Here is a 57671-nt window from a genome sequence, read left to right on the forward strand (position 1 = left end):
TCCACTAATCGAAACCATGCTCCAGTTTATTGCTGGAAAGTCTTGGGAAACAATATTGAAAGAAGAAGGAGCTGGAGCATCTTCTTCTCCTCAACAAAGTCCTAATTGTTACATTTTAAGCATCTCTCCTCTGACGACTCAGCCCCGTCCATCCTGTCTACCAAAAGATGCTCGACGACCATCTTACGCAACTGCATATGGTAAAGGGGGGGGGAGTATATAGCGAAAGGATATAACAGCAAAGGAGTGATAAAACAGTTAGCGAAAATCAACGTATACAACCTAAAAACCAAGGAGAGTGCACCTCTTGGTCATACTAGTTTCATAGTCGAGAAAATGCTTAAAAGTTTTCTCTTATTTGCAGCAGGAAGTGGGTCTACACTGCTAACAAACTCAGGTGGAGGAGTATACTATAAAGATAAAGATTTTCTTGCTATACTCATTCTACTAATATTCGCGCTTGGCTATTGCCCTACAAATCCTGACACGACGGGTACGATTATAGAGGAGGAGGAGGAGACACTCATGCAGCTTTTTGCTCGACTACAATATGCCTATAAAACAGGGAATGCTGCACCACCATCTCCAAAAAAGAAACGTACACTATTGAAACAGATGAGTATGGATGATTCGCGTAATCTAGAAGAAGAAGCTCTCGCATGCCTCGCAAAATTCCCTCAAGAGGAGGATGATGATGATGATGATGAACCAGGTAGTCCATCTTATCAACAGCATATCCTTGAGTGCTCGGGTCATTTAACTAGTCTCTTTTTAGGTATGAAGGGTGAGCAAAAATAAAGTTCGCATTTTTTGCCGCGACGCTTTTATTCTATATGCTTGAAGAATTCCAAAGCTCAGAAAAACATCTCGCGGCATTTCCTTTCTTAAAATCTTTAAGGCAAGTATCAAAACGTTGGGCACGAAGACAAAATTTAATTCAAAATCAACAAAGAAATTGACTAGAAATCTATAATTATTTTGAATCTTTGCTCTAAAAATAACCTCAACAAGAAAACCGTCATCAAGATTTGCTATTTTTCTTGTTTTACTTAAAGGTCTACTAAGAAATAATCATCCTTAAAACACTCTAAGATAATGTTTTAGAATTTTTTCCCAAAGAATCGGTCACTATAAAGATCAATACAACTTAATCTCACTAATGGAGAAACCCTATGACATGGCCATGTGGAAACCTAAATTGCTTCTATCGCGAACAACCACGACGCACACAAGAAGAAGATATTCCACTCCAAGAACAAGGGCAGTCTAGTAATCAAGGTCAACATACAATAACACAACAGCCTGGAAGCCAAAATCAGCGTGAAATGGGTTTTTCTATAGAACCGCCAGGGAATGTACTACATCTGGTAGAACAGGCAGGCAGTCTAGTTGAAAAACTCTTAGATAACGCTAGAATGCAGCGTCTAGGAAATTATTGTTATAGAACTGGGACACCTTGGTGCAAAACTCATTGTCCTAGTTTCCTGCAATGGATATGGGGAGGATGCTGCGCATGCTGCTTAGATACCGAAAATACTCCCGAAAATCCCCAAGCACAATTTCTCAAAGAGCTTGTAGAGAAATTCGGTCCTATTTGCGTTGGTATGGTTTTCCAGCAAACCCCAAATTGTGCAAATAAGATTGAGAAGGGCGAAAATCTGAGTCCTACAGAGCAAAAGATGCTTGAAGATCTTTGCAAATGTCAAATACAAGCACTAAAAAAAACACCACAAAAATGCATGGCTGAATCTATGGCGAAGGTTTTAGGAAACCAGGAGCTGGGCGAAGACATCCTCATCAAAGATTTGTTCTTTCAGTTATTTACAACTGTTATAGAAGCTAAAACTAAAGGCGCAGTTTCAACTAGCTCCCCTCCTAATTGTTGGATTCTACAGGCAAGTCCTACACTCCCATCCCCATCAGACGAAGAGCAGCTACAAGGCGCTGTAGGAGGCGCTCCCGCCTCTACAGAAGGTTCTGGAGATTGCCGTACTACATGCAAACTAAATTATAAAACCTTTTTAAGGAAATTATCCAGGTTAGAGGTCTTCAGCCTAGAATCTGGTTACACGGGTCCTTTAGGACAAGCTTCTATCTCTGTTCTTGATCTCATCAAAAAAACATTAAAACTTCTTGTTGGCCCTAATTCCAAGTTTTTCACCTTTCATGGTATAGGTTTGAGTTTAGAATCACATGTATTTGAAATCCTTGTCATTTTATGTCTTCTTGCACACGGGTATATTCCTCTAGATCCTCTAGACGAAAAACGGCCCTGCATTGACCCTGAAAAGGATGGTCCATGGCAAAAACGTCTTCAAGAATTATTAACAACGACTGAAAGAGGGAAAAAAAGTAGTTCGTTGGGTAGAAGTTTAGGCCTCCAGTCAGCTGCTTTTGGCCTAGGTCGTCGTCAAGTAGACGAAAGAGACGGTGATGGTCGTTTTTCGCATGGATCTCAGGGAGCTGGTCTAGGATTACCATTACCACCTGGCGAGGAAGAAGAAGAAGACGAGATCGATCCATGGTCTCCTGACAACCAACAAATGCTTTTACAAGGATCTCAAAAAGTTTCTTCCTGCTTCAAGTTAGGGTAAAAAGCACTATATCGTATCTGTTGGTCCAAATAGAGACCAGCAGACCCTAAGTTAGAAAACAGAAAACAACGATCCTAACCACCACAGAACAATTCCTCCCACAATGATGAGCCCTGCCCACCAGAGATTTGACCAGGAATGAATAGCTCTTTCAGGAGAATTCCTTCCGCCCATAGATTCAAGGTCCAAAAGCATTTCCATATTATGATCTGAAAACTCCTTAAAAATCTTCATGACATAAGGATGTTCCTTTAAAATAGAGTCTCCATCCAACCCAAGATACATAGCGTATTTCTTAATAAATCCCTGGGCATAAATTGGTGAAATCAGTTTTCCCAAATATCCCTGTTCGATAGCTTCTAAACAACAATATCGTATTGAGGTTGCGGCCTCTACGTCCTTTAATGATAGGGATTGAGACTCTCGTGATGTACGGAAAATTTCACCCAAATGTAGCAGTTCTTTATGTATGTGTTCTTGCATGAGATCGATTGTACCTATGTAGTATTTCTCTAAACCTTGAGACTTTAAAATACAGGTTATCCTACACTCTTGTATCTTTTGTCTCTCTCAGTTATTTGCAGAAATATACAAAATTATTGTTTAATTTGTACTTGGAACTTGTCCTAACTATACGGTATAGTACGCGAAAATAAAAATTATCAGCCATTCAAACCCTAGATTCCCATAACTAGGAACGAAGCAGTCTTAAATTTTTTCTATAATTTATAGGTAGATGTACTGCATGCCTCCACCATTTGTTGTTACTTTAACAACTTCTGCTCAAAATAGTTTAAGAGCTCAGCTCAAAGAAAAAGATTTTATCTTTTCTCAACCACAAAATACTGTATTTCAAGCGCGATCCAATACTGTTACCTGTACCCTGTACCCCTCAGGGAAACTCGTCATCCAAGGAAAAGGAACTCAGGAATTCATAGAGTTTTTCTTAGAACCAGAAATCCTGCATACCTTCACCCATGCAATCGTAGAAAAAGATCTACGCCCAAGATTGGGAGTTGATGAATCAGGGAAAGGAGATTTTTTTGGCCCCTTATGTATTGCAGGAGTCTATGCAGCTAATTCTGAGATTTTAAAAAAACTTTACGAGAACAAAATTCAAGATTCTAAAAATCTTAAAGATACGAAAATTATTTCCCTAGCACGTGTCATACGCTCACTATGTGTCTGTGATGTAATCATCCTATATCCAGAAAAATATAACGAGCTGTATGGAAAATTTCATAATCTAAATACACTTCTTGCTTGGGCTCACGCTACTGTTATCAACAACTTAGCACCAAAACCTTCAGGAAATACATTTGCAATTTCAGATCAGTTTGCATCTTCGGAACATACTCTACTGAAAGCTCTCCAAAAAAAAGAGACCGACATTACTGTAATACAAAAGCCCCGTGCAGAAGAAGATGTGGTCGTAGCAGCAGCCTCTATACTAGCTAGAGATGCGTTTGTCAATTCGATAAAGAAGCTAGAACAACAGTATCAAGTCGAACTTCCTAAAGGTGCTGGATCCAATGTTAAAGAAACAGGAAGACGCATCGCTAAGCAACGAGGAAAAGATTTATTAGCAAAAATCAGCAAGACGCATTTTAAAACCTTTGAAGAGATATGCGTGGGAAGATAGTCAAGCTACCGACAATTGTTAATCACAAGACAAAGAGCAAATCAACTCCATACTTGATTAAAGATCAATTAAGAAACGAGCTCTTCTTTACTCAAGTGTGTATTGTAGCGACGTTTGATTTTCTCTAAAGCAGCTTTAAACTTCTTAGAATCTCGGGGCTCTTCCATAAGATCAATATAGAGCACGCCATTAAGATGGTCAGTCTCATGCATAACAATACGTGCAATAAATCCTTCCAAGTGCTCGGTGAATATCTTTCCATTGAGATCCATAGCAGTGACTGTGATTTTCTGAGGGCGCAACACTTCTCCTCGCAGTCCAGGAATCGAAAGACACCCTTCTTTACCTATGACCAGGGTTTCAGAAGGATCTGATAGAACAGGGTTGATAAATACCCTTGGAGTCTCACAGAAAATCAGCTCCCCATCCTCAGTCTCTTTCTCTACACACATTACAAATAAACTGATATTTTTCCCTACTTGAGGTGCCGCTAAGCCTACACCCCGATGTGCTCCCATAGTATCACACATATCAATCACAAGATTGCGAATCTCGTCCGTAATCTCTGGAACTTGGGAAGATTTTTTCCTTAAAATAGGACTACCGTAATATTCTAAACGTCTAATCATAATTTGAACATGGGCTTGACTGGTTTCTGTAAAGAAACCTCATAACAAGCACTTGGATCTAAAATATTCCTTGTGTTGATAAGAATACTAATCTTTAGGCAAACAAAAGAACTTTTTAACCATAACAAGGACATAGGAACAAAAGACAGATTTTTGACTGTACACTCATATCTCATTTGAGAATAAAAACTCGCTAGCTTTATCATGACTCAATCTAGAAAAATACCTAGTCAAGCAAACAATAATCTAGGAGTTATTTTCTTCAACTCCCTCAGAAGAAGCTGGTTTCGGACTCTCTTCAGTAACAGGCAGTGAATTTTTTTTAGCATCTAACTTTTTTCCCAAGAGATTCGTTGAAAATGAAAGTAATAAACAGCCTATACAAAAAGCAACAGCACACCAGGAAGTCACTTTTTTCAAAATATCTGGAGTAGAAACGCCGAATACAGAATCTCCAGAATCCACGCCGAACGAAGAGCCTAACCCCATACTCTTACTCTCTTGAACCAAGATTAAGCCGCAAAGAACTACACATAGAAAAAGGAAGATGAATAAAAATGCGTAAAACAACACTGTCATGCCAATCTCCTTATTTAAAGATATTGATTCGGATACAAGACATTGAGGCACGCCCGACCCTTATTTTTTCTACTTCTCAATACTAGAAGAGTCTCTCTCCCAGCTTCATGTAGACTCAACCGAATACCCAAACACGAGCATTTGCCTAGCATTCTCTTAAAAAAACTAATTATTGACCATCTGAAAATTACTTCTATGTATTAGAGAGCTGTTTTCAATATACTACTTACTAGGGGGAATGCAATTAAAAGCCATCCCCAAAGAGTGGTCGAACCTTCTTTCGCATCCTGACGATTGTCCGTCATGTAACTAGCACCATACTCTGTTCTTTCGTTATCGTCCCCTACTCGAAATTGATCAAAGTTACTCTTTTCAGGAACCCCCTAAAAACAACCTAGGAGACCAAGAAAAAATCTCTTCATTCTCTCAAATTATAAACAAAAATTTTTAGCAATAGCAAAAAAACTTTGAGCTTCTAAAGAAGCTCCACCAACTAAAAGCCCATCAACATCACTACATTGACCTAATCCCTCGGCATTATCGACTTTCACGGATCCTCCATATAAAATCGAAGTCCCCTCAGCTACAACTTTAGAAAACCTTTCTTGCAATACTTTGCGACAAAACATATGAATGTTCTGTACATCAGAGATTGCTGCTACCCTACCTGTTCCAATTGCCCATACAGGCTCATAGGCAATCAAAAATTCGGAATTATTAGGAATCTGTTCCAAACCCAAAAGCAACTGTCTTTTGATTAACTCATGAGTCTTTCCTTCTTCACGAACTTCCAAGCTCTCTCCGATACAAAGAACGGGAACGAGTCCAGCCTCAGCAACAGCCTGTACCTTAGAAGCTATAAAGGAGTCGCTTTCTCCAAAAATATGACGACGCTCCGAGTGTCCTACCAAAACAAACTTCACTCCGATTTCTTTAAGCATAGGTAAAGAAATCTCTCCAGTAAAAGCTCCTGAAAGCTCTGGATATACATTTTGTGCTCCTAGCCAAATAGGAACGTCCTTAGTGTCTATTATCTTCTCAAAAGCACTCAAAGAGGTAAACGGAGGAGCAATACCCACAGTACAGGAGAGAGGCTCTCTTTGTAATAAGGAGGCAAATGTTTCGACATATCCCTCTGTCTCTTGTACTGTCTTGTGCATTTTCCAGTTCCCAAAAGCATAACGTTGTCTCGTCATCTTTTTCTCCTCATTCTCTCTGGATTCCATTAGTATACTTTCCCAACAGAATCAACAATTTTTTAATAGTTTTCTATCAGAAAATCTCTTACTCTAAATTCACTGAATTCTCTAGAGAGGCTTTCCTGTCATGTCATCGCCTCCACAGGCTGTTGCATCGTTAACTGAGCGTATTAAGACTCTTCTTGAGTCAAATTTTTGTCATATTGTAGTTAAGGGTGAACTTAGCAATGTCTCCTTACAACCCAGTGGTCATCTCTATTTCGGGATTAAGGATAGCAAAGCTTTTCTCAACGGTGCCTTTTTCCATTTTAAAAGTAAGTATTATGACCGCAAACCCAAAGACGGGGACGCTGTTATTATTCATGGAAAACTTGCTGTCTATGCTCCTAAAGGACAGTATCAGATTGTAGCTCACGCTTTGGTTTATGCTGGAGAGGGTGATCTTCTACAGAAATTTGAAGAAACTAGAAAGCGTCTTACTGCGGAAGGGTATTTCGCAACCGAAACAAAGAAAGCACTTCCTAGTGCTCCCAAATGTATTGGCGTGATTACTAGCCCAACAGGAGCTGTCATTCAAGATATCTTACGCGTACTTTCGCGGCGTGCTCTCAACTATAAAATTTTAATTTATCCCGTGACTGTTCAGGGAAGTTCAGCAGCTCATGAAATCTCAAAAGCAATTGAAGTCATGAACACCGAGAACCTCGCCGATATTCTTATTATTGCCCGGGGAGGAGGGAGTATAGAAGATCTCTGGGCATTTAACGAAGAAATTTTAGTTAAAGCAATCCATGCAAGCACGCTACCCATACTTTCTGCTGTTGGTCATGAGACTGATTATACTTTATGCGACTTTGCTGCTGATGTTCGTGCTCCTACTCCTTCTGCGGCCGCAGAAATGGTCTGTAAAAGTAGTGAAGAACAAGTTCAGATGTTCGAGGGATACCTACGCTATCTCCTCTCACACTCACGTCAATGCCTCGCATCAAAAAAACAACAACTGATTCCCTGGAAACGCTTTTTAGATCGTGCAGAATTTTATGCTACAGCACAACAGCAACTCGACTATACTGCAATCGCTGTTAAGAAAAGCATCCAAGGACAAATGAATGAAAGCAAAAAACGCTATGACAATATCTCACGATGGCTCAAAGGAGATCTTGTTTTTCGAATGACCTGCCGACTTCAAGATTTGCAGAAAATGCTTTTACAAGCCTTATCCTATAAATTACTTTCTATCCAAACACGTTGGCAACAAGTAAAGAAGGATCTTACACATGCTCGCCAAATCCAACAGTTATCAGAGAAAATATCTCCTTGGCGTCAACATCTTAACACTTTAATTTCACGACGTCTCCACTCTCAAAAAGAGGAGTATCTTCACAAGCATATGCTATTTAGGCATTCACAAAATGTTTTGGAGCAACAGCTTTCTAGCTATTTGCAGAATCTCCAACTGCTAGGCAAACGTCTATGGCGAGGATCTGTGCTAAATATACAAAACCAAAAAATCTTTTATGAAAATGTAAAGGAAACCTTAGCAACAACTTTAGAACGTCGTTACGAGAATTGTATTGCGCGTTATTCTGCATTGAAAGAACAACTTCATTCTCTAAATCCGAAAAACGTTTTAAAACGCGGATACTCTATGCTCTTTGACTTTAATGAAAAGTTCGCTATTATTTCCATAGACGACTTACAAGAAAATGCTCGTGTAAGGGTTCGGTTGCATGATGGCGAAGCCATTGTAACTTTGACAAATATTGAAGTTTGTAAACCTATAAAAGGCTAATCATGGAAGAGGTTCCCTTCGAAAACGCAATGCAACGACTAGAAGAAATTGTCGATCTAATGAATCAACCTACAACCTCTCTAGACAAATCTCTAGCACTATACGAAGAAGCTGATGCCTTAATGCGTATTTGTGAATCTCGCATTCAACAAGTAGAGCAAAGAGTTCGTGAACTGGCAGAAAAGCGTCATGAAAATTCTAACTCCGAGGAACAAACTCTAGCTAGGTAGTCTTATGGTAGAAACCCATCACGAAGACCCCTTTTTAAAAGAGTTATTTACCCTGCAACAATCCTTAGAGAACCTGACTGCTTTGAGTGATATTCTAGCTACATATGAGACAATGTTTTCTTTGATCTATGCAGGACTAAATAAAGCTTTAAGAAAAGATCAACAATGCTATCTTCTTTCTATTGACTCCAAAGGGGCACTCGTTAAAAGTCCTTCTGGAGATCCTATAGTACAAACATTTTCCATACATCCACATAACTAAGGCAATGACTTCGTCTCCTTTTCCTCTTTTAGATCAGATATTGTCTCCTGTAGATTTAAAGAAACTATCTATTTCTCAGCTTCCTGATCTAGCTGAAGAAATCCGTTATTGCATTATCTCTGTGTTATCACAAACGGGAGGGCACCTCTCTTCAAACCTCGGAATTGTAGAGCTTACTATAGCCCTACATTACGTTTTCTCCTCCCCTAAAGATAAATTTATTTTTGATGTGGGACATCAGACCTATCCTCATAAACTCCTGACAGGAAGAAATAACGAAGCATTTAACCGTATACGCAATGACAATGGTCTCAGTGGTTTTGTCAATCCTATGGAGGCTGACCACGATTTATTCTTCTCAGGACATGCAGGGACAGCATTATCTCTCGCTTTAGGGATGGCACAAACAACTCCTTTAGAATCACGCACACACGTGATTCCTATCCTTGGAGACGCTGCGTTCTCTTGTGGTCTCACTTTAGAAGCCCTAAACAATATTTCAACAGATCTATCGAAATTTATTGTTATTTTGAATGACAACAATATGTCGATATCTAAAAACGTAGGAGCGATGTCGCAAATCTTCTCCCGATGGCTACATCACCCCACAACGAATAAACTCACGAAGCAAGTGGAAAAGTGGCTAGCTAAAATTCCCCGTTATGGAAATAACTTGGCCAAGCATAGCCACAAACTTTCACAATGTGTTAGAAATCTCTTTTGTCCTGCTCCTTTATTCGAGCAATTCGGTTTGGCTTATATCGGCCCTGTAGACGGTCATAATCTTAAAAAGATGATTACTCTCCTTCAGACTGTTCGCAACCTACCCTTCCCCATTCTTGTCCATGTCTGCACAACTAAAGGTAAAGGCCTAGACCAAGCACAAAATAACCCTGCCAAGTATCACGGTGTAAGTGCGAACTTCAATAAATCAGAGTCAGCAAAATATCTTCCTATGATTAAACCGAAGCCTTCGTTCCCTGATATATTTGGCCAGACGATATGCGAACTTGGCGAGATTTCCTCTCGTCTTCATGTTGTGACTCCTGCAATGTCTCTAGGATCTCGTTTGGAAGGATTTAAACAAAAATTTCCAGAACGTTTCTTCGATGTAGGGATTGCCGAAGGGCATGCTGTAACCTTCAGTGCAGGTATTGCAAAGGCTGGCAATCCTGTGATCTGTTCTATATATTCTACATTTTTACACCGTGCTCTAGATAATGTTTTCCATGATGTCTGCATGCAGCATCTTCCTGTGATTTTTGCTATAGATCGTGCAGGACTTGCCTATAATGATGGACGCAGCCATCACGGTATCTATGACATGAGCTTTCTACGTGCCATGCCACAGATGATTATCTGTCAGCCACGGAGTCATGTGGTACTACAACAGATACTCTACTCTTCTCTACATTGGTCTTCTCCTTCTGCTATTCGCTATCCTAATGTCCCTGCCCCTCATGGAGACCCCCTCAATGGAGATCCAAATTTCTTAAGATCTCCAGGAAATGCTGAGACTCTCTCACAAGGTGAAGATGTTCTAATCATAGCTCTTGGCACGCTCTGCTTCACGGCCTTATCTATAAAACACCAGCTGCTTGCTTATGGCATCTCCGCAACTGTTGTAGACCCCATCTTTGTAAAACCTTTCGATAATGATCTTTTTAGCCTTCTGCTCATGAATCACTCTAAAGTGATCACGATAGAAGAGCATTCCATTCGAGGGGGATTAGCCTCAGAGTTTAATAATTTTGTAGCGATGTTCAACTTTAAGGTAGATGTTTTAAACTTTGCAGTTCCTGATACATTCCTATCACATAGCAGCAAAGATGTGCTCACAAAAACTATTGGCCTCGATGAGAGCAGTATAACCAACCGCATTCTTACACATTTTAATTTCAGATCAAAAAAGCAGGCTTTTGGAGACGCCAGAGTTTAATTTTCTTAGAAGAGAAAAGAAGCAAATTTTAATTAGCTCTTATCATATCGAAGAGAGCAAGATAATCGCTAAGGCTCAGTACTTCGGGCCGCACATTGAGAGAAAGACCTAATTGCTGTAGAGCTTGTCCCACTTGATCTTTAGGATAGAGACCTTTTAGGGTATTAGTCAGCACTTTTCGGCGTTGTTGGAATGCAGTTCGTGTTAAAGTAAAAAACACTGAGATCTCCTCTTCTGATAGAGGAAGCTCTTCTTTTACTTTCATATGAATGACTGCAGAATGCACTTTCGGCTTAGGATAAAAACACGAGGCAGTTACTTTGAAAGCATAGTGTATATCAGCAAAGAACTGCAAAAAAATAGTTAGAGACCCATAATCCTTACCTCCAGGCTGCGCTACAATACGCTGAGCAACTTCATCTTGCACCATAACAGTCACAGTTTTCCACAAATCTCGAGCTTCCAAAAACAACTTTGTAAGCAATGGAGTGGTAATGTGATAGGGAAGGTTTGCTACTACCCGACCTTTTCCAAGGGTCCTATATTCCTGAAGCTGATCTAATGAATATTTACAGGCATCGGTAATTTCTAAGCGGATAGGGAGCTCCTCTAAAGATTGTGCAAAGATAGGGTCTTTTTCAATAGCAATGAGCTGCGCTCCTGCACCTACGAGTTCTTCTGTAAGAGCCCCAAATCCTGGACCTATCTCCAATACCCAATCCCCAGGACCAACCTGAGATGTTGCCACAATCTTTCGGACAATATTTTGATCGACTAAGAAATTTTGAGACAGGCTTTTCTTTGGCTTATTCTGAATTTCAGAAAGAAAGCGCGTAAGTTGCGCAGGAGAACTTCGTGTCACTCAATCCCCTATAATAAGGAAAATAGAGGAGGCGCTTCTTTAGAAAGAAGTTTTGCAATCATAGAGGCATCATAGCCATAGCGCTTTCGCAATTTATCCTTATATTGCTTTTCTACACTCTCTGCTTCTAAAGCAAAAAGGTGTTGTTTGATCTTAGGCTCCATAACATCTAAAGGCTCTATGGAACCCGAAGTTTTGTCTAACAACATATAGAGTTTGTATCCCGACTTATGTGCCTTAGGGAAACCGCAGAGTTCTTTCGGGTAGCCAATCATACCTAATTCTTGCTTATGGCTTTCAGACAGTTCGCTATTCTCTCGAGAAAACTCTTCTGAGGCAATAAGTTGCCCTCCTCGAGAGATCACAAGAGCCGTTAAACGGTCTTTGTCCCAGCTCTTGGCCTCATTTAAACGAGCACGCACTTTGTCAGCAATCTGACTCGCCAAAGATTCTGTGTTTGCCTTAATCGTCAGCACGCGATATTTCCAGATAACTTTCCGAGAAGCCTCTTCTTCTAGCTGTTGGTAATATTCTCGGATTTTTCCAGGAGTCACCTTCAACATCACTTTAGAGCGCACCATCATGCCCATGACCCTTTGTGCTGTCAGAGTACGATCTATCACATTGAAAATATCATTGGCAGTCATTTCAAAATAAGCATACAGGGGAGAAAGATCCCTTCCGAACATCTCTTCAATTTCTTGGTTCACAGAGGTAGGGTCCGTAGCAATTCTCTTTTCCTTAGCATCGGCAACCATCAAAAACTCATCAATCACAGATTCAAGAACTACTGGCCACATAGCGGTATAGTATTGGGAGCGTGCTGGGAAAGAATCTATAAGATGAGGATAGGAGTTATAAAATAGTAAGTTTAATTTATGGATGACATCTAGGGTAGTAACTACACTCTCTTCATTCACCTTAAACAAAACGCGATCGTGGATCGCTAGACCTGAAGGGTCCGCTTCTTTAGATTCTAAAAAATTCTCGTATCCTGATGAAGTCACAGGAATCTCAGTTGCGTGTCCTGCGTGCATTCCTAATAATAAGCATCCGATACTTATTAAAACAACACCTCGCAGAGTCTGGTATAATTTCATGACTTCCTACCCTATAGATTTTGACCTGCCTAGGGACTTACTATAAGGAATTGTCATAATTTTGACCAATCAGAGAAGGTGTTTTCTTTCTAAAGAAGATTCAAAATTTTAATTATAGGAGTATCAGGAGGTTAGATAACTACGAAATGATGCTAAGTCTTTAAATTTTTTACATTGATCGACTTCTAAAACATAGATTGTCATTGCTGTGCCATCCCCCTTAGGAATGAGGCCATGCTCGTATTCTGGGAGCAAAGTTTCTAAAAGCTCTCGGTTATCCTGAGTCATCCAAATCAGAGATACATACGGAAGAAATAAACCCGAAAAACAATTCAAAACAGCGCCACGATCTTGCTGACTTCCCAAAGCAATTAAGACTTTTATGTGTTTCTTAGAAAAATAGTTCTGTGATGCAAGGAGCAATCCCAAAGAAGAGAACTTATGGGTATGACCATAGGCTTGGGCCAACTGCAAGATGTCTTCAGCATAAGTAAGATAGTGTTTTTTTTCTGTGATCAAGTGAAGCGAGAGTAGACACTGACATATCAGAGCGTTGCCTGATATTGTCTCTCCATCAGAGAGAGTGGATTGCTTGATCAGCAAGGTGCTATCTCGCCCATCAACACTATAAAATCCACCTTCTTCTGAGCGAAACGAGATCAGGACTTCCTTCATAAGCTCCTCAGCAAAACTCAACCAACGGGATCCACATCCTGATTGATAAAGAGCTAATACCCCTAAAATAAGAGCCCCATAATCTTCTAAACTCGCTCGATATTTTGCCTCTCCCTCTCTCCACCTCCGGTAAAGTTCGTGGTGCTTATAGAGAGAATTTCGGACAAACTCACCACATTTTTCACCTATCTCAATATACTCAAGCCCTCCAAGAAGACGGCCTGCGTGAACAAGAGTATAAATCATCCAACCATTGTTAAAAGCCAAAGATAGATCATCTTTAGAACGATGGGATCGTTTTTCTCTAATCCCTTTCAAAATTCCTTGAGATCTCTCTACAATATCTTCAATCGCCTCTACAGAACAATGATGTTTCTCTGCAAGCTCTTCTATATCCATAGATACTGGAATATGGAGTATATTTCTTCCGTTGAAGAAGCCTTCCCTAGAAATACCGTAGTAATCACAGAAAATTTCAGCATCTCCGCCCAAAGCACTGGTAATTTCTTCGCCAGACCACGTATAAAAATTCTGGCCTCCTGATCCCCAATTTTCGGCTTGCTCAGAGCTATAGAATGCACCAACCTCAGGACAGTATAATTCACTCAAGATGTAGGAAAGTATCTGCTTTCCTATAATGCGATATTCTTCTTTTCTGAGACATGCCCAAGCTTCTAAATAATTTAAAGCCATTAAGGCATTATCAATAAGCCGCTTTTCAAAAGCTGGGATCAACCACTTATCATCAATGGTATACGAATAGAATCCCCCACCAATGTGATCTCGGATTCCTCCTAAAGCGAGCATGCTCAAGGAGCGATCTACAAAAAATAAACCTCGGCTTTCCTGATGCTCGACACTATATCTTAGGAAAAATTGTAACAGTAGGCCTGGCAATCGTTTGGGAAATGCCTTCACTCCTCCGTAATGAGGATCAATATCTTGATACAGTGCTTCCGCAGTCCGCTTTAAAGAGCTCTCCTCTAGGATCTCTTTTCTTACACATCCCTCTAAAAACGAAGCGATCTCTATAACTTTCGTAGCCTGTTGGATGAGAGCTTCTCTCTCTTCAATATCTTCCCACATAAAATGAAGCTTATCAATAATCTGCGGAAATGAAGGAAGACCAAGTTTTCCTTCATTTCCCAAATAATTTACAGAGAAAAAAGGCAGAAGATCGGGAGTAAGAAAGACGTTTAAAGGCCATGAAACAGATTCTTGGTGATCTCCAGAAACTGAAAGCATCTGAGCAAGATCACTATAGAGCTTGGCTACATAGGGAAGTTCTTCTTTGTCTACTTTTACATTGACGAAATATTCATTGAGCATAGCAGCAATTTCAGGATTTGTATAGCTCTCTTGCAACATCACCTGACACCATCTGGAATGCTTGCAGCCTATAGAGAGGAAGATGGGCTTATTCTCAATAGCTGCAATATGAAAAGCCTCGGCTCCCCAGGGATACCAGTTCACAGGAGTGTGAGCATAAAGAAGCAAATATGGAGATTTCTCTGTGATTAGCTTATTCGTATATAGAGGCTCAGGCATAGTAAAAATAAAAAAGTAAAAGTCTATAATCTATTTTAAATAAAAACCTCGGCTTTTAATACACATTTAACAAAGCTTGCAATAAATAATATTGTTAACTATTTTATAAAAAAAGAGTTAAAATCACTTAAACTACCGCAATTAAAATTAGATAAAAAACACCCCAAGACAGTTCTATAAACAAGAAGACCTTGTCTCACGTAATGCTTGCCTAGCACCCCTATACCTCTATCATTGCTATCAATCTTCCTTTCAAATTAGCTTGCTTAACTTCATAATACTTATCACATAGCAGCGCTATGCAAAGAAGAGCTCCTGACTACCACATATCATCTCGAAATCCTAGCGCATGCTGATCTATATATTCATCATCCCATGTCTTGTACTCAGAGCTGTTCTAGCAATTATCAGGCTGATAAGAGGAAGACAAAAGAACAAGATTCTTAGAGGGAAAAGATATAAATGTTCTTTGGCAAACACAAAAACAAACTTCTGGCTGAAGGAACAAGAAAAAAGGTAGCAAGCATCTCTTACAGCTAAGACTTCCTCACAAATATTTAAACTACTTCAATTAAAAGATATAAAAATAAAAAACGTCTGTTTAGAAGAAAATCTAAAGAAATTAGAAGAAGAAGAACTTCGCCTTGCTTCTCTGAAACTTCAAGCAATTCAACAGCGTGTGGAAAATCTCAAACCAAAACCAACAACTTCGCAAGAACCACCCCAACCAAAGCACAGTAGAAAAAAGAGGTAAGGCATCCTTATGTTCTTAGTCGATCCTATGGATGTATTTTATAACCAACACCTTTTTGAAAGTCCAAGGCACTTTAACTTAAACCGTACTTGCTTCTGTTCAACCTATTGTAAAGAAAAGCCTTTCCTATTTTAAAAAATAGGAAAGGCTTTCTTCAGAGCATAAAACAAAAACTGTTTCTAGAATCCATGCGTGTAGCCTAACTCAAACCCTGTATTGTAGGCCAAGTGGCTGCACTGTGGTTTCATCTTTCCTTTTGTTGTTGAAGTACATTGCGAATAACAATTCTGAATCACTTCGCTAACTTGAAAAGTGAACGCAGCATTTTTAGCAATAATAAAACTTTCTCTGGCACTCAAGCTAAAAAATGCAGTATCTTTTGAGGATATTGGCATCTTATGGGGCTCTCGACTGCCATGAGAGAGTACCGAACCTATCCTTGGAGCTACATGCATATCAATACTGAAATCATGACGTCCTGATGGTGAAGTTATTTCGTAACGAACTCCTATAGGCAGACTTATTATAGAATAATATGTGTCATTCCCTGAGGTTGCACTTCGAGACGGTTCTCCAGAAATACATCGAAATTTACTATAAATAAGAAGTTCCTGAGATGCTTTATTATTATAATCACGCAGACAACTTGTAGAAAGTATAGGACAAGCGATACCGAAATCTCCTAAACATGTGATGTACATATGATTGAAATCAATGTTTATGAAACTTAAGTCTGAACTCTTCTTAAAATCTCTTCTCACATCTGATGTTAATCTTAAAAAGAAAAGTAAAGGACGTTTTCTTCCTACGATATACTTCATAAATCGCAATGGTTTTGTAACCATGCTACCATGGACGGAAATGATTGAAGATGTCGCACGAGTTCTGTGAGTATCAGCAACATCTTTAAGGCGTCCTTGTAGAAATCCTGAAGTTATACCTATTTCATAAGAATCCCATATTTTAGATCTAAAACCAACTAGATACCCGCATGCAGTATAACGGAAAGGTTCCGAGCCTTCAGCATCACATTGAGATTTAGATTTTGTGAAGATTGTAGATCCCCAAAGCTCTCTTGAAAAATTTTTAGATAATATTTGCGAATCTAAGAAATTACTAATTGCACAAAGATTACCTATTGAACTTTGAGAACTTAAAGACTCAAGAGATGCTTTTCTCTGAGGCACTACATTTGAAATTGTTACAGACACATCTTCTGCTAATGAGGGATGCAAATCATCCCTGCTTACTACTTCTTTTGTTTCCTCTGAAGAAACAAAAATTTCGGCAGCACCCAACACTGTTTGGGCCATCGAGAATAAAACAAGACAACGAATAGAAAATTTTATCATAAACACTTAAAACTGAAGTTATTTCGAGGTAGTGATACAACATGATGAGGAAATCGGTAAAGAGCTTTCTTTTTTTTTCTTGCATTATATTTTATTTTTTTTATGAAAAAATGTTCAAAATAAACTTCTCAGTATAGCTTCGGCACGATTTTGCAAATCTTAAGCATTGCGACAATACAGAAAAAAAAATCAATAAATATACAGTAGAAAAGGCTATCGATTCTTTGTTATAAAACAAAGATTTTTATTTTTTCTTACAACCCGAGGTTTTTCCTTGCGGATCAAAGGAAGGGTAATAAAATGCAAGATACATACCATAGACAAGCACAAAGTAGTCAGAAAAAAAATCATACCTCGATGGATAAAGGTCGCTATATACACGCAATTGAATCCAATAGAGCGTAAGAAATAAAGAAGCATCCAAAATAGTTCTAGAAATCTAAGAAAAGACCGCCTAAACAACGAAAATTTTTTTGTTGTTACAGGAGAAATTTTTCTTATCTGCTGAACAGGCTTAACTGAATTCGAGTGTTGGATCAAGTTCGGAGTCATAAAAAATCACAAGCTATTTGCTAGAAAGAAGAAAAAATGCAATGCATCTTCTTAAAAAGCCAGAACAAAAAACATCCGAAAATTTTGATTTTAAATCAATAACCTAGAACAACATGAAGACATAAAGCAACGTCCTTTGTTACATCAAGAATAGGATTCAACAGCGGGACTCGGCTGCGGCCAAGCAAGCATGTTTGCTACAGCAGGAAGTAAATTATGCGAATCAAAATCTTCTATAAACAAAGGCAAACGAAGCTCGGGGTGAGCAATGAAATTTTTGTAGGCAAGAATCGCTTTAATTCCAATAGGATTTGTTGTGGTATACACCAACCGACAAGTCTCCTCCCATAAAGAACGGTACTCTTTTTTTGCAGGATTAACCACATAATCTTGGGTTTCTTTAGGCCAGGCATTTGATAAGACAGAGATTAAACCGCAGGCTCCAGATGCCGCCATCTCAGTCCAAAGCACATCATCTCCACAATAGAGTTGGACATGGGGAACACTGTTCTTATAACGCTGGAACTCTTCTACAGAGCCTCCAGAATCTTTGATTCCCAAAAACTGTGGATGATGAGCTAAGGCTATTACGGTATCTATATACAAAGGAGTCGATGCACGAGCTGGGATATTATAGAGAATCGTGGGATGTTTTGCTGCATTGAGTAAAGCCTCAAACCACAAGATTTGTCCGCGTAGTCCAGGCTTCGTATAGATTGGAGTTGTCATTAGGAATCCAGAGACAGGCAGGTCATTACAAAAATGAATCCAATCCAAGACTTCGTTTACAAGAGTTCCTGAGACACCAACAAAAATAGGAACTTTGAGCTTCAAATCACAAGCAAAGCAAACAATTTCTTGTTTTTCCTTTTTTGTTAGCGAAAGACCCTCTCCAGTGCTTCCTAAAAGAACAATTCCATTACCCACAGCATCTTGAAGATACAAAAGGCGTTCTAAGCTGGAAAAATCTATAGTGAAATCAGGGAAAAAAGGTGTAACAATTGCTGTAAGTAAATGCATAATTTTCTACGAAGCTACTATGATTTTTTGTTTTACATAATCATTATGTAATTCTTCTATAATGCCTTCTGCAAGTTCTGAGGAAACAACAAAACTTAATGCCATCGAACTTTGCCAAAAACAAAATACAGGCCCGCGAAAACCTCTTAATTTCTCGGTAATTGTCGAGACAACTTTTGGAGAAGAAAGACTATCTCCGATCATTGTAATCAATGCAACACTATGATGCAAACGTGTTACACTAGATATCGATAAAACATCTACAAGATGCTCTTGAACCTCTTGGGAAATTCTATCATCATCCATGACAAATCCAACAACATTGTTTTGTGCTATCATTAATTCAGGATCTATCCCATGGGATTCTAAAACTCTCAAAATCTCTTCTAATCCTCCACACCCTAGGACATTATAGTCTACAGAACAGAAGCTTTGGTGTTGACTTAAGGATAAAGCTTTTATCCTTGGCTCACAACTCACAGACTTATCGACAGCATATACCCATGTTCCTCCTTTTTCAGGGTCAAATGTTGATGTAACAAAAATAGGAATCCCAGCACGCATACAGGGAAAGAGCATGGGAGGATAAAGGACTTTAGCTCCAAAACTGGCTAAATTCTGCATCTCTTCGAAACTGAGCTCAGGAATCCGCTCTGCATCGGAAATAACCTTAGGATCCATGGTATAGATTCCATTGACATCAGTATAAATACGCACCTCAGTAGCTTTCGCAAGTTCTGCTATCAAAGCTGCAGAATAATCACTACCCCCTCGCCCAAGAAGAACCGTCTCGCCCAAATGGTTAGATCCAATAAATCCCTGAATAATATAAGAAGGCTGATTCAGTTCGAGCTGATCCCATTGTGCTCTCATAAGATCTAGGTTTGGAGAGGCTCGTCTGTAACTATCGTTTGTTAGGATGACACTACGTGCCTCTAGAAATCTTAAATCCAATCCACGAACGCTACAAACAACACGAATAAGAGAAGCTGAAATATCTTCTCCTAAAGATAAAATACTAGCGAAATCTAGATCTGAGATTTCAAAATGTTGTAAATACGGAAAAAGTCGTGAAGTCCATTTTGAAACGGGGAAAGGAATCGCAAGATTCTGTACAATCTGCTCATGTTTTTCCTCAATTTTCCTTAATACTTCCTGTCGTTGCTCTAAAGAAGAAGAACAGAAGTCTACTAGCAGATCAGTAACACCTGCTATCGCACTCACAACGACAAAAGAGGGCTTGTCCTTGCAAATGATATCACAAACCAAATGGATGTTTTGAGCAGTTGCTAAGCTAGTACCACCAAATTTATAAACTATCTTAGACACAGTTCCCTCTTAAGATAGTTAGAAAAATAATTCTGCATACTTGCAAGCAAAGTCCCTGCAGCACCTCGAACTAGATTATGTATTAAAACGTTCATTTTTATGGTACGAAGATCCCCGCCATAGGTAATCGGCCCTATGTGCACTCTCATATCCTCATGGGAAAGGTGCTTCCGAGCCTGAGGGTACCAAGGATTATCATAGAGTTGATAGGTATTTGGAAATTCTTTGTTTTTTTCTTGGTAACAGTGAACGATTTCTTCAAGATCTACATCTTGAGAAAATGTAACGTGTAGAGAAAGCGTATGACCATAGGCTACGGGAACCCGATGTACCGTAACAGAGAGCTTAAAAGATAAAGGCTCCTTGGAATCCCCTAAAATCTTCAAAGTTTCTCTAAGAATTTTTTCTTCTTCTCCAACAATATGAGGAACAGTGTTCGCAAGAAGATCTAAGGAGGGGACTCCTGGATATCCTGCACCACTTGCCGATTGTAGGGTGACAATGTGTACATGATCTATGGAAAATTTTCTTAAGGGAGCTAGAGCCAAAGCAATGCCAGAAACACAACAATTAGGGCTTGTGATTATTTTCCCACGATAAGGTTGCTCTTCTAAAAGTCGAAAATGATCTGAGTTAATTTCAGGAATGATAATAGGAACTGAAGAATGCATACGGTATGTTGAGGCATTAGAAAAGACAATTTTTCCTTGAGACAGGCAATACGCCTCCATAGACTCAGCACTAGCGGGCAAAAAAGAAACTATTACATCAGATTTTACTTCCTCAATTTTGCTTATAGGCAAAGTACGGATTACCTGAGGCATAGGACCGATTGGCTCTTGCCAAATACAAGCAGCTGCATAAGGTTGCCCATATTTACTATCCGACGCTACAACTTCAGCAATCACCCAATCATGATACCACTTATGAAGCAAAGCTACGAATTTCTGGCCGACAAGTCCAGTAACGCCTAGAACAGCGATTCGCATTCCTTTCTTTTCTCCGGCTCAATGTTATTTACGTCAGATTGGAATGCATGATAACCATATCTTCTAGTTTTTAAAGGCACCCGATGATTCATTCTGAATTGCCTTTAAGAAACCCCTAACTTAAACGATAGTCCTATCGATGCTAAAAATCAAAACAGTCCTCGCTTAAAATTTTGTACACCAAATTGTGTAATTGCGGCACCTTACATTCCTAATCTGAGGATCAGGATTTTACGACGCAAAAGATCTTTGTATCTGTATTTTAATGATCCGCTGTCTTTTTAAGCAAGCAATGTTCATTTCGTAAGATTAGCTCTAAAGCATCCTCAGGACTATACAAGCCAGGCTGAGGGCTAAATGTCCTTAGCCAATCTAAAATAGATAAGATTCCCTGACCAAAGACATCTCGAGAAAATATTGTATGGCGGACCAAAATCTGTTCTCCACAACTTATAAAGGCTACCTCGTGTTCTCCAGGGATATCTCCAACTCGTGAAGAGTGTATCTCGATAGTCTTTTTAGAGGGATCTACATTTCCTGCCTCATAGTCCTCTCCCCAATGCTCTTGTTTTACTTGCTTTATGGTATCAAGTAAATCTTGAGCCGTTCCTGATAAAGCGTCCTTCTTATATCTATGATGCGTCTCTCTAATTCGGATATCAAAATTTGCATTGCATAATTGCGATAATACTATAACAAGTCGCTTGTGCATATAAGCTCCTAGACTTGCATTTGGGCAAAGAACTACAGGAACTATTTGAGTAAGCTGATTGAGTCTCTCATAAGCTTCTGTATCCTTTCCAGGAAACCCTGTAGTTCCGATAATGAGTGGTTTAGGAGAGAGCAACAGCTCAGCAACTACTGCTTTAGTTACTACTGGACTTGAAAAATCAACAAGAACATCGTTATCTGCAATAACTTGAGAAAGAGTGAGTGAACTCTTGCGAAAAAACCCTGGACCCAAAGTATATTCAGAAGATTCCTGTAAAGCAGAGACAATCCTTTTTCCTGTTCTTCCAGAACACCCAATCACTCCAACGCGCATACTCGACCCCATGTTCATATTGCCAAATCATTCTACAAAAGAAAAATAAAGTCGCAAGCTTTAGCTCGACACAAATCCAACTCTGTTTTAAAATTTTCTAAAAATTTACTCCTTTCCGTTATTTTATCTTTTGTCTTCTTCGACAAAAAATAAAAGGGAGGTTTCTCAATCTATATGGCTGTCTTAAGCGTTCTGTTTTTTAATCAGAATTTGTGGTATCGGTTACTTTCCTCACGGTTTTCTTTATGGAAAAGCTATTGTCCAGCATGTTTTTTTGATTACCTGGAATCTTTCGGTCTTCTTTCTGATTCCTTAGACCATCAAGGGATAGCCAAATTCTTAAAATTACAAACAAACTTTTCCTATTATTCCGTCTCAGGATTTGTAGCTCCCCATCAGTACTTATCTCTATTGCAGGACCGTTGCTTTCCCATTGCCACTGCAATGCGAACTTTCGATCAAGATAATTTTTCCTTAATTCCTGATCTGATTCACGACCTTTTAGGGCACGTCCCCTGGCTTCTGCATCCCTCGTTTTCTGAATTTTTCCTCAATATGGGAAAAATTTTCAATAAAGTGGTAGAAAGAGTGCGGGCACTTCCTACCAAAGAGCAACGCATCCAAACCTTACAAAGCAATCTCATGGCTATTGTACGCTGTTTTTGGTTTACTGTTGAGAGTGGACTTATTGAAAATCAAGAAGGGAGAAAAGCGTATGGAGCTGTCCTCATAAGCTCTCCTCAAGAACTTAGACACGCTTTTACTAATCACGTACGAGTTCTTCCTTTAAAACTGAATCAGATTACTTATCTCCCCTTTGATACATCCATTCCACAAAAGACTTTATTTTCAATAAGACATTTTGATGAACTTGTAGAACTAACCTCACAGTTAGAATGGATGCTCGATCAAGGTCAGTTAGAATCAATTCCCCTATACAATCAAGAGAAATATCTCACTGGTTTTGAGGTTCTTTGCCAATGAACACATCCTATAGAAAAACATTAATGTTTTCCTACTTATCTTTAACTTTTGCTTTGCTTCTTGTTCTGTCTAATCTTGTTCTTTCATCCAAGCTCATTCCCACAGGTTTTTTTAGCTTCACCATTCCAGGAGGACTCATTCTTTATCCCCTGACCTTTCTGATCTCGGATATTGTTAATGAGCTCTTTGGCCCTAAAAAAGCACGCGTTATGGTTTTTTCGGCTTTTATTGCTAATCTCTTAGCCTCTTCGATTGTACAAATTTTTATGTTCTTCCCAGTAGTTTCTCCCGAGATACAGACTGCCTGGCATTGCTTGTTTGATTTAAGTCCTCTCCGTTTTTTAGCTTCGCTACTTGCTTTTATCATTTCACAACAGCTAGATATCGTGCTTTACAGTTTTTTAAAAAATCGAACTTCAAGTTCTCTATGGCTACGCAGCAATGGGTCTACATGGATTTCACAGATTCCAGACACTTTCATTGTCGACACATGTATTCTATATTTCGGCATGAGACTTCCCTTCTCTCAAACTCTAAATATTATGTTCTACTCTTACATTTATAAAATTATTTTTTGTGTTTTCACGACACCTCTCTTTTATCTTGCTGTAAATAAAATTCGAAAATTTTTAGGGATCACCTCTCAGCAAATTGCAAATACAGCTCATTTGATAAATCACCTCTAGAAAATAATACGAAAATAAAAAATAGTTCGTGTTTATTTGTAATTTTAAAACAGCGTAACTGCATTAAAAAATACGGTTTCTCTTATTTTTCTTAAAAATCTTTTCAAAGAATACGATGAAAAATGGGAACCAAAAATTGGTTCTTATTGACTTTGACTGAATTCCATGTAAATATCTTAAGCTCGGTCGTTCAATTTATTATCTTAAGGCAAACAACATGAGTGAAAAAACTCTACCTTGGTCATTAGAAGAGATACGTCAGATTTATCAGACTCCCATATTCGAGCTTATCCATAAAGCTAATGCCGTATTACGTAGTAATTTCCCTCATTCCGAGGTACAGACCTGCTATCTGATTTCGATTAAAACTGGTGGATGCGTTGAAGATTGTGCCTATTGTGCACAGTCTTCTCGCTACCAGACTCATGTAAAACCAGAACCTATGATGAAAATTGTAGACGTATTGGATAGAGCAAAACGCGCTATAGAATTGGGAGCAACTCGTATTTGTCTTGGGGCCGCCTGGCGCAATGTAAAGGACAACCACCAGTTTGATAGAGTCCTTGCTATGGTGAAAAGTATTACCGATCTCGGAGCTGAAGTTTGTTGCACTTTGGGCATGCTCTCCGAAGAGCAAGCTAAAAAACTCTATGATGTAGGACTTTATGCCTATAATCATAATCTAGACTCTTCACCAGAATTCTATGAGACCATCATCACAACACGTTCTTATGAAGATCGTCTCAATACTCTTGACATAGTAAATAAATCTGGAATCAGTACGTGCTGCGGCGGTATTGTGGGGATGGGAGAATCTGAAGAAGACCGTATCAAACTCCTTCACGTTCTAGCAACAAGAGATCATATCCCCGAATCTGTGCCTATAAATTTACTTTGGCCAATTGACGGTACGCTTTTAGAAGACCAACCTCCTATTTCTTTCTGGGAATTATTGAGAACCATAGCAACAGCACGGACTGTATTTCCAAAATCAATGGTACGACTTGCTGCAGGACGGGCCTTTCTCACAATAGAACAACAAACCTTATGTTTTTTATGCGGTGCAAACTCGATATTCTATGGAGATAAGCTTCTGACTGTAAAAAATAATGATACAAATGAAGATGCTGCAATGATCAAACTCTTAGGCCTACTCCCCCGCCCCGCATTTTCGATAGAAAGAGGTAATCCATGTCATGCCAACAATTCCTAATCGAGGCTTTGGCAGAATGCAAGTCCAAACATACCCACCGCTCATTGACCCTGAATTCTCATCTCATCGATTTCACTTCTAACGATTATCTCGGGTTTGCATCTTCTCCAGAATTAAGGAAAGAATACGGTACAAAGCTTCGTGAGATTGAATTCCTGGGGGCCACGGGGTCTCGGCTCCTCACAGGACACTCTCGACTCTGTCAGCGTATAGAAGAACAGATAGCTGCTTATCATGGCTTTGAAAGCTGTTTGATCTTTAATACAGGCTACACAGCAAACTTGGGGTTGCTCTATGCTCTTGCAACCTATCAAGATCGTATTCTCCATGACCTCTATATCCATGCCTCTATTTACGACGGCACCCGATTAAGCAAAGCCCAAAGCTTTCCATTTAACCATAATGATCTTCATCACTTAGAAAAACGTTTGGCAATCCCCCATCCAGGAAGAACCTTTGTCTGCGTAGAATCCGTATATTCGCTTCATGGTTCCGTAGCTCCTCTAAAAGCTATCAGCGAACTTTGTGAAAAATATTCAGCCTACCTTATTGTTGATGAAGCCCACGCTATAGGGGTTTTTGGAGAACAAGGCGAAGGCCTTGTCTCAGCATTAGGTCTGCAAGATAAAGTCCTAGCCACAGTCTATACTTTTGGGAAAGCTCTAGGCACTCATGGAGCTGCTGTTGCAGGAAGCTCTATACTTAAAGACTACCTAATTAATTTCTGTAGACCCTTTATATATACAACAGCCCAACCCCCACATGCCCTCACAGCTATAGAACTCGCCTATGAGCATAACAAACGTGCTTCTAATCAACGCAACCATCTTGCTGAGCTCATTCATCATTTTCGCTCAGGAGCTCAAAAACTGGGAATTCAGCTAATGAAAGACAATGAAACCACACCCATACAATCTATTTGTGTTTCAGGAAGCAACCTTGCTCGACTAACAGCATTACAAATACAAAAATCGGGTTATGATGTTCGCCCGATTGTAAGCCCAACAGTAAAACAAAAGGAAGAACTTCTACGTATCTGCCTTCACGCCTTCAATACAAAAAATGAGACCGATCTCTTTTTACATACTTTGGAACAAATTTTTTTATGCAACATATCATCATTGTAGGAATAGACACTGACGTGGGGAAAACTATTGTTAGTTCTATCCTTGCTACTGCACTTAAAGCAGAATACTGGAAACCTATACAAGCAGGAAATCTAGAAACTTCTGATAGCAATGTTGTTCATCAGCTATCAGGAGCATATTCTCATCCCGAAACCTATCGACTTCGTATGCCATTATCTCCGCATAAAGCAGCACAACTCGATAATGTGGTTATCGAAGAAACGGATATTCGTATACCAAAAACTACGTCAACCCTCATTATTGAAACCGCAGGAGGATTTTTATCCCCCTGCACATCAAACAGACTTCAAGGAGATGTTTTTTCTTCTTGGCCTTGCTCTTGGATTTTGGTGAGCAAAGCATATCTCGGAAGTATTAATCACACCTGTTTAACAGTAGAAGCTATGCGTTCACGTAATCTCAATATCTTAGGCATCGTGTTAAACGGATATCCCGAAGATGAAGAGCACTGGCTAACCCAAGCAATACAACTGCCCCTACTTGGTACTCTTGCCAAGGAAAAAGAAATCACAAAAACAACAATAAATCGCTATGCAAAACAATGGAAGGATGTATGGAGAAGAAATCAACAAGAAATCAAGGCTCTATCTGGCACCCCTTTACTCAATCTGCATTAGATCCTGATCCGATAAAGATTGTAAGAGGAGAGGGTGCTTACCTTTATGCAGAATCGGGAGAGAGATATCTCGATGCAGTATCTTCGTGGTGGTGCAATCTCCACGGACACTGCCATCCCTATATCACAGAAAAATTATGTGAGCAAGCACACAAGTTGGAGCATGCGATTTTTGCAAATTTCACCCATACACCAGCTCAAGAACTAGTATCAAAACTAGCCCCTCTGCTTCCTGAAGGTCTAGAACACTTCTTTTTCTCTGACAACGGAGCATCGTCCATCGAAATAGCAATAAAAATTGCTATGCAATATTACTATAATCAAAATAAGTCTAAGACTCATTTTGTAGGATTCAGCAACGCCTACCACGGAGATACATTTGGAGCTATGTCGGTAGCTGGTCCGACCCCTACAACAGTTCCCTTCCATGATCTTTTTTTCCCTTCTACCATAATTTCAGCTCCCTACTATGGGAAAGAAGAGCTTGCAATTGCTCAAGCAAAAAAAGCCTTTGCTCAGGAAAATATCGCAGGATTTATCTATGAGCCCCTATTGCAAGGTACTGGTGGGATGCTAATTTATAATCCCGAAGGGTTACAGGAAATTCTCAAACTTGCTAAGCATTACGGCATCATCTGTATTGCAGATGAAATTCTAACTGGCTTTGGCCGTACGGGGCCACTTTTCGCTTCCGAATTTATGGATGTTACTCCCGATATCTTCTGCATTTCTAAAGGTCTTACAGGAGGGTATCTTCCTCTTGCCTTGACAGTCACTACTGAAGAAATTCATAGCGCCTTTGTCTCTCAAGATCGGATGAAGGCAATGCTTCATGGCCATACCTTTACAGGGAATCCTTTAGGCTGTAGTGCTGCTCTTGCTTCTTTGGAGCTGACCCTATCTCCAGAATGCCTGGAACAAAGGCAAATGATAGAGCGTTGTCATCGGGAGTTTCAAAAAGCTCATGGCTCCCTATGGCAACGGTGTGATGTTCTTGGCACTCTACTCGCTCTAGATTACCCCACTGAAGCTACGGGCTACTTTTCAAAACACAGAGACCAGCTCAATCGCTTTTTCTTAGAACGTGAAATCCTTCTTCGTCCTCTAGGGAACACTCTGTATGTGTTTCCCCCCTATTGCATTCAAGAAGAAGATCTTCGCAGTATTTATTCTTACCTACAGGACGCACTATGTCTACAACCACAGTAAAACATTTTATCCCAACAGCCTCTCGTTGGAAGCCCGTTCTCAGAGAGATCGTGGCTTCTGACGATTGGCATGCCCAATGGATAAATACCCTTTCCTTTTTAGAAAACAGTGGAGCGAAAAAAATCTCCGCAAGTGAACATCCTACAGAGGTGAAAGAAAAAGTTTTAAAACATGCCTCCGAAGAGTTTCGTCATGCTCACTACCTAAAAACCCAGATTCCTAAAATCTCTAGGACTCCCCTTCCTGACTATTCATCTAAAAACCTTCTGGGAGGCTTACTTACAAAATACTATCTCCAACTTCTAGACTTAAAAACATGCCGGGTACTGAAAAATCAATACTATCTATCGGGGCAAACTTTAAAAACTTCGGCTTATATTTTAGTCACCTATGCAATAGAACTTCGTGCTTCGGAACTCTATCTCCTTTATCACAACATTCTGAAAAATGCTCGAAGTAAAATCACTATAAAATCTATCATTTTAGAGGAACAAGGCCATCTCCAAGAAATGGAACGCGAACTTAAAGATCTTCCCCACGGGGATGAGCTCTTAGGTTATGCCTGCCAATTTGAAGGTAAACTCTGCTTGCAGTTTGTAGAGAAATTAGAAAACATGATTTTTGGTTCACCTCTAACTTTTGCAAATTCATAAAGTTTTTCTTAGACGACAAATAACAAGTCAGGCAAAGTGTCTGCAAAAAAAGAAATAAGTTTGCTGCACGATGCTTACTTATAAAGTTTCACCTTCTTCTGTGTATGGGGGTGCTGTCATTCCTTCCTCAAAATCTCATACTCTAAGAGCCATTTTATGGGCTTCAGTTGCCGAGGGAAAATCTGTAATTTATAATTATTTAGATTCTCCCGACACCGCGGCTATGATTTATGCCTGCAGGCAAATGGGGGCTTCCATAAAGAAACTTCCTGAAGCTTTAGAAATTGTTGGCAATCCTTTAGCAAAATTTCCAAAACATACTTTAATAGACGCAGGAAGTTCTGGTATCATCCTCCGTTTTATGACCGCTCTTGCCTCTGTCTTCTCAGAAGAAGTGACGATCACAGGGTCTTTGCAGTTGCAACGACGTCCTATGACCCCCTTAATTCAAGCATTGACAAACTTTGGAGCTTCTTTTCAGTTCTCCTCAGAAAAAAGCACCTTACCCTTCACTCTATCAGGGCCTCTACGTTCTGCTTACAGCCATGTTGACGGTAGTGACTCACAATTTGCCTCAGCGCTAGCAATCGCATGTTCCCTAGGGGAAGGCCCCTCTTCCTTTACCGTTATTGACCCTAAAGAACGGCCGTGGTTTGATCTTAGTCTCTGGTGGCTAGAAAAACTCAACCTCCCCTATTCCTGCTCTGATACTACCTATTCTTTTCCAGGAAGCTCGCGTCCTCAATGCTTTTCCTATCACGTCACTGGCGATTTTAGTAGCGCAGCCTTCATTGCCGCAGCCGCTCTACTTTCAAAAACACCCGACCCTATACGTCTCCTTAACTTAGATATCCTAGATGTCCAAGGAGACAAAATATTCTTTTCTCTAATGCAAGGCTTAGGAGCCTCTATAGAATACGATAACGAAGAAATCATAGTGTTCCCTTCGTCATTCTCTGGAGGTTCTATAGATATGGACGCCTGTATCGATGCTCTTCCTATTCTTACAGTCCTTTGTTGTTTTGCAAATTCACCTTCGCACCTTTACAATGCACAAAGTGCTAAAGACAAAGAAAGCGATCGGATTCTTGCAATCACCGAAGAGCTACAAAAAATGGGAGCCTGCATACAGCCGACTCATGATGGTTTACTGATCAATCCCTGTCCTCTCTACGGTGCTGTTTTGGACTCTCACAATGATCATAGAATTGCAATGGCATTAACGATAGCAGCTCTATATGCTTCTGGAGATAGTTGCATTCATAACACCGCATGCGTTAGGAAAACATTTCCTAACTTTGTTCAAATTCTAAATATAATGAAAACCCGAATTGAGGAACGCTATGAGAATTATTCTGTGTGGTCTACCCACAAGCGGAAAATCTTCGCTGGGGAAAGCTTTAGCTAAATTTCTACAGCTCCGCTTTTATGATCTTGACGATTTAGTTTTAAGCAACTATGGCGGTGAACTATACTCCACATCCACAGAGATCTATAACGCTTACGGAGATCTGGGGTTCAGTGAATGTGAAGCTCACGTTCTTGAATCTTTACCTTTAGAAGATTGCGTGATCTCTCTTGGTGGAGGCACTCTAATGTATGAACATTCGTGCCAAGTGATTAAAAATAGAGGAACTCTTGTATTTCTCTCTTTAGAACTGCCTTTAGTTTATAAAAGACTCGAGGAACGTGGGTTACCAGAACGACTAAAAGAAGCTACGAAAAGAAAACCTCTAAGCGAGATTTTAACTGAACGTGTAGACCGAATGAAAGAAATAGCTGATTATATTTTTCCCGTAGATCATGTAGACTATTCTTCAGAAAGTGCCTTAGAACAGGCCTGTCGCGATCTCATTACCTTGTTAAAGTCATGAAAAATAGTTTTGGCTCCTTGTTTTCTTTCACAACATGGGGAGAATCCCACGGCCCTGCAATCGGGGTCGTGATTGATGGTTGTCCCGCGGGACTTGAGCTCGAGGAATCAGACTTTATTCCTGCAATGACACGCCGACGTCCAGGAAATCCAGGAACTTCACCCCGAAAAGAAAACGATATCGTACATATCCTGTCGGGAGTTTACAAAGGAAAGACCACAGGCACACCTGTATCACTACAAATCTTCAATACCGACATAGATAGCACTCCTTATGAGAACAATGACGAGCTCTATCGTCCTGGCCACTCTCAATATAGCTATGAAAAGAAATTCGGAATTGTAGATTCTAACGGAGGAGGTCGATCCTCTGCTCGGGAAACAGCGTGCCGCGTCGCTGCTGGTGTAGTTGCAGAAAAATTCCTTGCCGATCAAAACATCTTTACTTTAGCCTACCTATCCTCGTTAGAATCTTTAAACCTTCCTCACTACCTAAAGCTATCTCCACAGCTCGCCAATGAGATTCGCTCCTCTCCATTCTATTCTCCTTTATCTAAAGAGAAAATCCAAGAGATCCTAACTTCGCTGCAAGATGATTCCGATTCGCTAGGGGGTATAATTTCTTTTATAACCTCTCCAATACACCACTTTCTAGGAGAACCCCTATTTGGAAAAATGCAAGCGCTATTGGCAAGTGCTTTGATGAGCATCCCTGCTGCTAAAGGATTTGAAATAGGAAAAGGGTTCGCCTCTTCTAACATGAGAGGTTCGCAATATACAGATCCTTTCATCATGGAAGGAGAAAACATTACCTTGAAGTCTAACAACTGTGGAGGCACACTAGGAGGCATAACTGTAGGAGTGCCTATAGAAGGACGCGTGGCATTTAAACCTGCGTCTTCAATAAAACAACCGTATGCTACAGTGACAAAAACTAAAAAGGCAACTACCTATATCACACCTCAAACAGGACGTCACGATCCTTGTGTAGCCATACGTGCTGTTCCTGTCGTTGAAGCTATGATTAACCTTGTTCTTGCAGATCTTGTATTATACCAACGATGCTCCAAACTATGATGTCAGAGACAATAATCACGATTCCCCATACAGCGAAATTAGTATCGAATTTCTTCCAAAAGAAGTTGTTCTCTTCTATATCCACTGCATATCCCTTAGTCATCATTACAGATGTATCAGTACAACAGCACCTCCTTTCTCCTATTTTAGATCATATTAAAACCTTAGGATACCAAGTCATTGTTTTAACCTTTCCTCCTGGAGAGCCTAACAAGACCTGGGAAACATTTATCTCTCTACAATATCAGCTTGTAGATCAAAATATCTCCCCAAAATCTTCAATTATGGGGATTGGAGGCGGTACTGTTTTAGATATGACGGGATTCTTAGCTGCTACGTATTGTCGGGGACTACCTCTCTATCTGATTCCAACCACAATCACCGCGATGATAGACGCGAGTATCGGTGGGAAAAATGGAATTAACTTACGAGGAATCAAAAATCGACTGGGAACATTCTATTTACCAAAGGAAGTATGGATGTGTCCTGAGTTCCTCTCTACACTACCAAGAGAGGAATGGCATCACGGCATTGCAGAAGCAATAAAACACGGGTTTATTGCTGATGCTTACCTCTGGGAATTTCTAAATAGCCATAGTAAAATGCTGTTTTCCTCATCCCAAATCCTTAACGAATTCATCAAAAGGAACTGCCAAATTAAAGCTGCTATTGTTGCTGAAGATCCCTATGATCGAAATTTGAGAAAAATCCTAAACTTCGGGCACTCCATAGCTCATGCTATAGAAACCCTTACTAAAGGAACTATAAATCACGGACAGGCTGTGAGTGTTGGCATGATGATAGAAACTAAAATATCTCTTGCTGAAGGAATTATGCAAAACCCTCAACTCATAGACCAACTCGAAAGACTCCTTAAACGATTTGAGCTGCCTTCAACCTTGAAAGATTTACAATCTATCATTCCAGAACACCTCCATGATAACTTGTATAGCCCTGAAAATATCATCTATACTCTAGGATATGATAAAAAAAATCTGTCCCAGCATGAGTTAAAAATGATCATGATAGAACATCTAGGTCGTGCTGCTCCGTTTAATGGTACCTACTGCGCATCTCCAAACATGGAGATTCTCTATGATGTACTATGGAGCGAGTGTCATGCTGTGCGCAACAATTAGCGGTCCCTCGTTTGCTGAGGCAAAAAAGCAAATTCTAAATTCTCTACATCTTGTAGATATTATAGAGCTACGACTAGATCTCATGGAGGAGCTTCATGATCGTGAACTGAATATCCTCATTGCCACAGCAAAAGATCCCATCCTAACCTTTAGAAAACACAAAGAGATGTCAACAGCCCTGTGGATCCAAAAAATATATTCCCTTGCAAGATTTTCTCCTAAGTGGATAGATGTCGATCTGAGTCTCCCTAAGGCTGCCCTTCAAACAATCCGCACGAGCAATCCTAAAGTGAAGCTCATCCTTTCCTACCATACAGACAAAAACGAAGACCTCGATACAATCTATAATGAGATGCTCTTAAATCCCGCCGAGATATACAAAATTGTAATGTCTCCAGTGAACTCTAGCGAAGCTCTGAATTACATAAAAAAGGCACGTCTGTTTTCGAAGAAATCTACAGTGCTTTGTACGGGCCCCCATGGGCTACCCTCTAGAGTGCTTTCTCCTCTTATTCGCAATGCAATGAATTACGCTGCTGGAATCGATGCTCCTAAAGCAGCCCCTGGACAACCTAAACTTGAAGAACTGCTCTCCTATAATTACTCGAAACTATCTGAAAAATTAAACATTTACGGACTCATCGGAGATCCAGTAAGTCGTAGCATCAGTGATGTCACTCATAATTTCTTATTTTCTAAACTTTCTCTCAATGCGACATATATCAAACTCCCTGTTACTATAGGCGAAATCGATGCCTTTTTCTCTGCGATCCGAGATCTTCCTTTCTCAGGACTTAGCGTCACCATGCCACTAAAAACCTCTATCTTCCACCATGTCGATGATCTCGATAACTCCGCAAAACTTTGTGAATCTATAAATACTCTTGTGTTCCAGAACCAGAGAATTATAGGTTACAACACAGACGGAGAAGGGGTGGCCCGACTCTTAAAACGAAAGAATATCACAGTCGACAAAAAACAAATTGCTGTTGTGGGTGCTGGAGGTGCTGCCAAGGCAATCGCTTCCATACTAGGTATGCAAGGTTCTGATATCCATATCTTCAATAGAACTCTTTCTTCAGCAGAAACTTTGGCTACTTTTTGTAAAGGGCAAGCCCACACACTAGACTCCTTAGCAAACTTCAAAACGATAGACATCGTCATCAACTGTCTCCCACCTGAAGCGACTTTCCCATGGATATTCCCTCCTATCGTTATGGATATCAATACCAAACCTTATCCCTCTCCCTTCCTTAAACTCGCTGAAAAAAATGGTTCATTCGTTATCCATGGCTATGAGATGTTCATAGAGCAAGCTCTGCTACAATTCACTCTTTGGTTCCCTGAGATCTTAACCCCAGAAATTTGTGATTCTTTCCGAAACTACGTAAAAAACTTCATAGCAAAAGTATAAAAAATACTTGTCTTACTCTATCCTAATTCAAAAGATTTTAAGGTAAGTTATGAAAACCTGGTTGTTTTTCACTCTCTTATTTTTTTGCTCTTCATTTTATGCCTCTTGTCGTTATGCCGAGGTAAAATCTATTCATGAAGTCGCTGGGGATATCCTCTATGACGAAGAAAACTTCTGGCTGATCTTCGACCTCGATGATACGATTCTTCAAGGAGGAGAGGCGCTATCTCATTCTATATGGAAAAACAAAGCTATCGAAGGCTTGCAGAAACAAGACGTTTCAGAACAAGAAGCCTGGGAAGCTGTTGTCCCTTTTTGGCTTAAAGTCCAAGAAATGGGAACAGTACAGCCCATAGAATCTGCAATTTTTCTACTCATTGAGAAAGTCCAAAAGCAAGGAAAGGCAACCTTTGTCTACACAGAACGTCCTAAAAAAGCTAAAGATCTTACGCTAAAACAACTGAATATTCTCAACGTCAGCCTAGAAACTACAGCTCCGCAACCTCAAGCTCCGCTACCCAAGAATCTTCTCTACACATCAGGAATTCTTTTTACTGGAGAATACCGCAAAGGACCAGGACTCGATTTCTTCTTAGAAACATGTAACCCACTACCAACTAAGATTATCTATATTGATAACCAGAAAGAAAATATTCTGCGCATAGGTGATTTGTGCCAAAAATACGGAATTGCCTATTTCGGAATCACTTATAAAGCTCAAGAATTTCTACCTCCTATCTACTTTGATAACATTGCACAAGTACAATATAACTACTCTAGAAAATTACTCAGCAACGAAGCTGCTGCTCTTCTTCTCCGCCACCAAATGCACGAGTAATCCTTCTCAAACACAGCTACCCTCAATCCTTGCTTTTCGGGTTCTTTCTCCTTACCCCTCAATAAAAACAAGCAACTCAGGCTGATTCTTAGCGATTGCGAAGATCTATTCGATATTACAGATTCTAACTGAGGAAAATTTTTGCTACATAAAAACAATTCTTTTTTTTAGAGTCAAAAAAAAACATATTGCCTTCTTCTACGGGGAATTCATGATATCCTTTCGTTTTCTTTTACTTTCTGGACTCTGCGCGCTTGGAATTTCCTCCTATGCTGAAATTCCTAAAGAAAAGACCGACCCCTACCATCGTTATAAAACAAGAATTCAAAAAAAACACTGGGAGCCTACAAACGAAACGATCTCTCCTGAAACTCCTCATCACAAAAGCCTTCTCTCTCCTATTACCAATATTTTTTGTTCTCATCCTTGGAAAGATGGCATTTCCGTATCCAACCTATTTACATCTATAGAAAAAGCTACAAATGCTCAGATATCCTTGGACTTCAGTATTCTTCCGCAATGGTTTTATCCTCGGCAAGCCCTTGGACAGACGCAACCCCAAGAGATCCCCTCATGGCAGTTTTACTTCAGTCCTAGCATCGCGTGGACTCTTTATAACTCTCCAACAGCAGGTCAAGGAACTTTAGACTTTAGCTATACATTGATCCGTTATTGGCAAACTAACGGTGCTGACGCCAACCAAGCCGTGGGGCTCGCTGGCGGTATCAATGATTACTTTAATAGAGAAAATAACCTAGCACAACTTACATTCTCTCAAACTTTCCCTGGAAACTTCTTGACCCTAGCTATAGGACAATACAGCCTCTACGCTATAGACGGCACACTATACGACAATGACCAATACTCTGGGTTTATTAGCTACGCTTTATCGCAAAACGCTAGTGCCACCTACTCTTTGGGAAGTGCGGGCGCTTACCTGCAGTTGACTCCAAATTCTGAAATTAATATTCAAGTAGGCTTTCAAGATGCCTATAATATTGATGGAACCAACTTTTCTATTTATAATCTGACAAAAAATAAATACAACTTTTACGGCTATGCCTCTTGGTCTCCGAAGCCCTCTTGTGGAAGTGGGCACTACTCTGTTTTGCTCTACAGTACGCGCAAAGTTCCTGAGCAAAATTCTCAAGTCACGGGATGGTCCCTAAACGCCGCACAACATATTCATAAGAAACTCTATCTATTCGGAAGAATCAATGGAGCTACGGGAACGGCGTTCTCGATAAATCGTTCGTATGTTTTAGGTCTTGTCGCTGAAAATCCTTTCAACCGACGCTCGCAAGATCTTTTGGGTGTAGGATTCGCTACAAATAAAGTAAATCCTAAAGCCATTTCTAATTTAAATAAACTTCAACGCTACGAGTCTGTGATGGAAGCTTTTGCCACTATTAGCTTTGGGCCCTATATATCTCTAACTCCAGATTTTCAAATCTATATCCACCCAGCGTTACGCCCAGAGAGGAGAACCTCTCAAGTGTATGGTCTGCGTGCAAATCTTTCCTTATAACAACACTACTACCAATATTATTTAGGAGTAACTTATGGCTTACGGAACTCGTTATCCCACGTTAGCATTCCATACAGGAGGCGTTGGTGAATCTGATGACGGCATGCCCCCTCAACCATTTGAAACTTTTTGTTACGATTCTGCTCTTCTACAAGCAAAAATCGAAAATTTTAATATCGTTCCTTATACATCAGTACTTCCTAAGGAGCTCTTTGGGAATATTGTGCCTGTAGATACATGTGTGAAATCTTTCAAACACGGGGCTGTTCTTGAAGTTATCATGGCTGGTCGTGGCGCTGCTCTTGGTACAGAAAACCACGCGATTGCTACAGGAATCGGCATATGCTGGGGTAAAGATAAAAACGGTGAGCTTATCGGCGGATGGGCAGCAGAATACGTTGAATTCTTTCCTACATGGATAAATGACGAGATTGCGGAAACTCATGCCAAAATGTGGTTGAAAAAATCTCTACAACATGAACTGGACCTACGTTCTGTAGCAAAACATAGCGAATTCCAATACTTCCATAACTACATCAACATCAAACAAAAATTCGGTTTCTGCTTAACTGCCTTAGGATTCCTAAACTTCGAAAATGCTGAACCAGTAAAGGTAAACTAAGGAGACTTTAATGACCTCAAGGACTAAATCCGCAAAAAATTTAGGGACCATAGCCCTTGCGGGTATGGTAGTCAGCTCCATGATTGGGGGAGGGATTTTTAGCCTCCCCCAAAACATGGCAGCAACTGCAGGAGCTGGTGCCGTTATCCTATCTTGGATACTTACTGGCTTTGGTATGTTCTTTATTGCAAATACCTTCAGGATCCTATCTACAATACGCCCAGACCTTACGGAAGGAATCTATATGTACAGTAGAGAGGGTTTTGGGCCCTATATAGGATTCACTATCGGCTGGGGATATTGGTTATGCCAAATCTTTGGTAATGTGGGATATGCCGTAATTACGATGGATGCTCTAAACTACTTCTTTCCCCCCTATTTCCAAGGAGGAAATACCCTACCTGCAATTTTAGGAGGTTCTATTCTTATTTGGGTGTTCAACTTCATAGTCCTTAAAGGGATCCGTCAAGCTTCAGTAATCAACGTTATCGGAACTATATTTAAAATCATCCCCTTAATCGTTTTCATTATCCTTACTGCATTCTTCTTCAAGCTCTCCGTCTTTAAAACAGATTTTTGGGGACACACAGTAACAAAAGCCCAACCTACCTTAGGATCAGTAAGCTCGCAACTTAAAGGGACCATGTTAGTCACCCTATGGGCATTCATAGGAATCGAAGGTGCGGTCGTTATGTCGGGACGAGCGAAAAACCCTTTATCTGTAGGGAAAGCCACAGTCTTGGGATTCTTAGGTTGCCTTACAATCTACATCCTACTTTCTTTACTTCCTTTCGGATCACTCTTCCAACATCAACTAGAAAAAATCCCCAACCCCTCTACAGCTGGAGTCCTTGACATCCTTGTAGGAAAATGGGGAGAAGTGCTCATGAACGTCGGGCTAATCGTTGCTGTTTTATCTAGTTGGTTGTCATGGACCATGATCGTTGCAGAAATCCCTTTCTCAGCAGCTAAAAACGGCACGTTCCCTGAGATCTTCACTATAGAAAATAAAGAGAAATCTCCAAGCGTCTCACTATACATTACTAGCTCTGTGATGCAGCTAGCCATGCTCCTTGTTTACTTCTCTTCGAATGCTTGGAATACGATGCTTAGTATCACGGGAGTTATGGTTCTCCCTGCCTATCTAGCAAGTGCCGCCTTTCTCTTTAAACTTAGTAAAAGTAAAACATATCCTAAAAAAGCGTCTATTAAAGCCTCTTTGGCCAGGGTAACAGGTATCCTTGGAGTCATTTATTCTCTATGGCTTATCTATGCAGGAGGTCTAAAATATCTCTTCATGGCACTAGTTCTTCTAGCTCTTGGCATCCCCTTCTATATAGATGCAGGGAAAAAGAAAAAAAATGCCAAGACATTCTTTGCTAAAAAAGAAATCTTGGAAATGACTTTAATCGGTCTTCTTGCCTTAACAGCTATCTTCTTATTCTCCACGGGAAGAATTAAACTTTAATTTTCTCCCCACGGCTTATGCCGTGGGGTTTTCTTAATTCACCTCTCTATTATATAAAAAATTTAACCCGAATGATAAGGTTTTCATCTTCTTCTCTATCTCGCAACTCAAGAGATTCCTCTCTGTTCTTTTATATCCTATTCTCTTATTCTCAAGACAAGATCTATGTAACGATACTTGATTTAAGGTACAATTTATGCGTATAGCCGTTTTAGGGGCAGGATATGCAGGGCTCTCTGTAACCTGGCACCTTCTTCTGCACACCCAAGGTACAGCAACTATCGATCTTTTCGATCCTGTTCCCATAGGAGAAGGGGCCTCTGGAATGTCTTCGGGGCTACTTCACCCTTTCACAGGAAAAAAGGCAATCAAACCTCCCCTAGCAGATCAAGGAATCAACGCTACCCACGGGTTAATCACGGAAGCTAGCAAAGCTCTGAATTTACCCATTGTTATTTCTCAAGGGATCATAAGACCTGCCGTTGATGAGGATCAAGCACAGCTATTTATGAAGCGTGTTGAAGAATTCCCTAAAGAAGTCGAATGGTGGGAGAAGGCTCGTTGTGAAATCTCAGTCCCCAGTATGGTCATCCCTCCAAATCTAGGGGCTCTATTCATAAAAAATGGGGTTACTATAAATAACGATCTCTATATTCGAGGATTGTCTAACGCCTGTATTAAACTAGGCACTCAGTTCTATGATGAGCTAATAGAGACCCTTGCCGATATCGAGGAGTTCTATGATCGTATCATAGTGACTCCAGGAGCCAATGCCTCAATACTTCCTGAACTTAAAGACATGCCAGTAAGTAAAGTAAAAGGACAACTGCTGGAGATTAGTTGGCCCAAAGATCTTGCTATCCCTTTATTCAGTATTAACGCTCATAAATATATGATCGCTAATACACAGAAGAATACCTGCATTTTGGGGGCTACTTTCGAACACAACCAACCCGAAGAAACTCCAGACCCAGCCATTGCCTATCAGGAAATTATGCCTCCTGTGCTTTCCCTATTTCCAGGACTTAAAGATGCTGAAGTTTTACACTGCTATGCTGGTATGCGTTCATCTAGCAAGTCACGTCTTCCTGTCATTTGTAAGATTAAAGAAAAACTCTGGTTCTTAGGGGGATTAGGATCGAAAGGACTGCTATATCACGGCATCACAGGAGACATGCTCGCTCAGGCAGTCCTACGCAATTCTACAGCTTATATTGCTAAAGAATTTCTATTTACTCTTTAACAAGAGCTCTCTCTTCTTCCTGCTTTGCAAGATAAAAGGCAAAGGAAAAATTAAAGAAGAAAGCAACAGCAGGAGTTAAAATCAAAGCAATAGGAACAATAAGCACAAAAATCTGAGCTAGAAACGACCAGGTATGTATATCTGCAATTGCAACAAGATGTGTCATCAAATAAAAAGAATCTAAAGCTAACCAGCCCGATAGACCTAAAGGAACCAAAGCGATGACCACGCCTACAAACTGGCGAAGGACATTCCCACGAAAGCACTCTAATAACTTCATATAGTCAATTGCCTCTTGATTATGGAGGGCAGGAATGCAAAAAAACAAACAAGCAAAAGCACCTAAGAAAAGTAAAATCAACGATGTTGCTGATAGATAGGGAATGAAAATCAGCAGTGTATGGAATAGCTTACCCACCCAAGGAAGAGACCCTAAAAAAGAAGAGAGCATAATTACAGTGACCACAGCAACCATAGCGATGAAGAAAGGCATCGATACAAGGAGAGACAGCCATAAGGATGACCATGTTTTCTTAACAGCAAAAGAGAGTTTACTTGTTTCTCCCTGTGACTCTTTGTTTAATAAAAATTGCACAATAATTGCCGAAGCGCAAATCACGCTGAAAGCACAAAAAAAAGCCCCTAAAGCTAGGGTAGACAAAGAAATATGAGGTATTAGCTGAGAACAGAGCTTTAAAAATAACGCAAAAATAAAACCAAAACAACATAAACTGCAGAAAATAAAGCAGAATCTTTGCTTATTAAAAATGTTTTTAAATGCATTTTGACTTAATTCGTCGAATGATTGTGTCATACTTACTCCCTACAACATTGTGCTTATAACAAAGACACGCTAGCTTTTTCCTGAGCAATTTCATCTAAGGATATTTGAATCTTATTTCTGATAAACGGCTCCCAAGGCAATCCAGGAATGATTTCATAATCACCAGAAGGCAACATACGACATGGGAAACCAAAAATCAAGTCTTCAGGAATCCCATAAGGATTATGATCCGAACAAACTCCAGAAGAAAACCACTCTTCACTTTTAGGACAAAAAATAGATCGGGCAGCCTCTGCAAGTGCTCGAGATGCCGATGCTGCCGAAGACTTCCCTCTAGCTTCGATCACAGCACTCCCACGATTCTGTACGGAGTGTACTAAAATATTTTCTAACCAATCTCGATCCCCAATAAACTCTGCAGCAGACTTTCCAGAAATACGTGCTTGTGTGAAGTCAGGGACCTGCTTTACTGAGTGATTTCCCCAGACAACAATACGTGAGACCTCCTCTATAGGAACTCCAGCACGATGAGCAAGCATGCTACGCATACGATTCTGATCTAGGCGTAACATGGCGTGGAAATTTTTCCGATGTAATCTCGGTGCATTTTTCATAGCAATCCAACAATTCGTATTGACAGGATTCCCCACAACAAAAACCTTAGCTTCTCTTTTTGCTGCTGTATTTAAAGCTGCTCCCTGTAAAGAAAAGATCTTGCCATTTTGCTTTAAAAGGTCTCCTCGCTCCATACCAGGCCCACGAGGTACGGCACCTATAAGAAAAGCTGCGTCAATGCTGTCAAAAGCATCGCTTAATGATGTAGAGACTCGGAGATGATGTAAGAGAGGATACGCACCATCATCGAGCTCCATACGCACTCCAGAGAGAGCTCTTTCTGTACCTGGCAAATCATAGATCCGTAAATCTATACCGCGATCTGTTCCAAAAACATCCCCGTGGGCTAATGCAAATAAAAAACTATAAGCAATCTGCCCCGTACCTCCTGTGACGGCAACTCGAATGATCTCTTTGAATGCCATAAGCACCCCCTTTAAAAAAAATCACTATAGTCTTTAAGTAGAAACAAAACAAGAAATTGAAAAAAAAGTCCGTCCCTAACTAAAACTCATAAAGCCCTAAACTTTTGTCTTTCTATACACCAACATCTTTCTAAGCATCTTAAAACCAAAGTAAATGCTCAAAAGATTCTACAAAATTCTCACACTAATTTAACTCTATACCTTAGAAAAGTTCCTGTCGTGAAGATTCTAAAGATCTCAGGAACTTTAGGGCCTCTTCCTTTCAAAAGGAGAGGGTGGACGCCATACCCAAGTAGCTTCCGAATCTGGATCTGGAGGCTCCATAGTAGAGACCTCTTCTTCTATAGACGGCACCCCCTCTGCCAAACGCCTCTGTTCACTTTCTAAAGCAGCCTGTCTTTGTGTTTCAGCCATCTCGATACAGCTCTCATTATAAGAAAGCATTGTTTCAATAGACCCCGTCCATTCTGTGCTTCTCGTAAAGGTATCTCTAAGATATCTTTGAGTCATTATCTCGAAATCACTCCAGAGAAGGATTTCTTGTCGCGACAGAAATGCAAAAACAGAACCTCCTCTCTCAGGTGGTGGTAAACTAAACGAAGCCAAGGCTGCTGGAATATGATCACTATAGTAAGAGAAAAGACGAACTAAATCTTGATCACATTTTGATCCATCTATAAAAAGATCTACGTGCACTTGCTTGAAAAGTTGAACGAATAATTTCTTACAGTAATTTATAGAAAGGTATTGATGAAGATAAGGATAGCTAAAGTAGCACCATTCTTTCCATAAACCCTCAGCCGTAAGAAGATTTGGAAACTCCTCGACTAATATGTCATAGACTTCTTCTTGAGATGGCACAGTCTGTGCAAGCGCTGCTGCTCTTGTACAAATGTTCTCCACTTCTTCGTAAATACATACTCCTAAAACAGCACTTAAGAACTCTGTTTTCAAACGAGAGTGTACGGCTGTTTCTCTACCTTTCTGATCTTCATTTCTACTATTGTATTCATATTTTGGGTGCTGGAAAAAACGAGACCGCGGAGCAATACGGTCTACTAAAAACCGAAATTCCTTGGGGTATAAAAACTGCCGTTGAATCTCTAAAGAAAGAGAACTGATCTTTTCCTTGTATTGCGGCTTTAGAAAGAGGTTCTGATTCATGATATATTGAACATCTTCTTTCCAAGCTTCTAATGTCACAAGAGAGAATTTTTCCTTATATGCCCGAAAATCTTTAGATAAGCTTGCATTCTCGTCTTTGAGAAGGAGATTCTCAGATATGAAAGCTTGAAGACTTTGTTCAAGCAAAGCATTCTGATCTTGCAGACCTGCATTCTCCACCTCTAAATCTTTCAACCTAGAGACTTGGTTAGTACAAGTTTCTTTCGTCTCTTGGAATTCCTGTTTAAGTTGAGAGTTTTTATTCTTCAGCTCCGTATTCTCTGTTTCTAGATCCGAAACGTATTTTGCATGTATTCCGTGTAAATAACTTGGATCCACAAGCTTCCTGTTCTCTTCAAATAAATGCGCGCATCTATCTTCGAAAGCACTATTTTCAGCCTCTAATTCTCTAATACGTAACAAATCCTGTTCTTGTTTGACAACAACGTCATGACCTATCGTATCTACTTTTCTTATCATAGAGAAAATAAACCGTATCATAAGAACTGCCAAACCAGAAAGGCCTATAGCTATCGAAATAAGACCTAGAACAGTAAAAATTAAACCAGAAGAACCTCCTAAAGCAGTACATGCTAAAAGGATGGTTCCTAAAATTGTCATAAGCGCAAAAATTATCGCGGCGATTTTAGAAAAAAAAACGCCAGTCTTTATTAAACCCGATCCTAAGGATGATGAAAGCTTGCCCTGATCAACCACAGATTCTAAAGGAGAAGAAGACATGGAACTAAATGAGCCTGCATTAAAGTGAAAATATTTTATTTAAACAGTTATGAAACTAGGCTGTAGAATATGGCACCTCGCGACCCTATCCAGGCACCAGCAGTAGATTTAACTACTTGCTTACCCCTACGAGTCGGTAAAATACCATGAATGTCTAAAAATCCACGAGAACGTACTGCAATGAAAAACATCCTATCCCCACAAATTTTCCGAATCCGAAGGAAAGATTATACCACAGAGACAAAATAAAACGCCTCAGGAAAAATCTTAGTTTAGGAGGAGGGGTAGTGAAATTTTTACACAAACTTGATGTTGAAAAGCGTTAATAAAGCCGCAGCCTCAGGAAAATTGGAAGCATCAGCACCCTCGATTAACTCGAGGACACGGTTTGCCAATGCCTTGCCCAAAGAGACTCCTTCCTGATCGAAAGAGTTAATACCCCAACAGAAACCTTGAAAGACGATTTTATTCTCATAATAGGAAAGCAATTCTCCAAGAGAATAAGGATTCAACTGACTAGAAACCAAAACTGAAGAGGGGCGGTTTCCATCAAAATTTTTATTTAAATTAGTATTTTCACAGCCAGATGCTAAGGCAATCGCTTGAGCAATCATATTGGCAAAGAGCTTTTGCGACGAACTGGTTCCGTGAAACGAGATGTCTTCACCCCGCTGGCTTTTTTCAAAGCCTATAAACTCTACGGGAATAATGTCCGTACCCTGATGGAGACACTGGAAAAAGGAATGCTGTCCATTCGTTCCTGGCTCGCCCCAAATCACAGGGCTGGTAGAAAATCCCGCTCTTTTACCAGCTTGTGTGATGCTTTTCCCATTAGATTCCATACAACACTGCTGCAAATGAGCTGGGAAAAACTCTAAACCTGAAGAATAAGGAATGACAGCCTCTGTTGAGCAACCTAAGAAATTCCGATTCCAAATGCTAATCAAAGCCGAAAGCATAGGAAGATTCTCTCTGGCATTAGGCTGCAAAGCCACTTGATCCATAGCTGAAGCTCCTTGGAGCAATTCCAAGAAAACCTCAAAACCGTAAGCAAAGCCTAAAACGACACCACCAACCATAGAAGTGGAGGAAAATCTTCCTCCAATGCTTTCCCAAAGATGAAATACCTCAAGATACTTACCAGGATCATCCATAGGACTGCCTTCACAAGTGACTGCTATAAAATGATCTTTAAATGAGAGGCCTTTCTTCACAAAATAATCTGCAAAAAAGGCCTCATTCACTGCTGTCTCTACTGTAGTTCCTGACTTTGATACTGTAACTACTAAAGTCTTAGCACAATCTATGGTATTTAAAATTTCGGCACCATTGTCAGGATCAATGTTAGAGATAAAATGTACGTGCTTATCCGTAGGGCAATACGCACGGAGTGCCCGATAGAGTGCTTTGGGACCTAGCTCAGACCCACCGATTCCTATCTGCACTATGGTAGTAAACTGACTTCTGACCTCGGTTAAGAAATCCTCAAGACGTTGCGCCTCGACGCGAGACCTTACTGCGATATCTTGAGCCTGTCCTGTAAAAGAGCTCTCTGTTACCCATGCCCGCGTTGCAGTATGTAATGCAGGTCGCATCTCACTTGGGAACCCTTCAATATAGTTTACAACTTGGCCCTGCTGCATTGCTAACATAGAATCGTGTAATCCTCTTTCTTCGGCTAACGAGGTCAGTGCAGCAAGCACAGCCTCATCCAAACGTTCTGTAGCAAAGCTAAAAGTAAATCCCCCTCCTAGCAAAGAAAACTTCTTGATTCTCTCTTCAGAGAGAGCTCCAGGAGCTGTAAGATCTAGGGGATTTAAAGCAAGCTCTTGAAGTATCTTTGTTGAATCACAATCTAAAAATCTTTTTCTTTGCATTCTTTTTCTCTCTGTAGCTTGAAAATTGCTCAGCTCTCTATACTAAAGTTAAATTCGTTAGCGAGTACTACGCTTTATGCCCTTGACCCAGTTTCAAAAAATAATTTTAGAACAATTTTCATTGTTCCTATCTGTAGATCGTGGTCTTTGCCAAAAATCTATAGAGGCTTATCGCCAAGATATCACTTCCTTCCTCTCAATAAATGGCATAAACTCTCCGCAAGATATTTCACAAAACAGCGTTTATATCTTTGCAGAAGAGCTCTATAGACGTAAAGAAGCGGAGACTACTTTAGCGCGCAGGCTCATTGCTTTAAAAGTATTTTTTCTCTTCTTAAAAGATCAGCAACTTCTTGCCCATCCCCCAATAATAGAGCAACCAAAAATATGGAAACGCCTTCCTTCAGTACTCACTCCTCAAGAAGTTGACGCTCTACTTGCTGTTCCTCAACAACTTGAAAAAAATCTTCCACAACTTGCTTTCCGAGATACAGCCATTCTCCATACACTATATTCAACTGGTATCCGAGTTTCCGAACTTTGCGACCTACGTTTGGGCCACGTCTCTGATGATTGCATCCGCATCACAGGAAAAGGTTCTAAAACTCGACTTGTTCCTCTCGGTTCTAGAGCAAGAGAAGCTATCGATGCGTATCTTTGTCCTTTCCGAGACCAATACCAGAAAAAAAATCCTAAAGAAGACCACCTTTTCTTATCTATCCGGGGACACAAGCTGGAACGCTCTTGCGTATGGCGCCGCATCCATAACTATGCAAAGCAAGTTACCTCAAAATCCACGTCCCCTCACTCATTACGACATGCCTTCGCTACACACCTATTAGACAATAAGGCAGACCTACGAGTCATTCAAGAAATGTTAGGTCATGCTCGCATCGCTTCTACAGAAGTGTATACTCACGTAGCCGCAGACTCTCTAATAGAGAAGTTCCTTTCCCACCACCCAAGAAATCTCTAATCGCATTCATAGAAAATCGTGCCATCTTCAAATCGGGTGTAGCATCCACGATTTTCTTGACCCGTGTTTTTAGTATAGCCATAAGTCTCTGGATAGTAGTAACCATAGTCATAAGGGTAATAAAAACTATAAGGTACAGACCCCTCTTCTTCTTGAAATTGAAGACCAACTACAGGGTGGACTTGAACCTTCCCTTCAGATTCTAATAGGGGCACAGCCACTACAGTTAAAGCACTAAGTTCCTGTGGACAATACGTTGCGAAAAATATAACGGATAGTGTTATGATTTTCTTCATAATAAAGATCTCTAAAAAATCTAACCATTAGATTTCATTTTACTATGAATAGCAAATTTTATGGGAATTTAAAAAAGGAGATGCCCAGGATAGGACTTGAACCTACATGCCCGAAAGCACTGGATCCTAAATCCAGCGTGTCTACCAATTTCACCACCTGGGCAGAGCATCTTTGTCAAAATATATGAAACTGACTTGTTTATTCTCTATAGCTAGCTTGTTTTTTGCAAACAAAAATCCTAAGATTTCCCTTCTATTTTTACTTTCCCTCTAAACCTCTTACAATCAAACTTGCAGGAAAATGATGTTTTAGCTAATTTTCCTTTTTTCTACGCACTCAAATTACAAATCATGAATACTCCTGTTCCTTCTGCAGTCCCTTCTGCAAACATAACCCTAAAAGACGATAGCTCAACAGCTTCTTCTACATCTTCTGGTGTGCTAAAAACTATAGCAGGTGAAGTCCTAGTCTCTTGTACAGGATTAGAAGGAAGTTCTTCTACAGAAACCCTAGTGAACTTGGCTTTAGGACAAATCATTCTTGCTAGCCAACAAGAACTGTTATCACAAAACATAATTCGTTATCAAATACTCTTCCTACCTCGTGAAGCTATAGACCTAGAAATCGAGATTGTTGACTTGTTAGCTCAACTTGAAAATGCCGACACGACGACAGATATTACGCAAACAACACAACTTCAAAGCAAAAGCGAGCAAAAGCTTCCTCAAGAAAGCAGCGGTAGACAATCGGCCCTATCCCCACGTTCCTTAAAATCTTCAACTTCTCATGCTACGCAAAAGCAAGCTCTTCAAACAACAAAGGCCGATTCTTCAAGAAAACAAAGCGAAACATCCTCAAACGAAACAGAGACCCACACCTCCCTATTCTTAGCGACTTCCAGTTCGCAAAGACCACAAGCAAGTACTCCAGAAAAAACACTATTAGAACAAGAAAAAGCAACTTCTTCATCACCTCTTTCACAATTCTCTGCAGAGAAACGAGAAGAGACCCTTGTCACCTCTAAATCTCATGAACTACATAAAGAACGTGACGAGAATCGACAACAAAGAGAGCAGCATGATAGGAGACACGACAGTGAAGAAGACCCGCTGTCTAAAAAGAAAAAAAAGAAACGTAACCTTAATTCAGATGGTATTGCCGAACAATCTAGTGGAACTCTAAGTATTTCTGCTTTAATCTTCTCAGATCAAATGCGGCCCTCTGTTGAAGAAAGTAATGGAAAAGAAACCACATTCAAAAAGAAGTTACCCTCTCCAATGTCTGTTTTTAGCAGAGCTACCTGTAATAAGTCTCCCTTATCTGCAGATTCTTTAATAAACGAACCTATACAAACTCCAAAAATAGAAAATGTCTTCCTAAGGTTCATGAAACTCATGGCAAGAATCTTAGGCCAAGCTGAAGCTGAAGCTAATGAACTCTATATGCGAGTAAAAAAGCGTACCGATGATGTAGATACACTGACCGTTCTTATCTCTAAAATCAATAATGAAAAGAAAGATATTGATTGGAGTAAAGATGAGGAAATGAAAACCCTCTTAAATAAGGCTAAAGAGATTGGTGTCACAATAGATACAGACAAATATGCTTGGACAGAAGAGGAGAAAAAGCTTCTAAAAGAGAATGTGCAAATGCGCAAAGAGAATATGGAGAAAATTACACAAATGGAAAGAACCGATATGCAAAGACACCTCCAAGAAATTTCCCAATGTCATCAAGCGCGTTCTAATGTATTGAAGCTATTAAAAGAACTTATGGACACCTTTGTTTACAACCTACGCCCCTAATGTCATATTTAAATTATTTACTAAAAAAAATCGCTGCATCTTCCAAAGAGGATTTCCCCTTTCCAGATAATTTGGAAAGCTATTTGGAAGGACATGTCCCAGATAAAAACATAGCCTTGGATACCTACCAAAAGATCTTTAAGATATCCTCTGAAGATCTTGAAAAAGTATATAAAGAGGGCTATCAAGCCTATCTTGATAAAGACTATGCAAAAAGTATTGATGTTTTTCGTTGGCTAGTTTTTTTCAATCCTTTCGTCTCTAAGTTTTGGTTTTCGTTAGGCGCCTCTTTACATATGGATCAGCAGTATCCACAAGCTTTGCACGCCTATGGAGTCACTGCAGTACTACGAGATAAAGATCCGTATCCTCATTACTATGCCTACATATGCTATACTCTTACAAATGAACATGAAGAAGCTGAAAAAGCTTTAGAATTGGCATGGGTACGTGTACAACACAAGCCTCTCTATAATGAACTGAAAGAAGAAATTATAGATATTAGAAAACACAAATAATGCGGAAACTCAACTATGTCCTCTTGGCTATCTCAAGCGAGTGAAGTTCTTCTCAACCAGGATCCTTATGTCCCTGATGCTCCTAGCATACAAGACTCTTCAACTATTAAGCTTAGCTATTCTATAACTGTAGCACCTCAAGAAGCTCAAAAGCCCCTCCCCAAGTTTTTCACTGAAAAATCTCAACAATCTCAAGGCGAGCCTCTGCCAACTTCTAATAAAACATTTACTATCGCAACTCCGAGAGAAAAAATATTACGCTTTGGCAGCTCATTTGAATCCCAACTCCAAAACACATCCCAGGCTCAGACTTCTTCTCCTTGGAATCTTTTCTCTCAAAAAAATAGCACAGAAGGAAGTAAAGTTTTAATACAAGAACTGACTATGCCAAAATCTTCAGAGAAAGATTTAGAGAAAACTCGAGGTAAGGCCCCTAGTTTTAGAGACGACAGCTCTTCTAAAAATCCTGAGACGCTTTACTCACAACAACGTTTAAGTTCGTTTGGATTCGCAGACTCCCCCTATTCCCAAAGTCATGGGAATCAACAGAAGGAATTCTTCCCATCCCGAAGAGAAAAGCATAGTGAAAATTATGCCAAAGAGCATATCCATGAAAAGAAAACAGAAATTAAAACTCAAATAAAAGATTTATGTAAAGACCCCTCCTCCCAAGATCAGGATCCCAACCAAAAACAAAAGAAAAATTCTTTTGTACAAGATAAATTGCGTAAAAATAGAGTGGCCAAAGCAGCACGAGCTGTTCCCGTAATTCCTCCTCCAAGCATAGGAGTGTTTACGTTAAGCTATCTACTAACAAAGCAAGGAATTCTTTCCGACTTTTCTTCTTATGCATGCCACAAAGATTCCGTGGAATCCACACAACGAGAGCTCGATGCTCTACATCAGAAGAGAATCGAGAATATCAAAGTCAGTATAGAGAAAGAAAAACGAGCAACGTTATGGGGTTCTCTTGCTGATATTGTCGAATGGCTTGCTCCTTTTGTTTCTATAGGGATAGGCGTTGTTGCCATCTTGAGTGGAGGCGGTATTTTTGCTTTTGTAGGCTTCTTTGCAGGGTTAATTTCTCTCGCTATCAAGTGTTTAGAAAAATTAAAGTTTTGGGATTGGCTAGAAAAACAGTTACCTATAAAAAATGAAAGCACGCGAAGAAAAATTATAAATATAATACAGTGGGTAGTCTATTTAACCCCTGTAATTCTCTCCATATGCACATTAAAAGTAGAAAATTTAGGTTTTTCTCCTATTATAGAAGGAGCCATCAAAGGAATCCAACCTGCAATAGAATCCGCAATGGCAGCTTTAAGATGTGCTATCCTGTTTTCTCAATCAGAAATATACAAACTCAAAGGGAAACTCACTAAAATCCAACTAAAAATTGAGTTAATTAGTTTTGATAGAGATGATAACTATGAACGTTCTCAAGAACTTTTAGATAATATGGAAAGTTCTTTCGAAGCTCTTTCAAAAATCTTAAATTACATGCGCGAACTAGATCAAGTGTACCTCCAATCCTTACGAAGATAAACACCAGAAGAAATGCTATGACTATATCTCCCTCAACAGCATCAACTCCTCTTTCTGAAGAGGAGTTTGATTTTTTCGTAACTGAAGGCACAACTGAAGAAACCACTAGTGTTGCTTCGGAAATACAAGTATGTCTCCCTGCAGGAGAACAATATGCTCTGCTGCGAGCAACTTCTGAGCTATGTTTCGGGATCTTAACACAGTCAGAATTTGCATTGGCACAAGCCACGCCTCCTAAGGAAAAACCCTTACAAGAAGAGCAGTTTCTAGTAAAAGCTGGAATGTTAACAAAATCTACATCACTGCCCGACCTAAAACTGGGACAATCACAGCAGACTAACTCATCTTCATATAGAGCTCCCTCAGGACAGGAATCGGCATCTTCTAATCCAACAACAAAAGAAACAACTCAAACAGCTTCTAATACGTTTTCGTTTTCCTCATGCAAAGCTCCTGCAGGAGACTCCTCCGTTAACCAAACATTAAAAATTTCGGTTCAAATACCAAAAGCACAAGATCAAAAAGGAACAGACTCCTCTCAAAAACAAGTACAATTCAATGTAACGACCTATTCTAGCGAGACAATAAAAGAACATAGTACTAAAGAGACAACTTCGCGAGATACCAAGTCAGCAGAAACTCAGAAACACTCACCAACTAAGTCTGATGCTACTCTCAGTCCCTTGTCACTCTATAGCATCTTACACACCGAAACATCGCAAGCATCCTCTACAAAAAGCCAAGAACAGGATGAAGAACATCCAGATCAAGGGCAACAAGAAGGATACGAGCAAGAACAAGAGCAAGAAAAAGGCAAGAAAAAGAAAACGTTCTATAAAATTGAATCGCTGCAACAGGCTTCGAGTACTAAAAACATTGCGCATGAGTCTTACACTCCTATTATCCCTGATCTTATTGTGGACTTTGCTTTTTCTGAATCACAGCTAAGCACACTAGCAGGAAGACGCGTGACCAACCTTGATGTCCTAAGAATCTGCACAGAACTGATGAAGTTAATGCTTAAAAGCCGTGCCAACGACACGATGTCTCGTCTTGAAGAAAGAGAGCTCATGGAAAGAGAAGCTCTGAAATTAGCAGAAAGTTATTCACGCCAAGCTAAGTATGCCCGATGGTTAGGGATAGCAACAGCAACCTTGGGTATTTTAGGAGCCATTTCTCCTATGGTCGGAGAAATTTCTGGTGATAGTATTTTAGGATTTGTCCAAAGAATTTCTGGAAGATTCAAAGATGCGACTGCGAAAACCTTCTTTAAGGGAGTAGGAAAAGTGTTCACCTCTCTATCCCAACTTACTGAAGCAGCTTCTAAAGTACACGAGTTATCAGAAAGTTCTGTACGAGCAGTCGCTGAGTACAGAAAAGAAATCTTCAGAATGAGACAGGATGAAGTCACCCGTACGATTGAGGAAGTCAAAGACAACTGGAAAAGTATGGATAATTTTCTTCTAAATATTCTGCAAACAGAACACGATGCTGTTCGCAGCCTCTATCAGTAAAATTAAGAATCTTTTCGAATATTTTTATATGCTATTGTCTTACCCCAAGGGAAGCGCACGGAACAACTCTTTTCAGTGAAGAAGAATTCCCTTCCCTTAGAAAAAGAATCCAAAGGAAAGGAAATACTAATTACTACACTTCCTGGAGCCATTTCTGATAATTTAAGAATGGTCTCGTTCAATAATCGTCGTGAAAACGAAGAACCATAAAAATAGACGTAAGAAGCCCGCGATAAAGTTACATTTTTAAAATCTTCAATATGGAATAATGCTAATCCTGAAGATAGCCTACGATGCATATTCGAAGAAAAATGAATAAAGTTCGGTTGATTATCAATCCCTATAACTTGGCATCGCACAACATGAGAAAACCAAAAGCATACCTTTCCTAAGCCACATCCCAAATCATAAAGAACATCTCGGGAAGTAATATCAAAAGCTTGGCTAACCTTTGCAAGAACAGACCACGGAGTCTCACCATAGACATTTCCTTCCTTCAGTAGAGAGGCTTCTGGGAGACAACTAAGTTTCGCATAAGGACAATGCCTTAGAGAATATACATACTTACCAATGTCATAAAAAAACAACTTGGGGTACTTCAAATACAGAGAACTAAAAAGGTAGATGCCTTCTCGGAACGAGAAAAGTACTCTATAAATCAATCTCAAAGAAAACTGAGCAAGTAAACCTAAAGATTTAAGAATAACGGAGTTCTTTCGGCAATTGAAATACGACATTTTCTACGGAAAATATATCATTTTCTATTTCTAAACCAGAGATAATTTCTGATAGCTTTTGAATACAAGCTTGTACCACATCTTCAGGAGTCGAGGCCCCCGCGGTAATTGCTATATCTCCAGGATAATCTAAGATCTTCTTACCAATATCTTCAGGACTATTAATCAAATCAGCACGAACCCCCCTCTTCAAAGCTATTTCACAAAGACGATTGGAATTCGAGCTATTCACATCCCCAACTACAAAGACGTGGTTCACACGAGGCAAAATAGAACGCAATGCTTTCTGACGGTTCGTGGTTGCATAACAAATCGAAGAACTAGGAAGGGTAATTATAAAAGGATAACGCTTTTGCAAAGCCCCCGCTATCTCCTGAACATCATCCAAACTCAATGTTGTTTGGGTAATATAAAATAAAGGTGTATTAGGACCAAAAGGTAAAGCCTCTACATCAGCAACACTCTCTACAACAGTAACACTTTCGGGAGCTTCTCCAATAATACCGATCACCTCAACATGCTTCTTATGGCCTATCAATACTATTTGGTATCCTTTACCTGCGTATAACTTTACAGCAGAATGCACTTTAGTAACCAAACCACACGTAGCATCAATATCAATAAGATTACGGGCTTTTGCTTCCGCTCTAACTGCAGGAGAAATTCCGTGAGCTGAATAAATGACTCTCTCACCCCCAGGAACATCGGCAAGTTCCTCAACAAAGATAGCACCCTTAGCTCGTAAGAAGTTAACAACATGACGATTATGAACAATCTCATGTTTTACATAGATAGGAGCCCCCCATTTTTCTAAAGCAACTTCTACAACCTGAATAGCGCGAACAACTCCAGAACAAAATCCTCTAGGGCTACACACTATAAGCTTTCTCATAATAATCACAGTTAGACAAACATAAAAAGCGCACTTTCAAGTATTTAATTTGAAAGTGCACCTAGTTTAAAATAAAGATAAAAAATATTCTAGCTGATTCTTGTTTGTGTAGTGGGAGCTGTTGTGGGATTTGAAATTCGCACAACTTCGGGCGCCTCTTGCTGAGGTTCCTCTTCGCTTTTCTTAGCACTCTCGGCCAAAGAAGTTACAACTATAGTTTTTACTGTCTCAACGTAGTCAGAAAACCTGCCTGTTTGCAGATCCTTGGAGGTAAATCCTAAATCAATATGAGGAGCGACTCCTAAGTTCTCAATGTATTCACCATCTGGCCTAACAGCTAAGGATCCTGTTAAAGAAACACTTTTGATTCCAGAACGGTTAGGGAAATTCACCTGGAAAACAAAACCTCCAGCTCCTGCTGTCGCTTTCCCGATTATAGTCGCACGTCCATTATCCTTCAAAATAGCGGGCGCTAAATCTCCACAAGAATAGTCATCTTCGTTTATCAACATAAATAAAGGTTTGGTAAACCGATGTTTGGGATGAGGCTGAATCTGTCCAAATCCTAGCAAAGGCATAGGCTTTGAAAGATTAATATCACCAGCGGCCCAGCAAGCAAGAACATTTTGAGAAAAGCTTTGGAGAGATGCTACAGCATGCATATCCATGCAATACCCTTCCATAGTTTCTCCAAGCACAGCAGCTGCTTGCTCATCTGTAAAGACATCTTCTAGCAAATCTTGCCAATGCAAAGCGGAGCTAACTTCATCTTGCGTAAGAATCATTCTATGTTTAGGAGTCTCTAAAGGACGATTTATCAACATAGACAGTAAGGAATACAGATAAAAAACACTTCCTCCAGGATTATTGGTCTGATCAATAATCAAAGCGTCAGATTCTTTTTGAAAAACATCGATAATCTCGCCAAAGAGTTCCCAGGGATTCTCTTTATGATTATCGTCAGTTCCTTCTAATTCAGACCAAACATAAGAAGAAATCCTTAAGAATCCTATCCGATACGGATTACCCTGAGCATCTTTTGCTTTAAAAATATACGCACGATAGGGTCCTTCGTTTTGTTCCCAAATAATAGAACCAAAAGAAGGTAAAAATCCATTTCGACTACCTATGTGATGCTTGCTGTCAAAACGCTGCTTATTTTGCATCTGCAATTCTTCCCAAAAATAAGGTACCATGTAAGAGCTAAATAAAGAGCTACTAGAAACAGATTGATTTAACCCTGAACGAAAGAGTGCGCAACTTTGTGAAGGTAATTGAGGTTTGTGGTCAGGAATCAAAGGAGCAATTAAAGAAAAATCTCCGATATGCTCTGGAGTATAACGCCAACGGACTGCTGTTGAACGGATCACACCACTACTACGGCGGAGTTTTAACATGGTAATTCCCGTAGGGACATTGTCTCCAAAAGCAGCGGAACGAGATGTCAACGAACGAACTGCAGCAGAATAGTCTGTAGCACTACCTCGTCCATATCGAAGGCCCTCGATTACCTCACGGATCCCCATTCCATCTACTTCAAGAAGCTCATCCCCTACGTAAATATCACCTTGATTGGTCTGTACATCTACCACAAACACATGACCATCGTCACTCAACTTCAATACGTAAGGAATATAGGCAGATTCGCTACGATAAAAAAGAATCCCTGCATGATAATCATTTAATGATCTCATATAGTTAGAGAGCACCTTCTGGCAATAATTTGTAGTGGGTTTTTCTTCTAAGAGCAATTGCAGTCCAGCATTCTTTGTTTGCTGAGATAGATCCCAACCAAACAACAAATGCTTCCATGGCAACGGGGCATATTTCACCTTGATCAAATGCGATAATATATTTAAATCTTGATGCGCGTTCTCCTTAGTTAAATCCTTAGAAAAACCAAGAACACTGCTTGTAAATAAAAGACCAAAAACTATGGCCCCCAACTTTCCTTTTTTCATACATACCTCTTTTTTCTACTGAGAATGGTTATAAGGAGCCAGTATATTAAGACTTTAAAACATTTTTTTAAAAACATTATCTCAAAAAACTACATAAGGTTATAGAAAAGCTGAAGACACAGTCGCTGTTGTTTCTTCCGTAGAAACTTAAACGAAAAAATGCATTTTTGCTAAAACAAAATAGGAAAACAATCCAGCTAAATAACTGGTTAAAGCAATCCAGGAAATTCTTTTGAAGTACCATAAAAAGTCTACTTTTTCGAGACCCATAAAAGCAACTCCAGCTGCGGAACCAATGATCAGAATGCTCCCTCCCGTTCCTGCAGCATAAGCAATCAATTTCCACAAAGTATCATCGAGAGGAAGGTCATACATCCCCATAGTAGCAGCTACTAAGGGTACGTTATCTAAGACACTAGAAAGCAATCCTATAACAATTGCAACAATATTCCTAGAAAAGATCTTATCCATCCATACAGAAAAATCTGTAAGCAAATTAGCAAAAGATAATGCGTTAACAGCGAGTAGAATTCCAATAAAAAACGTAATCGAAGAGATATCAATTTTAGTCAGAATATGAGGAATTCGCAAATGATAACGATCCTCACCATGAGGAGAATGAATCCAGTCACTCGTTAACCAGAGAAGACCTAAACCTAACAAAGCTCCCATAAAAGGAGGCAATCCTAAACACGCCTTCCAAACAGGAACCATGAGTAGTGAACCCAAACCAATGAAAATAATCCAGAGACTCTTGGGAGGCGCGGATTGTAACTCTACTTCCTTGGCAATTAAAGTATTCCCTCGTTTGCGAAAGAAAAATTGACCGCAGAAACCAGCTACCAATACACACACCAAACTCGGGACAAATAAAGAACGTATAATTCCCCAGGAAGTAATCTTATTATTAATCCATAACATTGTCGTAGTTACATCCCCAAGGGGGGTCCATGCCCCACCAGCATTCACTGCAATTACACAAATAGCTCCTAATAACAAGCGGTCTTCCCTAGACTTTACTAGACGCTTTAAAATTGAGATAATGATAATGATAGATGTAAGATTGTCTAAGGCCGCTGATAAAAAAAAGCTAAGCCCAATAAGAACCCAAAGAAGAAGTGTTCGTGACTGAATACGACAACACCTGACGATCACAGAAAATCCTTTGTGCGCATCAATAAGTTCGACAATAGCCATTGCTGAGAACAAGAAGAAAATCACTTGGGACATGTCCGCAATTTCTTCAACTAAAATCATATGATCTGCCATAGGAATATGAGAGAAACAGACTAACCACATCAATCCTCCCATAGCTAAGGCAATCGCAGATTTATTGACTCTAACAATATGTTCGAAGACAATCGCGAGATACCCAAATAAAAATAGCGCACACAATTGTAATTTCAGCATGGTCACCCCTAAAATGATCTAGTCATCTACTCTACTCCTAACTCTTACAGAGGTAAAGAAGGAAAAATTTTTGTAATTATTCTTTAACAGAACCTTAGATAGAGGAGATATGAAGAAAAAAGACTGAAAAATTGCACGAACCATTTGACAAAGATTCAAAAGAATCGAAAAAATAGCAACCACTCGCTTCTATTTTAGGTTATTGCATTGTGAAAGTCCCTTGGGCGTTTAAGAACTTCATCCCTAAACTCTACACAAGTATCAAAGAAGGCTATTCATTTAATACCTTCAAAAAAGATTTCCTAGCAGGAATTACTGTAGGAATTCTAGCCTTTCCTTTTGCTATTGCCGTAGCAATCGGTGTCGGAGTCTCTCCCCTTCAAGGACTAGTAGCTTCTATTGTCGGAGGCCTTCTTGCTTCTGCCCTCGGAGGAAGTAACGTTCTGATTTCGGGGCCAACCAGTGCCTTTATTTCTATTTTATACTGCCTATCCGCAAAATATGGAGCTGAGGCGCTTTTTACCGTCACATTGATGGCTGGAATTTTTCTTATCGCCTTCGGACTCACTGGCTTAGGCACATTCATTAAATACATGCCCTACCCCGT

General features: G+C 39.9%; 52 protein-coding genes, 1 tRNA gene and 1 pseudogene (2 of these 54 only partly in view). 31 read left to right on the forward strand and 23 right to left on the reverse strand.

Annotated elements, in window-relative coordinates; translation table 11 throughout:
* The 3 genes from CMV32_RS05540 to CMV32_RS00985 form a co-directional block, all read left to right on the forward strand.
* On the forward strand, positions 1–223 hold the final stretch of the coding sequence (locus tag CMV32_RS05540; RefSeq protein WP_239923124.1) for a hypothetical protein. The gene continues 659 nt to the left of window position 1, outside the view; 223 of the gene's 882 nt are visible here — the last part of the coding sequence; the start codon falls outside the window, past its left edge; it ends in the stop codon at positions 221–223.
* A 113-nt stretch (positions 224–336) separates the two neighbouring features.
* On the forward strand, positions 337–798 hold the full coding sequence (locus CMV32_RS05545) for a hypothetical protein (RefSeq protein ID WP_239923125.1): 462 nt from the start codon (positions 337–339) through the stop codon (positions 796–798).
* Positions 799–1172: 374 nt separating this feature from the next.
* The gene (locus CMV32_RS00985) at positions 1173–2594 is read left to right on the forward strand and encodes a hypothetical protein (RefSeq protein WP_100934082.1); all 1422 of its coding nucleotides are present in this window, start codon (positions 1173–1175) and stop codon (positions 2592–2594) included.
* A gap of 51 nt (positions 2595–2645) precedes the next feature.
* Here the strand turns inward: CMV32_RS00985 and CMV32_RS00990 are convergent, their stop codons facing one another.
* Positions 2646–3077 (reverse strand): helix-turn-helix domain-containing protein, encoded by a 432-nt coding sequence (locus CMV32_RS00990; protein ID WP_100934083.1) that lies wholly within the window; start codon positions 3075–3077, stop codon positions 2646–2648.
* A 262-nt stretch (positions 3078–3339) separates the two neighbouring features.
* On the opposite strand from CMV32_RS00990, the gene rnhC reads away from it, so the two are divergent.
* Positions 3340–4236, forward strand: a complete 897-nt coding sequence (rnhC, locus tag CMV32_RS00995) for a ribonuclease HIII (RefSeq protein WP_100934084.1) — start codon at positions 3340–3342, stop codon at positions 4234–4236.
* Positions 4237–4304: 68 nt separating this feature from the next.
* On the opposite strand, the gene def is transcribed toward rnhC, so the two are convergent.
* From def to tpiA, 3 genes are all read right to left on the reverse strand, one after another.
* Positions 4305–4865 carry a peptide deformylase gene (gene def, locus CMV32_RS01000; RefSeq protein ID WP_100934085.1) on the reverse strand — a complete coding sequence of 187 codons (561 nt, stop codon included), beginning with the start codon at positions 4863–4865 and terminating at the stop codon, positions 4305–4307.
* A gap of 246 nt (positions 4866–5111) precedes the next feature.
* A complete protein-coding gene (gene secG / locus CMV32_RS01005; protein ID WP_192940627.1) occupies positions 5112–5444 on the reverse strand; it encodes a preprotein translocase subunit SecG in 333 nt (110 codons plus the stop codon).
* Between the two features lie 431 nt (positions 5445–5875).
* Positions 5876–6640, reverse strand: coding sequence for a triose-phosphate isomerase (tpiA, locus tag CMV32_RS01015; protein ID WP_100934086.1), 765 nt, complete (start codon positions 6638–6640; stop codon positions 5876–5878).
* Positions 6641–6770: 130 nt separating this feature from the next.
* On the opposite strand from tpiA, the gene xseA reads away from it, so the two are divergent.
* The 4 genes from xseA to CMV32_RS01035 are packed head-to-tail and all read left to right on the forward strand — an operon-like array spanning position 6771 to position 10866.
* Positions 6771–8435, forward strand: a complete 1665-nt coding sequence (gene xseA, locus CMV32_RS01020) for an exodeoxyribonuclease VII large subunit (protein ID WP_100934087.1) — start codon at positions 6771–6773, stop codon at positions 8433–8435.
* 2 nt (positions 8436–8437) lie between these two features.
* The gene (locus CMV32_RS01025; protein WP_100934088.1) at positions 8438–8665 is read left to right on the forward strand and encodes an exodeoxyribonuclease VII small subunit; all 228 of its coding nucleotides are present in this window, start codon (positions 8438–8440) and stop codon (positions 8663–8665) included.
* Between the two features lie 4 nt (positions 8666–8669).
* On the forward strand, positions 8670–8927 hold the full coding sequence (locus CMV32_RS01030) for a hypothetical protein (protein ID WP_100934089.1): 258 nt from the start codon (positions 8670–8672) through the stop codon (positions 8925–8927).
* 4 nt (positions 8928–8931) lie between these two features.
* Positions 8932–10866 (forward strand): 1-deoxy-D-xylulose-5-phosphate synthase, encoded by a 1935-nt coding sequence (locus tag CMV32_RS01035; RefSeq protein ID WP_100934090.1) that lies wholly within the window; start codon positions 8932–8934, stop codon positions 10864–10866.
* 28 nt (positions 10867–10894) lie between these two features.
* On the opposite strand, the gene rsmA is transcribed toward CMV32_RS01035, so the two are convergent.
* From rsmA to dapB, 8 genes are all read right to left on the reverse strand, one after another.
* On the reverse strand, positions 10895–11728 hold the full coding sequence (rsmA, locus tag CMV32_RS01040) for a 16S rRNA (adenine(1518)-N(6)/adenine(1519)-N(6))-dimethyltransferase RsmA (RefSeq protein WP_100934091.1): 834 nt from the start codon (positions 11726–11728) through the stop codon (positions 10895–10897).
* An 8-nt stretch (positions 11729–11736) separates the two neighbouring features.
* Entirely contained in the window at positions 11737–12828 is a 1092-nt protein-coding gene (locus tag CMV32_RS01045; RefSeq protein ID WP_100934092.1) for a hypothetical protein, read from the reverse strand.
* 123 nt (positions 12829–12951) lie between these two features.
* Positions 12952–15051: a thioredoxin domain-containing protein gene (locus CMV32_RS01050; RefSeq protein WP_100934093.1), complete on the reverse strand. Its 2100-nt coding sequence runs from the start codon at positions 15049–15051 to the stop codon at positions 12952–12954.
* Positions 15052–15984: 933 nt separating this feature from the next.
* On the reverse strand, positions 15985–17157 hold the full coding sequence (locus CMV32_RS05550; protein ID WP_239923126.1) for a hypothetical protein: 1173 nt from the start codon (positions 17155–17157) through the stop codon (positions 15985–15987).
* A 696-nt stretch (positions 17158–17853) separates the two neighbouring features.
* Positions 17854–18729: a 4-hydroxy-tetrahydrodipicolinate synthase gene (gene dapA / locus CMV32_RS01070; protein WP_100934095.1), complete on the reverse strand. Its 876-nt coding sequence runs from the start codon at positions 18727–18729 to the stop codon at positions 17854–17856.
* A 6-nt stretch (positions 18730–18735) separates the two neighbouring features.
* Complete coding sequence (locus CMV32_RS01075; RefSeq protein ID WP_100934096.1) at positions 18736–20058, reverse strand: aspartate kinase; 1323 nt, start codon at positions 20056–20058, stop codon at positions 18736–18738.
* Positions 20046–21047 carry an aspartate-semialdehyde dehydrogenase gene (gene asd / locus CMV32_RS01080; RefSeq protein ID WP_100934097.1) on the reverse strand — a complete coding sequence of 334 codons (1002 nt, stop codon included), beginning with the start codon at positions 21045–21047 and terminating at the stop codon, positions 20046–20048. The genes CMV32_RS01075 and asd overlap by 13 nt, the downstream gene beginning before the upstream one ends.
* A 262-nt stretch (positions 21048–21309) precedes the next feature.
* Entirely contained in the window at positions 21310–22104 is a 795-nt protein-coding gene (dapB, locus tag CMV32_RS01085; protein ID WP_100934341.1) for a 4-hydroxy-tetrahydrodipicolinate reductase, read from the reverse strand.
* On the opposite strand from dapB, the pseudogene CMV32_RS01090 reads away from it, so the two are divergent.
* The 17 genes and pseudogenes from CMV32_RS01090 (at position 22002) to CMV32_RS01170 (ending at position 39803) form a co-directional block, all read left to right on the forward strand.
* Positions 22002–23076, forward strand: a pseudogene (locus CMV32_RS01090) (aromatic amino acid hydroxylase). The gene dapB and the pseudogene CMV32_RS01090 overlap by 103 nt on opposite strands.
* Positions 23073–23762, forward strand: a complete 690-nt coding sequence (locus CMV32_RS01095; protein WP_100934099.1) for a queuosine precursor transporter — start codon at positions 23073–23075, stop codon at positions 23760–23762. Before CMV32_RS01090 ends, CMV32_RS01095 begins: the two are co-directional and overlap by 4 nt.
* A gap of 217 nt (positions 23763–23979) precedes the next feature.
* On the forward strand, positions 23980–24975 hold the full coding sequence (gene bioB, locus CMV32_RS01100; protein ID WP_100934100.1) for a biotin synthase BioB: 996 nt from the start codon (positions 23980–23982) through the stop codon (positions 24973–24975).
* Positions 24954–26102, forward strand: coding sequence for an aminotransferase class I/II-fold pyridoxal phosphate-dependent enzyme (locus CMV32_RS01105; protein WP_100934101.1), 1149 nt, complete (start codon positions 24954–24956; stop codon positions 26100–26102). The genes bioB and CMV32_RS01105 overlap by 22 nt, the downstream gene beginning before the upstream one ends.
* Positions 26081–26740 carry a dethiobiotin synthase gene (gene bioD / locus CMV32_RS01110; RefSeq protein ID WP_100934102.1) on the forward strand — a complete coding sequence of 220 codons (660 nt, stop codon included), beginning with the start codon at positions 26081–26083 and terminating at the stop codon, positions 26738–26740. The genes CMV32_RS01105 and bioD overlap by 22 nt, the downstream gene beginning before the upstream one ends.
* Positions 26677–27948, forward strand: a complete 1272-nt coding sequence (gene bioA, locus CMV32_RS01115) for an adenosylmethionine--8-amino-7-oxononanoate transaminase (RefSeq protein ID WP_100934103.1) — start codon at positions 26677–26679, stop codon at positions 27946–27948. The genes bioD and bioA overlap by 64 nt, the downstream gene beginning before the upstream one ends.
* Positions 27930–28601, forward strand: a complete 672-nt coding sequence (locus tag CMV32_RS01120) for a hypothetical protein (protein ID WP_100934104.1) — start codon at positions 27930–27932, stop codon at positions 28599–28601. The genes bioA and CMV32_RS01120 overlap by 19 nt, the downstream gene beginning before the upstream one ends.
* Before the next feature lie 70 nt (positions 28602–28671).
* Positions 28672–30009, forward strand: coding sequence for a 3-phosphoshikimate 1-carboxyvinyltransferase (gene aroA / locus CMV32_RS01125; RefSeq protein ID WP_100934105.1), 1338 nt, complete (start codon positions 28672–28674; stop codon positions 30007–30009).
* Positions 29945–30475 (forward strand): shikimate kinase, encoded by a 531-nt coding sequence (locus CMV32_RS01130; RefSeq protein WP_100934106.1) that lies wholly within the window; start codon positions 29945–29947, stop codon positions 30473–30475. The genes aroA and CMV32_RS01130 overlap by 65 nt, the downstream gene beginning before the upstream one ends.
* Positions 30472–31551 (forward strand): chorismate synthase, encoded by a 1080-nt coding sequence (aroC, locus tag CMV32_RS01135; RefSeq protein ID WP_100934107.1) that lies wholly within the window; start codon positions 30472–30474, stop codon positions 31549–31551. Before CMV32_RS01130 ends, aroC begins: the two co-directional genes overlap by 4 nt.
* On the forward strand, positions 31536–32690 hold the full coding sequence (gene aroB, locus CMV32_RS01140; protein ID WP_100934108.1) for a 3-dehydroquinate synthase: 1155 nt from the start codon (positions 31536–31538) through the stop codon (positions 32688–32690). Before aroC ends, aroB begins: the two co-directional genes overlap by 16 nt.
* Complete coding sequence (locus CMV32_RS01145) at positions 32671–34104, forward strand: bifunctional 3-dehydroquinate dehydratase/shikimate dehydrogenase (RefSeq protein WP_100934109.1); 1434 nt, start codon at positions 32671–32673, stop codon at positions 34102–34104. Before aroB ends, CMV32_RS01145 begins: the two co-directional genes overlap by 20 nt.
* Before the next feature lie 49 nt (positions 34105–34153).
* Positions 34154–34942 (forward strand): DUF2608 domain-containing protein, encoded by a 789-nt coding sequence (locus CMV32_RS01150; RefSeq protein WP_100934110.1) that lies wholly within the window; start codon positions 34154–34156, stop codon positions 34940–34942.
* A 211-nt stretch (positions 34943–35153) separates the two neighbouring features.
* Entirely contained in the window at positions 35154–36470 is a 1317-nt protein-coding gene (aaxA, locus tag CMV32_RS01155; protein ID WP_100934111.1) for a porin AaxA, read from the forward strand.
* Between the two features lie 34 nt (positions 36471–36504).
* Entirely contained in the window at positions 36505–37092 is a 588-nt protein-coding gene (gene aaxB, locus CMV32_RS01160) for a pyruvoyl-dependent arginine decarboxylase AaxB (protein WP_100934112.1), read from the forward strand.
* A 10-nt stretch (positions 37093–37102) separates the two neighbouring features.
* Positions 37103–38560, forward strand: a complete 1458-nt coding sequence (gene aaxC, locus CMV32_RS01165; RefSeq protein ID WP_100934113.1) for an arginine/agmatine antiporter AaxC — start codon at positions 37103–37105, stop codon at positions 38558–38560.
* 196 nt (positions 38561–38756) lie between these two features.
* The gene (locus CMV32_RS01170; protein WP_100934114.1) at positions 38757–39803 is read left to right on the forward strand and encodes an NAD(P)/FAD-dependent oxidoreductase; all 1047 of its coding nucleotides are present in this window, start codon (positions 38757–38759) and stop codon (positions 39801–39803) included.
* On the opposite strand, the gene CMV32_RS01175 is transcribed toward CMV32_RS01170, so the two are convergent.
* The 5 genes from CMV32_RS01175 to CMV32_RS01195 form a co-directional block, all read right to left on the reverse strand.
* On the reverse strand, positions 39793–40617 hold the full coding sequence (locus CMV32_RS01175; RefSeq protein ID WP_100934115.1) for a hypothetical protein: 825 nt from the start codon (positions 40615–40617) through the stop codon (positions 39793–39795). The genes CMV32_RS01170 and CMV32_RS01175 overlap by 11 nt on opposite strands.
* Before the next feature lie 23 nt (positions 40618–40640).
* A complete protein-coding gene (locus tag CMV32_RS01180) occupies positions 40641–41627 on the reverse strand; it encodes a malate dehydrogenase (protein ID WP_100934116.1) in 987 nt (328 codons plus the stop codon).
* Positions 41628–41873: 246 nt separating this feature from the next.
* Positions 41874–43532: a hypothetical protein gene (locus CMV32_RS01185; RefSeq protein WP_100934117.1), complete on the reverse strand. Its 1659-nt coding sequence runs from the start codon at positions 43530–43532 to the stop codon at positions 41874–41876.
* 47 nt (positions 43533–43579) lie between these two features.
* Entirely contained in the window at positions 43580–43723 is a 144-nt protein-coding gene (ltuA, locus tag CMV32_RS01190; RefSeq protein WP_100934118.1) for a protein LtuA, read from the reverse strand.
* A gap of 105 nt (positions 43724–43828) precedes the next feature.
* Entirely contained in the window at positions 43829–45409 is a 1581-nt protein-coding gene (locus tag CMV32_RS01195; RefSeq protein WP_100934119.1) for a glucose-6-phosphate isomerase, read from the reverse strand.
* A 76-nt stretch (positions 45410–45485) separates the two neighbouring features.
* On the opposite strand from CMV32_RS01195, the gene CMV32_RS01200 reads away from it, so the two are divergent.
* Positions 45486–46385 (forward strand): site-specific tyrosine recombinase XerD, encoded by a 900-nt coding sequence (locus CMV32_RS01200; RefSeq protein WP_100934120.1) that lies wholly within the window; start codon positions 45486–45488, stop codon positions 46383–46385.
* Here the strand turns inward: CMV32_RS01200 and CMV32_RS01205 are convergent.
* Both CMV32_RS01205 and CMV32_RS01210 read right to left on the reverse strand, forming a co-directional pair.
* Positions 46382–46681 carry a hypothetical protein gene (locus tag CMV32_RS01205; protein WP_100934121.1) on the reverse strand — a complete coding sequence of 100 codons (300 nt, stop codon included), beginning with the start codon at positions 46679–46681 and terminating at the stop codon, positions 46382–46384. The genes CMV32_RS01200 and CMV32_RS01205 overlap by 4 nt on opposite strands.
* A gap of 81 nt (positions 46682–46762) precedes the next feature.
* Positions 46763–46844: transfer RNA gene (locus CMV32_RS01210), tRNA-Leu, on the reverse strand.
* 188 nt (positions 46845–47032) lie between these two features.
* On the opposite strand from CMV32_RS01210, the gene CMV32_RS01215 reads away from it, so the two are divergent.
* Genes CMV32_RS01215 through CMV32_RS01230 form a run of 4 tightly spaced genes read left to right on the forward strand, consistent with a single transcriptional unit; the run spans position 47033 to position 52064 of the window.
* On the forward strand, positions 47033–48487 hold the full coding sequence (locus tag CMV32_RS01215) for a hypothetical protein (protein WP_100934342.1): 1455 nt from the start codon (positions 47033–47035) through the stop codon (positions 48485–48487).
* Positions 48487–49005 (forward strand): SycD/LcrH family type III secretion system chaperone, encoded by a 519-nt coding sequence (locus CMV32_RS01220; RefSeq protein ID WP_100934122.1) that lies wholly within the window; start codon positions 48487–48489, stop codon positions 49003–49005. The genes CMV32_RS01215 and CMV32_RS01220 overlap by 1 nt, the downstream gene beginning before the upstream one ends.
* Before the next feature lie 15 nt (positions 49006–49020).
* A complete protein-coding gene (locus tag CMV32_RS01225; protein WP_100934123.1) occupies positions 49021–50550 on the forward strand; it encodes a hypothetical protein in 1530 nt (509 codons plus the stop codon).
* 17 nt (positions 50551–50567) lie between these two features.
* The gene (locus tag CMV32_RS01230) at positions 50568–52064 is read left to right on the forward strand and encodes a hypothetical protein (protein WP_100934124.1); all 1497 of its coding nucleotides are present in this window, start codon (positions 50568–50570) and stop codon (positions 52062–52064) included.
* 2 nt (positions 52065–52066) lie between these two features.
* Here CMV32_RS01230 and CMV32_RS01235 read toward each other — a convergent pair whose 3' ends face one another.
* The 4 genes from CMV32_RS01235 to CMV32_RS01250 form a co-directional block, all read right to left on the reverse strand.
* On the reverse strand, positions 52067–52801 hold the full coding sequence (locus tag CMV32_RS01235; protein ID WP_100934125.1) for a class I SAM-dependent methyltransferase: 735 nt from the start codon (positions 52799–52801) through the stop codon (positions 52067–52069).
* Positions 52761–53693 (reverse strand): 4-hydroxy-3-methylbut-2-enyl diphosphate reductase, encoded by a 933-nt coding sequence (gene ispH, locus CMV32_RS01240; protein WP_100934126.1) that lies wholly within the window; start codon positions 53691–53693, stop codon positions 52761–52763. The genes CMV32_RS01235 and ispH overlap by 41 nt, the downstream gene beginning before the upstream one ends.
* A gap of 89 nt (positions 53694–53782) precedes the next feature.
* Positions 53783–55654: a protease-like activity factor CPAF gene (locus tag CMV32_RS01245; RefSeq protein WP_100934127.1), complete on the reverse strand. Its 1872-nt coding sequence runs from the start codon at positions 55652–55654 to the stop codon at positions 53783–53785.
* Between the two features lie 147 nt (positions 55655–55801).
* The gene (locus CMV32_RS01250; protein WP_100934128.1) at positions 55802–57064 is read right to left on the reverse strand and encodes an NhaD family Na+:H+ antiporter; all 1263 of its coding nucleotides are present in this window, start codon (positions 57062–57064) and stop codon (positions 55802–55804) included.
* A gap of 206 nt (positions 57065–57270) precedes the next feature.
* Here CMV32_RS01250 and CMV32_RS01255 point away from each other — a divergent pair, with 206 nt between their 5' ends.
* Positions 57271–57671: the 5' portion of an SLC26/SulP family anion transporter gene (locus CMV32_RS01255; RefSeq protein WP_192940636.1), read on the forward strand. The gene runs 1315 nt beyond the window's last position; the window shows 401 of its 1716 coding nt (coding positions 1–401); the start codon lies at positions 57271–57273; its stop codon lies off the right edge, out of view.

Source organism: Candidatus Chlamydia corallus (assembly GCF_002817655.1).
Taxonomy (GTDB): domain Bacteria; phylum Chlamydiota; class Chlamydiia; order Chlamydiales; family Chlamydiaceae; genus Chlamydia; species Chlamydia corallus.

Coding starts and splice junctions, on each gene's coding strand:
- CMV32_RS05545 (WP_239923125.1), top strand. CDS start 337: ATGCTTAAAAGTTTTCTCTTATTTGCAGCAGGAAGTGGGTCTACACTG.
- CMV32_RS00985 (WP_100934082.1), top strand. CDS start 1,173: ATGACATGGCCATGTGGAAACCTAAATTGCTTCTATCGCGAACAACCA.
- CMV32_RS00990 (WP_100934083.1), bottom strand. CDS start 3,077: ATGCAAGAACACATACATAAAGAACTGCTACATTTGGGTGAAATTTTC.
- rnhC (WP_100934084.1), top strand. CDS start 3,340: ATGCCTCCACCATTTGTTGTTACTTTAACAACTTCTGCTCAAAATAGT.
- def (WP_100934085.1), bottom strand. CDS start 4,865: ATGATTAGACGTTTAGAATATTACGGTAGTCCTATTTTAAGGAAAAAA.
- secG (WP_192940627.1), bottom strand. CDS start 5,444: ATGACAGTGTTGTTTTACGCATTTTTATTCATCTTCCTTTTTCTATGT.
- tpiA (WP_100934086.1), bottom strand. CDS start 6,640: ATGACGAGACAACGTTATGCTTTTGGGAACTGGAAAATGCACAAGACA.
- xseA (WP_100934087.1), top strand. CDS start 6,771: ATGTCATCGCCTCCACAGGCTGTTGCATCGTTAACTGAGCGTATTAAG.
- CMV32_RS01025 (WP_100934088.1), top strand. CDS start 8,438: ATGGAAGAGGTTCCCTTCGAAAACGCAATGCAACGACTAGAAGAAATT.
- CMV32_RS01030 (WP_100934089.1), top strand. CDS start 8,670: ATGGTAGAAACCCATCACGAAGACCCCTTTTTAAAAGAGTTATTTACC.
- CMV32_RS01035 (WP_100934090.1), top strand. CDS start 8,932: ATGACTTCGTCTCCTTTTCCTCTTTTAGATCAGATATTGTCTCCTGTA.
- CMV32_RS01045 (WP_100934092.1), bottom strand. CDS start 12,828: ATGAAATTATACCAGACTCTGCGAGGTGTTGTTTTAATAAGTATCGGA.
- CMV32_RS01050 (WP_100934093.1), bottom strand. CDS start 15,051: ATGCCTGAGCCTCTATATACGAATAAGCTAATCACAGAGAAATCTCCA.
- CMV32_RS05550 (WP_239923126.1), bottom strand. CDS start 17,157: ATGATAAAATTTTCTATTCGTTGTCTTGTTTTATTCTCGATGGCCCAA.
- dapA (WP_100934095.1), bottom strand. CDS start 18,729: ATGCATTTACTTACAGCAATTGTTACACCTTTTTTCCCTGATTTCACT.
- asd (WP_100934097.1), bottom strand. CDS start 21,047: ATGCGAATCGCTGTTCTAGGCGTTACTGGACTTGTCGGCCAGAAATTC.
- dapB (WP_100934341.1), bottom strand. CDS start 22,104: ATGGGGTCGAGTATGCGCGTTGGAGTGATTGGGTGTTCTGGAAGAACA.
- CMV32_RS01095 (WP_100934099.1), top strand. CDS start 23,073: ATGAACACATCCTATAGAAAAACATTAATGTTTTCCTACTTATCTTTA.
- bioB (WP_100934100.1), top strand. CDS start 23,980: ATGAGTGAAAAAACTCTACCTTGGTCATTAGAAGAGATACGTCAGATT.
- CMV32_RS01105 (WP_100934101.1), top strand. CDS start 24,954: ATGTCATGCCAACAATTCCTAATCGAGGCTTTGGCAGAATGCAAGTCC.
- bioD (WP_100934102.1), top strand. CDS start 26,081: ATGCAACATATCATCATTGTAGGAATAGACACTGACGTGGGGAAAACT.
- bioA (WP_100934103.1), top strand. CDS start 26,677: ATGGAGAAGAAATCAACAAGAAATCAAGGCTCTATCTGGCACCCCTTT.
- CMV32_RS01120 (WP_100934104.1), top strand. CDS start 27,930: ATGTCTACAACCACAGTAAAACATTTTATCCCAACAGCCTCTCGTTGG.
- aroA (WP_100934105.1), top strand. CDS start 28,672: ATGCTTACTTATAAAGTTTCACCTTCTTCTGTGTATGGGGGTGCTGTC.
- CMV32_RS01130 (WP_100934106.1), top strand. CDS start 29,945: ATGAGAATTATTCTGTGTGGTCTACCCACAAGCGGAAAATCTTCGCTG.
- aroC (WP_100934107.1), top strand. CDS start 30,472: ATGAAAAATAGTTTTGGCTCCTTGTTTTCTTTCACAACATGGGGAGAA.
- aroB (WP_100934108.1), top strand. CDS start 31,536: ATGCTCCAAACTATGATGTCAGAGACAATAATCACGATTCCCCATACA.
- CMV32_RS01145 (WP_100934109.1), top strand. CDS start 32,671: ATGCTGTGCGCAACAATTAGCGGTCCCTCGTTTGCTGAGGCAAAAAAG.
- CMV32_RS01150 (WP_100934110.1), top strand. CDS start 34,154: ATGAAAACCTGGTTGTTTTTCACTCTCTTATTTTTTTGCTCTTCATTT.
- aaxA (WP_100934111.1), top strand. CDS start 35,154: ATGATATCCTTTCGTTTTCTTTTACTTTCTGGACTCTGCGCGCTTGGA.
- aaxB (WP_100934112.1), top strand. CDS start 36,505: ATGGCTTACGGAACTCGTTATCCCACGTTAGCATTCCATACAGGAGGC.
- aaxC (WP_100934113.1), top strand. CDS start 37,103: ATGACCTCAAGGACTAAATCCGCAAAAAATTTAGGGACCATAGCCCTT.
- CMV32_RS01170 (WP_100934114.1), top strand. CDS start 38,757: ATGCGTATAGCCGTTTTAGGGGCAGGATATGCAGGGCTCTCTGTAACC.
- CMV32_RS01175 (WP_100934115.1), bottom strand. CDS start 40,617: ATGACACAATCATTCGACGAATTAAGTCAAAATGCATTTAAAAACATT.
- CMV32_RS01180 (WP_100934116.1), bottom strand. CDS start 41,627: ATGGCATTCAAAGAGATCATTCGAGTTGCCGTCACAGGAGGTACGGGG.
- CMV32_RS01185 (WP_100934117.1), bottom strand. CDS start 43,532: ATGTCTTCTTCTCCTTTAGAATCTGTGGTTGATCAGGGCAAGCTTTCA.
- ltuA (WP_100934118.1), bottom strand. CDS start 43,723: ATGTTTTTCATTGCAGTACGTTCTCGTGGATTTTTAGACATTCATGGT.
- CMV32_RS01195 (WP_100934119.1), bottom strand. CDS start 45,409: ATGCAAAGAAAAAGATTTTTAGATTGTGATTCAACAAAGATACTTCAA.
- CMV32_RS01200 (WP_100934120.1), top strand. CDS start 45,486: ATGCCCTTGACCCAGTTTCAAAAAATAATTTTAGAACAATTTTCATTG.
- CMV32_RS01205 (WP_100934121.1), bottom strand. CDS start 46,681: ATGAAGAAAATCATAACACTATCCGTTATATTTTTCGCAACGTATTGT.
- CMV32_RS01215 (WP_100934342.1), top strand. CDS start 47,033: ATGAATACTCCTGTTCCTTCTGCAGTCCCTTCTGCAAACATAACCCTA.
- CMV32_RS01220 (WP_100934122.1), top strand. CDS start 48,487: ATGTCATATTTAAATTATTTACTAAAAAAAATCGCTGCATCTTCCAAA.
- CMV32_RS01225 (WP_100934123.1), top strand. CDS start 49,021: ATGTCCTCTTGGCTATCTCAAGCGAGTGAAGTTCTTCTCAACCAGGAT.
- CMV32_RS01230 (WP_100934124.1), top strand. CDS start 50,568: ATGACTATATCTCCCTCAACAGCATCAACTCCTCTTTCTGAAGAGGAG.
- CMV32_RS01235 (WP_100934125.1), bottom strand. CDS start 52,801: ATGTCGTATTTCAATTGCCGAAAGAACTCCGTTATTCTTAAATCTTTA.
- ispH (WP_100934126.1), bottom strand. CDS start 53,693: ATGAGAAAGCTTATAGTGTGTAGCCCTAGAGGATTTTGTTCTGGAGTT.
- CMV32_RS01245 (WP_100934127.1), bottom strand. CDS start 55,654: ATGAAAAAAGGAAAGTTGGGGGCCATAGTTTTTGGTCTTTTATTTACA.
- CMV32_RS01250 (WP_100934128.1), bottom strand. CDS start 57,064: ATGCTGAAATTACAATTGTGTGCGCTATTTTTATTTGGGTATCTCGCG.